The sequence below is a fragment of the Flectobacillus rivi genome, assembly GCF_030056655.1.
GTDB classification, from domain to species: Bacteria; Bacteroidota; Bacteroidia; order Cytophagales; family Spirosomataceae; genus Flectobacillus; species Flectobacillus rivi.
On the sequence record NZ_JASHIE010000013.1, the window covers coordinates 1 to 57,671 of the forward strand.

Below are 57,671 nucleotides of genomic sequence, written 5' to 3' on the forward strand. Positions count from 1 at the left end.
TATCCAGATGTTTGAACACAATAAATTGATGCCAGAAATCGAAAAGCGTATGTTTTTTGAACATATCATTACTTCTGCACATGAGCTTGATGAATTAATCATGGAAATAAGTCAGAAGGCTTATTTAGCCAAAACAAAGTTTGAAGTGGAGTAGAGTTCGTATAAAAGACTAGGAAAACATGAGTCATTTCTAATTTAGTGATTTGAGACTGAGTGAGTGATTATTTTTAATATGAATTTCACTTGTAGAGACGCAAAGCATTGCGTCTTAAGTTGAGTCAACCATAGCATAGTAGCATCAAAAAAGCGGTCGAAAAACAATTTTCGACCGCTTTTTTGATAAATAATTTGACCATAAGTCTAATTCCAACATTCGGTAAGACGTATGTTTTATGAAATTTATTTCATAAAACCTTAAAAATAAGACAACTTTGTAGTGTTATTATCCAAATTACTATTATATAAACTGTATGAACATTAAGAGTAAACTTTCGCAAGGGTGTACTATGCCCTTACTATTTCTTCTGTTGCCCCACTTTTCATTTTCTCAAGTACAAGATAGCACACAGGTGAAACCTCAAAGTTTCTTTTCGGGCAATATCGTCGTTACTAACAATGGTATGTCATTGATTCCATCGTTTACTTTGGGCAAACCAGCATTGTTATTTGAATTATCGATTGGGAAAAATAAATTAAGTTTTGACCCTCTCATTCGATTTGCTTTGGATGGAAAACCTTGGAGTTTTGTGTTTTGGTGGAGATACAAAGTTCTGACAGAAGGTAAATTTAGGCTTCATATTGGAGCACACCCCGCTATCAACTTTCGGACAATTCCTGTGAGTATTAACAATGAAATAAGGGACATTCAGCAAGTTCGAAGATATTTAGCAACTGAAGTGGCGCCCTCTATTATGATTAATAAAAACTTTTCACTGGGCATGTATTATTTGTATTCTAGAGGACTAGAGGAAGATGCCACCAAAACCACCCATTTTGTCACAGTAAATGGCAGTATTTCTCAAATTAAAATCACGAAAGATGTCTTCCTAAAAGTAGCTCCACAGTTATTTTATTTAATGCTCGATAATGAAGACGGTTTTTTCTCCAACGCGACCCTTACTGTGACCAAATCAAATTGTCCATTTTCACTTTCGTCGGTTCTGAATAAAAGTATCACCTCCAATATTTCAAGCAGTAAAAGCTTTGTCTGGAATATTTCCTTATTGTATTCCTTTAATCAGAAGTATTTGAGAAGGGGGTAGAATATTAAATCATAACTCTGTTGTACTGGACATTTATGAACCCTTCTGATTAATGCTTTTGGAACAAAATTTTGTATATTTATTTTCAAATTTATAAAACGCACTTATCAGCTTGTTACCAATCTACGAAGCCATATCTTATGATAATCGAATCACAAAAGGGGGAAGAACACGCCCAATTATTGTGACAATTAAGAACGAAGAAGGAAAATTAAAGCAATTCGTTGTGAAGCTTTATAATAAAAGAGAAGTTCGTGAGAATCTAACGGTTGCTCGTGATGTCCTTACCGTTGCATTGGCTGATGAGTTTGATTTATTATCGCCATTTCCTGCTTATATTAGTTTTACAAATGCCTTTTTACAAACACTACCGAGTGAACTACAAGCCGAGATAAAAGAAAAAGAAGCTTATTTAAACTTTGGTTGTGAGTATATAGAAGGAGTAATAAATTTTGGAAAAAATATCGCTAAAAGCACCTTAGAGGGACTGACAGGTGTAGATACAGTATTTGCTTTTGATAATTTGGTCAGAAATTTTGATAGAAGATATAATGAAAAAACCAACTTGCTATTAGATAATCATGATATTTATTTGATTGACCACGAGTTTTGTTTAGAGATTGATTTAAACCATATTGAAGATGTAGAAACAATGAATTGGAACTACTATTACCAAAATCATGTGTTTTATCCCTTTTTATCAAGCCATAGTAAACAAACTATAGCAAACTATTTTTATGACTTCGAGGAATTATTGAAACGCTTGAACGTTAATAAGTTAAATTCGTATGTCAATCAATTAGAAGACCTTGATTTCCCTGTTCCTGATGTTGAAATATTAAAACGCTATTTAGAATATACAAAGAAAAATAGTTATAAATTTGTGACCCTTTTAAAAGGAATACTCCAATGAACAACAATATCTTCACATATAGCCTCTTACGATACGTGCATTCAGCTTCGTCAGGAGAAGCCTTGAATGTGGGTATTTTGTTCATTTTTCCAGAACAAAAGAAAGTCGTTTTTCATGCTCCTACTAAACTTTCAAGGCTATCGCATGCCTATCAAAACTTTTCAGAATGGCTTGTAAAAGCCCACTTAAAAGGCATTAAGCAAAAAGCCCAAGAGGTGAGTAAAGATTGGGTTTTATTTGCAGACGACTTATTAAGTGACCAACGAGCTTTTATTGCTCGTGAGTTTTTGTTGGAAGATGCCACTGCTTTACAGTTTAGCGAAATACGAGTAGGAGTATGCTATACAGAAAACATAGGAGAGTTAGCGCAATCCTACTATGATTTGTATTTTGGTGATTATGAAGAAATGATACCCAAAGAAAATCAACGTAATGAAAAGTATATTAGCCAAAAACTCTATAAAAGTATCATTGCTAAAAGTAAAGACGTTGAGCAATATTTGAAAAAAGATGTTGTAATTGAGTCGCCTGATTTGACACTCAAATTTGAATATGCTTGGCAAAACCACCAGCAACACTTAGTAAAACCTTTGTCTTTAGACTTAGCGACAGAAGAGGGTATTCAAGAAAAGGCTGCTCGTAATTATGGGTATTTGGCTCTAATGAATCAAACGGCTCAAGAACATAATTATACTTTTGACATTTTGATAAGTCGCCCGTCTGCAAAAAGCCTCTATCCTTCTTATGAGAAGGCATTACGAGTCTTAGAGTCTGTACCGACTTCAAAGAAAATTATCGAGGAAACCCAGATTGAACAATATTCTGATGAAATTGTTCAGCAGATTGTTCTGGTTAAATAGCAAAATAGCCCCAAGTATTGTCTCATACTTGGGGCTTACTTTACGCACTCAAACGATATAACCTTTGTAGGTTTTGAATCATGAGAACTTGTTTTTCATGGTGTGTTTGACCTGTGATATTTTCGAATAATTTTTCTGCAATCATCTCAATGATTCTGGTTGAGATGGCTTCTAGTTTTTGGAGTTCATCAAGACTGCATTCTTTCCCATGACGATTTATTTCTTGACGTTTTACCAAGTTTAAATAGTTTTCAAAAGCCCGAATGATAAGCTTTTCATTACTTTCAAGTGGTTGCATCTTATAGAGTGGTTAGGTATCGTATCTGTCAGTACAACATGATTATGGCTAATTAACTATAAGATGAAACTTGAAATGCAATGGTTGGGTAAAATTTGAAAAAATTACAAACTTCCGTTTTCTAAAATTATATCGTATTTATAACCTGCGCCAAAATCTTTATTCAATACCACTTTTCCTTTCATGGCAATAGTCGCCCCCATCGGAATATTTTCGGTCGTAGTAATGGTAATATCACATTTTTGTCCTTTGATACTTGTTCCATCTTGGATATGTACCCAATTGAGATTCATGATTCCATAATTTACCTTTACAACTTTACCTTGTACCAAAACCGTTTTACCGTTGTATTTTTGACTATTTGCCAATAAATCCTGCAAACGAATGGCATCTTTTACTGGAGCAACCTTTGTATTTGCCTCTGTTTCAATTGGCGGATGATTATGTGGCATTTCGCTGCCCATTGCACCACCTGGGTGTGAGGATGCGTCGATAATGTTGGAAACCAGCACAATTTTGTCGAAAGTTCTATGATGCTCTTGGCTTTCAAAATCGGTTTTGAGTAGACCTCCTTGGTACAGATAGGTATTGCCAACTTTAGGTTCAAATTTGACGGTAGCTATCCAAAACTCATTATTTTTTTCCTTTACCTTCATATAGGTATAGCGCTGAGCTTGAAGTATTTCGATAGCCACCACTTCGTGCATTTGATTATCGGTAGCGCTATTATTGCCAGAAGTTGGAGCTAAGGCGCTCGAACTATCAATGGCCTGTGCGGGAACGGGTTTGGTGGTATCTTCCTCAACTACTTTGGGCTTTGATTTACAGGCTACTGTAAGTGCAAGTACACAAATGATAAGGGTAGTGTTAGCGTATTTCATATTTATTCGTTTATTTCTTATTTCTAAATCTTTGTGAAAAGGTAACAAAATAGCGATGATACTTTTTATCTGGTTCAAAAGTACCCTCGTATGATAACATAATAGAGGTGCGCTTTTGAGTATAATAGCTAGTTGAAATGCCGAAGATATTTTGTTTGAGACTTGGTTGAAAATCACTAAAGAAAGTATAATCCACCTTTCTATATTCAAATTCAAGTGACACTTTGCTTTTGAGAATATCTTGGTTCAATCTAGCTGTTAAAATATTACCATCAAAATAATAGGTATTCATCATGTTATAATTAAAATTCAGGTTGGAGCCATTGCCAAGCAATTGCGCCATATTGAGCCCAATCACATAGTTTTTAGTCGGCTCAGGTCTGCTGGATTCAAAGCGATAAAATCCTGAAAAATTCCAACTCAGGTAATTCGACATATTATGATTGAGCTGCAATCGGTATCCTTGTCGAGTTTCTTGATTGATGAGTTGGTCAATAAACGTTCGATAGGTTTCATAATAAATCACATTTCTACGATTGTCGTAAGATGCTGTAATATTAAAACGCTTGAAAGGTCGGTATCTCAACGAAACGTATGTACTGGTCAGTTGTATATTATTGGTTTGTACATTATTGATGTTTTGATATAAATCTAGTTCTAAGGAATAAAACAGACTCATATTCTTAACAATCGTATTATTGTGTTGTAAGTACAAAAAGCGTCTATCTACCTTGGAGGCATTGCGTTGTTCGGCTATGGCAAAACTCGTTTGTACTTGTCCGTTATCACCCTGAAAATCATGAGCTACAAAAGCGCCATATTGCAATAAGGAAGGGTTAAAGCTATAATCAAAAAAATCAGGAGCAAAACCACCAAAGCCGCCGAATACCATTTTTTTGTATTTATGCTCTATTTGTAAACCATCAACTGCGCCCATATTAGAAATATAATTACTGATTTTTCGTCCGAGTGTCAGGTTGGTTTTGGCATTTAATTCATAATTCAACGAAAGTGCATAGACCTTAAAATCATCGGCGAAAGTCCCTGTATTAGCACTTGGTCCAAATCTTGGTCGATAGGTAATATAATTTTGAAAAGATACCTTACCTCCTTCGATATTGTTGATGTCGAAACTTAAGGTAGTTCTTATTTGGTTAAAATTATTTTCTCCTGACCCAATATTTCCATAGGATGAAACATAAAAACGTCCATCGAAAGTTTGCTTCCTAACTGCAACAGCGGGCACAGATTTGTTAGCTGATGTGTCTATCTGAACTGATATTTGGCTTTTTTCTAGCTTTGTATCAGTAGGCTTGGCACTCACTTTTAGAACATATCTTACGGGGGTATTCAATGCGATGGTACTTCCAAGGATACTTTGAGTGACGCATGATTTCGAGGAAATTGCTTTTACGAGTAACCCCTTTACCCATTGATTTTGAGTAAAAATTTCGAGCGTATCATTTACCCGCAATGATTGTGCATGATCAAAGCGTACGTAAATATTTTCAGAGTTGAAATACGTCACAACTCCCTCATTGTATGTGGTTTGTGCTTTTGATTCTAATACTGACAAAATCACAAAAAAGAGATAACATAAAAGCTTAAACACTTTCCTAACTACTACCTCTCGGATGGCATGCGTAACATGAGTTGTTATCATAGCTATAGCCTCTAACTTGTCGGTGGTCTTTGTCTGCATCTGTCTTTTTATGACAGTTCAAACAGTTGAAAATACTATAATTAGTAGGAGAGGTATGACAGTCGGTACAGGTATTCCATTTGCCTTTGTGCTTGCCACTATAAATCGGGAAATAAGACGCATCATGGTTCCAATTGGCTGGTTTCCAAGCATTCTGACCATGACAATCAGTGCAAGTTGTTGGAAATTGTGAGGCCGTATGACTTGGTGTTGCTCGGTTATAAGCGGAAGCATGGCAACTATAACAGCCATTATGGCTGTAATTTCCTCCAGCATGGCAAGCAGTACAGTTAGACGCCAAGGCGGCATGAGCCCCCACTAATGGATATTTTGAATTATGGTTAAAAGTACTTGGTCGCCAACTAGGATTGGTACTATGACATGATGCACAATCTCTAGAAAGGTTGATAGCTGAGTGATTAGGGCTAGCCGATGAGTTATAAGCACCGCTATGACATGAGTTACAGTCTGTAGGGGTATTTTTGAATCGACCATTCGGATGACAAGAGGCACAATTGGAAGCAATATTGGCATGCGCTCCCGTCAGCGGATAATAAACATTATGATTGAAAGTACTTGGTCGCCATCCTGGGTTCGTGCTATGACAACTTGCACAGTCCGTAGATATACCAGCCGCTTTGTGGTTGGGGTTTGTAGCGTTATTATAAGCAGTATTATGACAACCATTACAATCTTTTGGTGTATTTTTTACATCACTTTTATGACAAGCCGTACAATTATTGGCAACGCTAGCATGGGCTCCTGTCAACGGATAATATACTGCATGGTTAAAACTGGTCGGTCTCCAACCAGCATTAGTGGTATGACATGATGCACAATCTCTTGACAGATTGAGTGTTGTATGATTAGGGTTTGCTGAAGTTTGGTAATTAGCACTATGACAGCCGTTACAATCTTTTGGCGTATTTTTTACATCACCTTTATGACAAGCTGTACAATTATTGGCAACGCCAGCATGTGCTCCTGTTAATGGATAATATACTGCATGGTTGAAACTGGTCGGTCTCCAACCAGCATTAGTGGTATGACAACTTGCACAATCTCGTGATAGATTGAGAATTATATGATTCGGATTCGATGAGGTTTGGTAATTGGCGCTATGACAACCATTACAATCTTTAGGTGTGTTTTTTAGATCACCTTTATGACAAGCCGTACAATTATTGGCAATGGTTGAGTGCGCTCCTGTTAATGGATAATACACCGCATGGTTAAAACTGGTTGGTCTCCAACCAGCATTAGTGGTATGACATGATGCACAATCTCTTGATAGATTAAGGGTTGTATGATTCGGATTCGCTGAGGTTTGGTAATTAGCGCTATGACAACCATTACAGTCTTTCGGTGTGTTTTTCACATCACCTTTATGACAAGCTGTACAATTATTGGCAACGCTAGCATGCGCTCCCGTTAATGGATAATATACCGCATGGTTGAAACTGGTCGGTCTCCAACCAGCATTAGTGGTATGACAACTTGCACAATCTCTTGATAGATTGAGAGTTGTATGATTCGGATTCGCTGAGGTTTGGTAATTGGCGCTATGACAACCATTACAATCTTTAGGTGTGTTTTTTACATCGCTTTTATGACAAGCTGTACAGTTATTGGCAATAGTTGAGTGCGCTCCTGTTAATGGATAAACCGTATTATGGTTGAACGAACTTGGTCTCCAGCCTAGTTTGGTCGTATGACAAGAAGCACAGTCTTTCGACAAGTTCATACTCACATGATTAGGGTTGACAGCCGCTATATACTTAGCATTATGACAACTATTGCAATCTTTTGGGGTATTGGTGTAATTCCCGTTTTTATGACAATCCTTACAACTAATAGTAGCGTGAGCACCCGTAAGCGGATAAAAGGCATCATGTGCTTTAAAACTGGCAGGAGTCCAACCTGCATTGGTGGTATGACAGCTTGCACAATCGGTACTAAAACCAGCAGTTTTGTGATTAGGGCTTGTGGTTGTATTATAATTGGCATTATGACAACCATTACAATCTTTCGGGGTATTTTTTACGTCTCCCTTATGGCAAGAGGCACAATTGTTGGCAATAGCAGCGTGTGCACCTGTCAATGGATAAAAAGTACTATGATTGAAACTCGTTGGTTTCCAGCCACTTTTTGTCGTATGACAGGATGCACAATCTGTGGATAAATTAAGGGTATTATGGTTCGGGTTACTGGTTGATTTATAATTAGTATTATGGCATCCATTACAATCTTTTGGCGTATTTTTTACATCACCTTTATGACATGCTACGCAGTTGGTTTGGATACTGGCATGTGCACCCGTTAATGGATAATAAGTGCTATGATTAAAATTGGTTGGTCGCCAACCTACCGCAGTGGTATGACATGAAGCACAGTCAGTAGACAGGTTCATGGTTTTATGACTTGGGTTGACAGACGAATTGTAGTTGGTATTATGACAGCTATTGCAATCTTTTGGGGTGTTAGTATAAACGGCATTTTTATGACACTCGTTACAGCGTATATTTTTATGCCCACCCGTCAACGGATAAAAATTATCATGCTGAACAAATCGAGCTGGCAACCAACTAGGGTTAGTGGTATGACAACTTGCACAATCTGTAGAGAAACCTAAAGTTTGATGGTTGGGATTACTCGTTTTCTTGAAATCTGCTGAGTGGCAGCCATTACAATCATTAGGAGTATTGTTAAAATTCCCCCCTTTATGACAATCATAGCAATTATTGGCAATGCTAGCATGTGCGCCAGTTAGTGCAAAAATGCTATTATGTGTTACAAAACTAGCTGGTTTCCAAGTGGGTTTGGTCGTATGGCAAGACGCACAATCGTTTGAAAAATTAAGTTTGGTATGATTAGGATTACTCGTTTTAGAAAAATCAGCCTTGTGACATCCCGCACAGTCTTTGGGCGTATTATTAAAATTCCCACCAATATGACATTTTTGACAATCTTTGGCAATAGCAGCATGTGCGCCAGTCAAAGGATAAATACTGTTATGATCTGGGAAAAGGGCATTTTTCCAACTTGTCATGGTATTATGACACATATTACACTCAGTGGATAAATTGAGCTTGGTATGATTGGGGTTGGTAGTTTGTCTAAAATCTTTTCGGTGGCAATCAACACAAGCTAAACCTGTTGGTTTGAACTGAAGACTGGTTTCGGAAGTATGACATTTTTTACAATCAATCGTAGCATGTACTCCTGTGAGAGGAAAAGACGTTTGTTCGTGCAATTTAGTAATGTTGCCCACTAGCCAAGATTGAGTACTGTGACAACGGGCACAGTTGTTACCCACCGTTTGATTGTGGCGGTCGGTGTGACAAGAAGCACAATTTGAAGAGGCTTTTTTGAAAGTCAACGTTGTATGGCACGCCTTACAATTAATAGCCTGATGCTGGCCCGACAACGCAAAGCCTGTGGTGCTATGGTTGAATTTGCTTTTTTTAGCATCAAATTTCCATCCGCCTGAATTATGACATTTGGCACAATCCATCGTAAAGTTCTTTCCATGAGGCGATTGCGCAAGTACCGCAAGCCTTCCGAACATCAATAACAGAATTATAAATGACAATCTACGCATTGGTACTTTTGTATCTTAAAGAATTTAACTGAACGATTATTTACCGTAATGGTTTGTTCGTGGCATTTGTCACAGGAGACTCCCTGATGTTTACCATCTAGTTTGAAAGCAGTTCTATCATGGTTAAATAGTTTGCCGTCCCAAGTACTTGCACTGTGGCACCGTGCACAATCGGTAATGCTTTTTTGCTCAAACTGATTTCCATGAATATTGGCATGACAGCTAGCACATTGTTTGCTAAGTCCTTTGAATTTTTGTGCGGCAGGGTTCACACTTTTATCAAAATGACAGGAAGCACACTGAGCAGTGCTATGTCCTCCTTTGAGTTCGTAACCTGTAGTTTTATGGTCAAATTTTATTTTTTGCCAACTCTCTACTTGGTGACAAGCCTCACAGGATCTTTCACCGTAATATTTTTTATCTAAAAATCCTTGATGAATATCTTGATGACAGCTGCTACACTGGGTATTTATTTTGGCAAAAATCCATTTATTGTTTTGCAAATGACAAGCAAAGCAAGGTTGTGCCAAATGCGCTCCTTCGAGCTTGAAGGCGCCTTTATTGTGCATCTCAATATTGAATTTGGATGGACTAAAACCTTTTTCACTATGGCAGGTGGCACAATCTGGGTACTTTTCTTTCTTGTTGGCAAAATCTCCATTATGCTTGTCGATATGACAACTCATACAGGTATTGTGCTGAACGGGGTCGGTCAAGTCTGATTTATGGCATGATTTACAATCTATTGCTTGATGCTTTCCAACTAATGGATAGTTGGTTTTGTCGTGGTCAAATTTGCCTACGAAAGTTTTGTTTTTGAGTAAAAAAGAGTTCTGATTATGGCAAGATTTACAGTCATTTCCCAATTTCCCTTCATGAACATCTTTATGACAACTCACACAAGTAATGTTTTCTTTTTTAGAGAATTCTTGAAAATTACCCGATGCACTGTTCGAATTATCATGACATTTTTTACAAGAAATTTCATGATGTTTTCCCTCCAAAGCATATCCTGTTACGCTATGGTTGAATGCTCTTGTAGGAACAATTTTGTTAAATGAATCTTCGGTGTCGGTATGACAAGCTTCACAATTATTACCAAATCTGCCTTTGTGGGCATCTTTATGACAACTATTACAATTGTTAAAACTTAAACCCGAGTAGCGAACAAACTTCTGACTATTGCGAACTTCTGATTTATGACAAGATGCGCAATCCACTGATTTATGAGCACCCTTTAGCGCAAAATCAGCGGTATTGTGATTAAAAGCTGGCGCTTTTTTGAAACTATTAACATCATGGCAGGAAGTACACTCGGAGGATAGTGTTTTCTGGTGATAATCATCATGACAGCTCAAACATTTGGTGTCTAGTCCTAAAAAAGTTTCACGACGATTTTTGACCGAGGCATCCGTAATATTATCAGCTTTATGACATTCTTTGCAGTTAACAACTTTGGTTTTGTGTGCACCTTTCAACTCAAATCCTGTGAGATTATGATTGAAAGTTTTTTGGTCAAAACGCACCATATCAAAATTGGTCCCGTGGTGTTCACTGTGACAAACAATACATTCCTTGCCACGTACCGAAGCGCTTACATGGAAGCCCTTATTTTTTGTAATTCTGCTATTAATTTCCTTGTGGCAAGCCAGACATTTTTGATTGGCAACTTTATCTCCAATAGTATGACATTGCGTACAATTGGACATTCCTTCCAATTTAGCGTGCGCACTCGTCAATTTTCCTGGAGATAGTTGCCCGATGGATAGATAATGAAATAAAAACAAGAAACAACATAGTATTAGCCCAACAAAATGCCTTCCGTGAAAAGCTAATTTGTTGATTAACAATTGATAAAGGATTTCTTTGGAAAGAGAAAACCTTGAAGGTAATATGTTAAAATAAGGTATAATAGTGGTAAAAGTTTGTTTTGTTATGTATGCGATTTCATGACATGACCGAACCGCTTGGTTATTTCGATTCCTGTATTTTTCAGAAATTGCGTAGGCAATTCTCCCCCCGCAAAAATGAAAACTTGGTCATTAGCAATGCTTTCTTCAACTCCGTTTTTATCTAAAATAACTTCCTGATTTTGAATAGATTTTACTACCGATTCAAACTCTACCCGAAGGATTTTTCTTTCTATTGCCCTTTGAATATTGCTGAGATTTTTGGGTTTGAGTCTGTTAAAACTGGCGCTACGATACGACAGAATAACTCTATTTTGTTCTGCCAAAAGCAATGCGCTTTCAATAGCCGAATCCCCACCACCAACTACCAGAATATCTTTCTGCTGGATTAATTCGGGTTCGAGTAAACGATATGCTACTTTTTCTAATCCTTCACCTTCCACTTGTAACTTTCTTGGACTACCTCTTCGACCTATGGCTAACAAAACTCTGTGCGTTGAATAGCTTTCGCCATTGTTCGTAACAACTCGAAAATTATGTCCGTCCTTTTGAATCGCTTCTACTTTGGTATTCTCGATGATTGACACTTGATTTTTCTCTAACACCGTATGCCAAAGTGTAAGCAATTCACTTTTGCTAGTTTCTGACAATTTGACTTTACCATGCCCAGGCAAATCCATAGCCGAAGTCATCACCACTTTTGCTCTAGGAAAGTTGAATACCGTACCTCCAAGCGAATCTTGCTCAAGCGTCAATGCTTTGAGATTCATTTGCTTGGCCTGCAAACTTGCCGATATTCCCGCTGGACCAGCGCCAATAATGACCAAATCATATTCGGCACCATGATTAGCTTGAATACCTTTGGCCATAAACTCTGTGGCTTGTTTGCCTTGTTCAACGCTATTTTTGATAAGCCCCATGCCACCTAGCTCTCCTGCAATAAAGATTCCTTTGACATTGGTTTCAAAACTTTGAGAAACATGTGGTAACTCTACACCACGTTTTTCAGTACCAATTTTTAAAGAAATCGCCTCAACTGGGCAAGCATGAAAGCAAGCACCATGACCAATACAGCTCGAAGCGTTGACCAATTGAGCACGTCCATTGACAATACCCAAAATATCTTTTTCGGGACAAGCCGTTACGCAAGCACCGCTTCCAATACAGGCGTTCGGGTCGATAAACGGATAAAGCGATACAGGCTCATGCACACCATCGATTTTGGCTTGCTGAATTTTGGCTTGTACCTTTTTTCCTTTTCTAGATTGTACCCATAAATAGCCCCCAAAAATGAGTGCACAGAAGGCAAACACGCCTCCATACACGATAACTTCCTCCATATTCATAGCCTAAAAAATCCATTTATAGCCAAACATAATCGTTACTCCAACGTGTATCACCATGATTACAAGCATGATAATCGCAAAAGGCAAGTGTATGATATGCCAGTAATGAAAGAGTTTTTGCATGAGTGCTAATCTCTCAATTTTGCGGCTCATCCCTAATTCAAACTGGACTAATTGAGCTATTTTCGTAATCTGATTTTTGTTTAAACCATTGACTTTTAGCTGATTTTTTAATTGGCTTAGATAGATTAAATCGGTAAAATATTGAAGAAATAAATTGGATTTTCGCTCAGAAGATACTCCCAAAATTTCATTCAAATCAACTCCTTTTACTCCTTCTTTTAATTGTTCAATGGTTTCGTTTTGTAAAGCTTTGATTTCGTGAAGAGACAGTTCTCGTCCTTGAATAGTGCGGGGTATTTGCAGGTAAATGAATCGTCCTGCTACACCACTAGCCACCACTGCTACCATACTCCAAAAACTAACAGACACAATGCCGCCAAATTTGAATGAAGTATGAAACAAAATCATAACAGGCCCGAGGGTACATAAGAAGATATGAAATTCTAGCCAATGTTTGAGCACCCAAACCTTGGAAAGTACTTTCATGTATTTGCGTGCTTGGTAGCCAAAAACACCTATTAAAATCAGAAGCGTTCCTACAATTCCGAGTGTATGTCCCATGATGCCACTGGGCTTAAATGCCTTGTGATCAGGGTGATAAAATCGTTCTTCTAAGGAAGTTTGATAATAGGATTTTCCTACCAAACTCAAATAAATAGTTGTTAGGAGGACAATGAAAACCATTGTCCCAATATAAATTCTGTGTGCTGTTCTAGACATTTTCTAATTTAGTTAGGTACGAAAAGTCTATTAAGTACAATGACTCAAGGGTTTTATGTATAAATTTTTAAACGGACTACACTGCTTGAAATCAGGTACTTAAATAATGGCATTGAGCTTTTGGCTATAGGCATTAGGCTAATAGTCAAAAGTATTGTTCATGAAATAATATAAGCTTTTGCCTAAAGCGAATGAATGCAATTTTATTTTGCCATTCATTCTTAAGTAATGTATTCTTATTTGTTCAATCACATCATGGCGAGATATGATTTTAACATTTATTTACTAAATAATTTTTTGTACTTGATAAATGAAAATATGCTTAAAAGGGTCAGTACTATCACTGTGTAATAGACTGAAGGAGGGATAGGGACAGGGTCACCTGCCGCATAGGAATGAAGGCCAGACAAATAGTAGTTAACACCCAAATACGTCATAATTACCGTGCCAAAACCAAACAAAGCCGCAAAATTAAAGGCATATAAACTCTGTAATTTTGGAATAAAGCGCATGTGCAAGATGAATGAGTACACCAAAATGGTAACGAGTGCCCAAGTTTCTTTAGCATCCCAGCCCCAATAGCGTCCCCACGATTCGTTGGCCCATACACCTCCCAAATAAGTTCCTATGCTAATCATGGCTAATCCACTCAGCAAAATAATTTCGCTGATAACGGTTAATTCTTTGATGGTTTTGAGGATATTTTCTTTATTATTTGAGTTGGCAAAAATCATTAATAACAAATTGAGCATTCCTACTACAGCACCCAATAACAAGAATCCATAGCTTCCTGCTTCGAGTGATACGTGGATGGTCAACCAATAGGATTTAAGAACAGGTACCAATGGTGTAATTTCAGGGTCGAGCCAGCTCATGCTTGCTACCAACAAGATAGTTGCAGCCAAAGTGGTTGTGGCGGCCAATCCTCCCAATGATTTTCTGGAAAATAAAATACCTGCCAAAGTCGTAGTCCAACCAATATAAATCATAGATTCGTACCCATTACTCCAAGGCGCTCGTCCAGAGATATACCAGCGTAAACCAAGTCCTAAAGTATGAAAAAATAACCCAACAAATACAATCCAAAAAGAAACAGAAGTGATTTTGGCTTGAATTTTAACTTTTTTTACGGTTACAAATAAAAAGGTAAAGGTTAGAACCAAACTTAGAATTCCGTAGAAATTTCGAAGTCGGTTAAAAACATCTAGTTTATTCAGAAATAATTCGGATTCGAGCTTGGTTTCAGAAGGAACCAAGTCGCCACCATTGATGGTTTGGTATGCTCTTATTTTTGCTAGAACTCCCGTTGCTTGACTAAAATCTTGGTGATTTACGCCTTCATTTAATGCTTGAAAATACGCTGTCAACAACTGCTGAGCATCCGAATTGCTAGTATTGGCTACTTGGTGATTGTGCATAACATCGGGCAGCGATAACCAAGTATTGGTGCTATCTTGTTTTTGAGGAAAAATACGAATCAATGTGCCAGAAAAAATCATATTCATGATATTCACTCGCTCATCAAGTTTGATGATTCCTTTTTCAAAAGTACCTTGATCTTTTGGCATCATCGCTTGTGCGCTACGCACGGCATCTTCCAAAAGGTATTTTCCATCACTCGAAAAGCATGATACATAACTTATGGTGCTAGCGTCTGTTTTCAAAATTTTCTTGATTTCTGGATGGTCTGGTACTTGAATGAGTGCTTCTTTTTCCCATTGTGCAGGGAAAAGAAGCATCGACAAAAGTACTTGGTCAGAACTCAAATCGCCAATCGTGGATTTTTTAGCAACTTTTCTTAAAATCTCTCCACTGTGCGTATTCATCGGTTTGATACGACCATTGAAATCTTGGACAAATAATTTTCCAAATTCTGCGGCATGATCGGCGGGAATTGGCGAAGTAGCATCGGCATAAACTGCTCCAATTGAACTCAGCGAAAGCAAGCAGAATATGATGATAGATTTTTGGTATTCTTGAAGCTTTTTAATCAATTGCGTAAAACGGCTATTCTTCACAAAGAAGGTCATCACCATTCCAATTGTTAGCAAGAAATAACCCAAGTAAGAGAATAGCGTGCCCCAATAATCGTGGTTTACGCTTAGATAAGTTCCTAACTCGTCATTATCATACGAAGATTGGAAAAAACGATAGCCGTCATAATCCAAAATATGATTCATGTAAATTCTGGTGTCTTGATTCACATTGTTAGCTTGGTCGATAAGCTTTACTTCACTAGCATACGAAGAAGGGTTTTCGGTGCCTGGGTATTTTTCTAGCTCAAAATCTTTACACAATAACGAAAAGGGAAGTACTTCCTGTTTTGAGCCGTAACTAATTGATACATTGGTGTTTCCAAATGTCAAAACCTGTGGTTCACCGTTTTCACCCTTACGACCAGTTACCATTACTCTTTGAGCTTGTCCGTTGACTTTGACGGTCATATTTAGCCCAACCATGCTTTCGTTTTTGATTTTTTTCGAAGAAGATTCAATAGAAACGATACCTTTTGAGACAAAATCTCCAATCACAAAATTGCTTCGGCCCACACTATACAAGGAGCGCAAACGTAAAGGATATTTCCCGCCAGCTTGTAGGGTATCTTGCTTTTGGGTTGCCATAACAGTTTGACTTACTGTTTGATTAACAGAAAAAGATAATGTATCTGCTTCTAAGAAAACATTAAAGGCATTTGGTAAAACCTGATTGGTGAAATTGAAATCAACGCCATTGATTTGCATTTGCTCACCTTGTTTTACAAAATATTCCTCACGACCGCCTGCACCAGCTACCACTACTTTTATCATGGCTTTACCGTTGGGACTATCTATAGCTTTTTGAACAGGATTTGGAATAAATTTATCAAGATTAACTTCTACCAAATTACTTCCAATTTGATAAGAACTACTAAAAGAATTATTTCCTAAAGAAGAGAAAAAGACAGGCTCGTCAAAAGAATATGGTTTGTCATTTTGTTGAACTTTAAAAATCAAGAACGTTTCGGCAGACAAATAGGTATTCGAAGTTTGTCCTTCACGAATATGCATCATGCCCTCCGTACCAAAATAACGAGTAATACCAGCCCCAATCAAAATCACAATAATGGCCAAGTGAAAAGTAAGCGAGCCCCATTTTTTGAGCTGTATCAGCCTGTAGCGCTGAATGTTGGCAAGAATAGAAGCACTGAACAAGAATAACAAAATTTCAAACCAAAGACTTCTGTAAATAAGTGCTTGAGCAGAACTTGTTCCAAAATCATTTTCTATAAAAGTACCCACACCAATGGCAATCGCAAAAAGTAATAGATATGCACCAGCAGCTCTAGTAGAAGTAAGTGTGTTAAAAATATTTCTAATAATGTTCATTGTAGTTAGGATGTGCTAAAATCTTGACAGCTTTTTTATCATAATTATTTTGTAAATGTACTTAGCGTCTTTGATTTTATCTACAAATTCTGATGAATTCTAATTTCTTTCTATACAACCAATTTGCGAATGAGCCATCGTTATCACAAGTCACAAACCAATACTTTATACCTAGATGGAATAGCGAATAAAATGGTTGGGTGATAGTGTAAGTTTTTTTGAAAAAATTATTGGTTCAAGACTTAGTTCCAGATCTAGCTGTTTAAAACAGCTGATAAACTGATGATGTAGCGCATCTCCAGCAAGCATAATTGAAGACTATTTGCTTTGCGTTTGCATAAACTTATCTTTGTGCTTTGGTATATTTAGGGTTTTAGCTAGAAAAACGGAGAACTAATAGCTACGAACATTTAGTGCCAAACACCACATACAAAAACAAAAATTATGAAACGTATTTTGCTGATTGAAGACGAAATCAGCGTTGTTACATTTATTAAAAAAGGGCTTACAGAAGAAGGATATGAAGTTTCGGTTTCGCTCACTGGCGAAGTAGGATTTCAGATGGCATCATCGTTTCAGTACGATTTGATTATTCTTGACATTATGTTGCCTGACAAAAATGGCTTGGAAGTATGTAAATCCATTCGTCAAAATAATGTAAAAACGCCTATACTTTTTCTGACTGCGCTAGGAACAACCGAGAATGTTGTTATTGGGCTCAATGCAGGAGCAGATGATTATTTGGTAAAACCTTTTAAGTTTATAGAACTTCACGCGCGTATCAATGCCCTGATTCGTCGCAACGAACAAAGTGGCTCTGATGATTCGCAAGCGCCTCAACATATCTATCAAATCGACGATTTGGTAATTAATGATGACTCGAAAGTGGTGACTCGAAATAACGAAAATATTACGCTCACCGCTACTGAGTATCGATTGTTATTGGCGCTAATACGTAACCGAGGAAAAGTGCTATCTCGCTTAGATTTATTGGAAAGTGCATGGGACATAAACTTCGATTTGGGGACAAATCTGGTGGATGTCTATATCAATTATTTAAGGAAAAAGATTGATGCTCAGTCACCAAATAAGCTTATTCATACTGTTGTAGGAATGGGATATGTTCTAAAAATCAAGTCATGAAAACACGTACCAAAATGGCGAGCATCTTCTTTACAAGTTGCTTGCTTATCATCTTATTGTTGGGGACTGCGGTGTACTATTCTTTTGACAAATATTCCCATGTTGATTTTGATAAACGTGTACAAACCCGTGCGATTATTGCCAGTAAATATTATTTAGAAAAGGATACCAACAAGTCGGAGGCTTATAAAATGATTCGAGAGCAGTTTTTTGAAAAACTGCACAAAGAAAAGGAAATGGTAATGCAGCTAGAGTCCAATAAAAGTTTTGACTTTTATGCTTCAAAATACCATTTGCCTGAAGAGCTATTAATTCAGATAAATGTAAAAGGAAAAGCTACGTTAAGGGACGGCGATGTGGTGTACTCTGGTCTAAAATATAGCCAAGGTGATAAAACTTCTATCGTTGTAGTTTCTGCCGAAAATTATTTTACTGCACACCATTTGGCATATTTACGAAATGTATTGTTGATAGCCATCGGATTAGGTACGTTGCTGACACTCTATGTGTCCATTTATTTTTCAACACACATTTTTGACCCAGTAAAAAAAATCACTGACAAAGTTCGCCAAATAAGTACCGATAATATTCATTTGCGACTCGAAGAACCTACCAATAACCATGAAATTGGGGAGTTGGCTAGTACTTTTAACCAGTTACTCGATAGATTGGAAACAGCTTTTGAAATCCAAAAAAACTTTATCAGTAATGCTTCACATGAGTTAGGAACGCCCCTAACAGTTATTATTGGCGAGGCTGATTTAGCTTTAAGAAAGGAGCGTTCATCTGAAGTTTATCAAGAAGCAATACAAAATATTTTAGCGCAAGCCGAGCGTTTAGACCATATCACCAAATCGTTATTGTTTTTGGCACAAAGCGGTTATCAGGGCGATAAACCAACTCGTGAAATCGTTCGTACCGATCAATTGTTGTGGGATGTCAAAGAAACATTTGATAAACTTTCGCCCAAAAATCATATTATCGTTGACCTAAACGAAGTCCCTGAAGACCCTAAAAGGCTGAAAATCATGGGTAATAGGCAATTATTATTGGTGGCATTTTCCAACATTATTGGAAACGCCTGCAAATATTCCCATTACAAGCCCGTAACGATTTCTATCAAAGCCACTGATTCGGAGGTGATTATGGTGATAAAAGACCAAGGCATAGGTATTCCTGAAGAAGAAATTTCTCAGATTTTTAACCCTTTCTTCCGAGCTTCAAATACCCAACTTTTTGAAGGATATGGCATTGGTTTACCACTCTCCAAAAACGTTATCAAAATGCATAATGGACAAATAAAGGTCGATTCTCAGGTGGGTGTTGGGACTACGTTTACGATTCGTTTTCCCCATATTTTAGCTAAAAAGACGATAAGTGTTTGATTATGTAAGCATTCAGCTCTGGGCATTCAGCGGTCAGCAAAAAAATGTGTCTTTTGCCGAACGCCCAAAGCTGACCGCTGAATGCCTACTAATCAAACATCCGAAATCCACAATCATCCACGTTTCTTTAATCCCTTTCTAATACGACTCTTAACTAGCACTAATACCTTTTGAGGAAGTTTGCATAAACAATCTTGAAGTTTATGCAAAAACATATCAGACTCCTTATTCCTGTAGATTTTACCAATGCTACTCTTCAGACCATTGAGTGGGCGCTATCGGTTTTTGATGAAAATCCTGTAGAAATAGTCTTATTATTGGCTCGTGAAATGGAATATTCGATAACGGAAATGATTTTGTATAGACCCAAGCCCTTCCTTGACGAAGTATTTACGACCGATTTCAAAGCTTCTATTTCTGAGCTTCGTCAAACTTACACGAAGACCTTGGCTAAAATTCATGTAGAAGTATTTCACGGAAACACCGTGCAAGCCATGAAGAATTTTCTGGAAATATATACGATTAATTGTATTTGTTTACCACCTACAGGCTTGTATAAACCCGTAAAAGATAGTTTTGACCCTAGAAAATTGCTGCAGAAGTCGAATATATCGGTTATCGAAATGCCATTATATGCATCTGTAGCGGTCTGAAATATGAGTATTGCAGACTTTGTTGGAGTTGTCTCCAACAACTGTGCGCCAGCCACAAACTAACTAATTTATGCCCTCATTACTTGGCTTGTTGCTAATACGAGACTTGTTGGAAAAACTCCAACGAGTACGGCATAATTATTGACAGAAATTCGAAGGTTCACCTGTTAAATCATAACCAAACATAGCTATGAAAATTAGAAGATTATTAGTGTTCACTCTATTAATATTGATATCATTTGCTTGTTCAAAGCAAGATATTGTCAACGATACTGTGTGCGGGGTTATAAACCCTGTAACAAACCTTCCTTGGTTAAAGGAGTTTACTGTGAAAATGCAAAAAGGTGATTATGGAGATTGTAGTAGGTGTGTGATGTATTTGGAAAAATATAAATCACGAGATATTCTCGTTGTAGAGAATTTTCCTGACAATTGTGTTTTGTGTGAAGTTAGGGAATGTGATGGCACTTATGTGAAATTTAAGGACTTTGAGGAAAATCAAAGTTTTATGAATAGTTTAAGAAAAGATATAATTATTTGGAAATATAAGATATAAAAAGATTTTTCAGCCTTTGGTGGAGTTATCTCCACCAAACTGACGACAGCCACAAACCTGCTAACTTATGCTCTCAATACTTGGCTAATTACTCACGCCAGACTCGTTGGAGAAAACTCTGGTGATATCAGAATTCACAAGAAACTCACATTCACAATTCTCCACTCACAATACTTCATTAATATGCCAGTTGTAATATTTGAATTTATTTTTGAATAATACCTTCAATTTGTAGATATTCTTAAATTTTTTTAAGAAAAGATTTGGGTGTAAATAATTCATACAACATATTTGCATATAAAATCTATAGTTTTTATAGATTAATTGATTTCTCCAAAGAACAAAACCATCAATTATATAAAACAAATAGGTTTACAGGCTGTTGCGCAAAGTCTGTAAACAGGATAACTATGCTCTAATTTTTTGAATTACATTGTTTACAAATCAACAAAAGACCATTATGCGAAATAAATTTTTACTATTACTACTCTTTTTTAGTATCACTTGGCAGGTATGGGCACAAACTGAGCCCATCACAGGTGTTGTTAAAGAGCGCTCTACTGGACAGGCTTTGCCAGGTGTTTCGGTAAGTATCAAAGGCACTACCATAGGTGCTGTAACAGATGCTAATGGGCGTTTTAAAATTAATGCCAAAAAAGACCAGACTTTGGTTTTCTCATTTATTGGATTTGGGGTTATTGAAAAAAAATTAACCAATAACTCTATATTGTCTGTAGAATTAATAGAAGAAAACAAAGAACTTACCGAAGTACGAGTAATTGGTTATGGTACACAAACCAAAGCGGAGTTTACGGGTTCTGCTGTACGTGTCGGTGGCGAAGTCATTAAAGAACAACCCGTTCAAAGCTTTGATCAGGCCTTGCAAGGTCGTGCTGCTGGGGTAAATATTGCTCAACCCAATGGCGTTTTGAATAACCCTCCAGTTATTCGTATCCGTGGAGTAAACTCTATTTCTTTGAGTTCGTATCCCTTGGTAGTGGTCGATGGAATACCGATTAATACGGGTAATGTCTCTACTTCAACAGCTGTGCCAAACAACCCACTTGGCGACATTAACCCTGCTGATATTGAGTCGATTGACGTGTTGAAAGATGCAGCATCTACCTCTATTTATGGCTCTAGAGCTGCCGCAGGGGTATTGTTGATTACTACCAAAAGAGGAAAATCTGGCAAAGCCAAAATCAATTATGAAGTATGGACAGGCTTCTCTGACGTAGTTCGTTTACCCGAAGTATTGAATGCTGAACAATATATCGCTATTAAAAATGAAGCAGTATTAAATGCAAAAATACTGGGAGGAAATCAGAATAATAGTTCTGTAGCATCGGCTTTATTCTTTCCAAATTATGATGCCAACAATCGTGCGATTGATACACGTTGGTATGACTATATCTATCAAAGAGGTACTTCTCAAAGCCATAACTTAAGTGTGTCGGGTGGAAATAATGGTACTACTTACTATTTCTCTGCCAATTTTACAGACCAAAAAGGCTTTTTGGTAACCAACGAATTTAAGCGTAAGGCGCTTCGTTTTAACATTGATCAAGAGGTAAATTCTTGGTTAAAGCTCAAGGGTGGTATTTCTTATAATACAAGTTTCAACCAATCGCCCTATGCTGGATCGTTGGCAAACTCTAGTTTCTTTTTGGTAGGAGCTGCTCGTTTGGCTGTTGCTTTACCTCCAAACGTTCCAGCGTTTAATGCGGATGGCTCATACAATATCAATCCTTCGAGTCCAAATACCATTGGAATGGGCAACAACCAAGTGGTAAGTAACTGGGGAAATCCAGTGGCTTTGCTCAATGAGAATAATTATACATCTACCAATGACCGTGTGATTGCTAATATTTCGGCAGTGGCGAAGTTGTATAAGAACTTAGATTTCACAACAACGTATGCAGTAGACCGTTTACGTACAGATACTTATAGCTATGATAGCCCAATCCAAGGAAATGGTTATTCGAGCAAAGGAAATGCTGCCAATGTTACGGCTGTTCGAGATAACTGGAACTGGACAAATACCCTTAATTATTCAACGACTTTGTTTGATAAACATAGCTTGTCGGCTTTGGCGGGTTACGATATTCAAAAACTGACCTATAATTCTTGGGGAGCTTCACGTACGCAAAGTGCAGATCCTTATTTTGAAAATTACCAAGGAAACTGGGGTGCTATTTCGGCTACAGGAAATGATATTAGTGAAAAAACATTCTTGTCATTCTTCTCTCGTTTGAGTTATGATTATAACAAAAAGTATTTCCTAACTTTCAATTTCCGTCGTGATGGTAACTCTGCCTTGGGTGCAGGTAAAAAATATGGAAACTTTGGAGGTGTATCTGGTGGTTGGGCTTTATCTGAAGAAGATTTCTACAAAAATACAAGTCTTGCTTCTGTATTGTCAAATATCAAAATTCGTGCAAGCTGGGGACGCGTGGGTAATGGTAACTTGAGTGATGCTTTTAGTTCACTAGAATTATACAGTGGATCATTGTATGGAAGTGTGCCAACTTGGTCACTTTCGCAAGCAGGTAACCCGAATTTAGGTTGGGAAACCAGTAACCAAACCAATATTGGTGCAGACTTCGGTTTGTGGAATAACCGTGTTCAGGTAGAGCTAACGTATTTCAATAATGACGTTAATGGTTTGATTTTGAGTGCTCCACAAGCAGTTTCAAAAGGTATCCCGGGTAATGCTATTTTAGGAAACGTTGGTTCGATGTATAACCGTGGTGTGGAATTGGGTATCAATGCGACCGTTTTGCAAAAAGGTAATTTCTCATGGAATACTTCTTTAAACTTGACGACTATCCAAAACAAAGTAACGGCTTTGGCAGAAGGTAATACCGATATTGTTGGAACAACTCACGTATCTTACGAAACTACCAACGTAACTAGAGTTGGCTATTCGGTAGGTAGTTTATATGGTGCAAAAACTGCAGGAGTAAATCCAGCCAATGGTCGAAGAATATTTATTAATGCTAAAGGAGAACAAGTTCAGTACAGTCAGGTCGTTGCTTCAGGTGAAAGTCAATGGACGTACTTGAATGGTGAAAAAGCGCCAGCTATTACAGGTGCTGACTATTATTTACTAGGAAATACATTGCCGACATGGTATGGTGGCTGGTCTAATAATTTCAAATATGGAAACTTTGACCTAGGCTTCAACCTTTCGTTTTCGGGAGGTAACTATATTCAAAATGGTACACGTGCCACTTTGCTAGATCAACGTGCTTACAACAACTCTACAGAAATCTTGACTCGCTGGCAAAAACCTGGGGATATTACCGATGTACCACGATTGGTGTACAATGACCAAACGTCTAGCGGTTCTTCTTTCCCAATTTCTGGAAATGTTCAAAAAGCAGATTTTTTACGTCTACAAAACCTCTCATTGGGTTATCGTGTACCAAGTGCTTGGTTGGGTAAAACAGGTATCGCTTCGGTGCGACTATTTGCACAAGGCTCAAACCTTTTCCTGATCACAGGCTATAAAGGAACAGACCCAGAATCATCGGTAAATGGTAATTCAAATACGACGCCAGGCGTAGAGAAAAACTCTGTAGGTCAGGCACGTACATTTACATTCGGTATCAATGTTGGATTTTAAGAAATAGAGAAAAGATGAAAATTTTGAAAAATAATCATATATCAAAATGGGGACTTGCCCTTGGTTTAGGAACCCTATTAGTAAGCACGAGCGCCTGTGACGACCAAAAATATTTGAACCCAACGCCTGCAACAGCTATCAGTGGAGCAAATGCTTTTGATACACCCGATAGAGTACTAGGACTTGTAAATGGTATTTATAAAGCGATTAAGAGTGTCAACTTTTATGGTGGAAACTACTATATCTATACCGAAGCTCGTGGCGAGGAATTTATCAATCGTACGAGTAATACCTTTACCGCTTATGAAGCTTGGAATCAGACACTTAATGCAGGGTCAAACTTTGTAGCGGGTTTTTGGGCGGCAGGTTATACGGCTATCAATAATGCCAATATTGTCATTCAAGGTTTAGCAGATCACCCAAACGTAGTAAATTCTACCTTAACTAAACAATATATTGCCGAGGCGAAGTTCTTGAGAGCTTTGAGTTATTATTCATTGGTTACTTTGTATGCTCGCCCATACAACGAAAATCAAGGTGCTTCGCCTGGTTTGCCCTTGCGTTTGAAGGCTGAAACTAATACGGCTAATAATGACCTCAAACGTAGCTCTGTAGCAGAAGTCTATGCTCAGATTATCAAGGATTTAGATGAAGCTGAGGCAGATTTACCTCTAAACTATTCTACTAGCTTGTTGAATACAACACGTGCACATCGCAACACAGCGATTGCGCTCAAAACTCGTGTGTATCTCAACGCTGGCAACTACGCGAAGGTGATTGAGGAAGCCAAGAAAATTGTCTCTACTTCAACTCCTTTTGCAGCGACTACAGGTGTGGCGCACAAATTGCAAAACATTGTCGAAATCTTCACAACGAATTACACTTCAACTGAATCTATACTGTCGGTACCAATGACAGATTTGGACAACGTGACTGGTCAATCATCGTTTCCTTATGTGTTTAATGCCAACGCTGAGTACAACTTAAATCCCAACGGCATTTGGGGAAATACCGACTGGCGCTCAAGCGATTTGCGTAGAACATTTGCCCGTACTTCTTCTGGTTTATCTTTTATTACCAAGTACAGCAAACCTTCTCCATTTCTGGACTACTTACCTATTATTCGTTATGCCGAAGTCTTGTTAAACTACGCCGAAGCTGAGGCTCGTGTAGGAGACATTACTAAAGCTACCGAATTGTTGAAAGCAGTACGCAATCGCTCAGACGCTACTTATGCTTTTGCCGAAAGTGCCGTATCAAGTCGCACGGCTTTGCTAAGTACAATTTTGAAAGAACGTCGTATTGAGCTTATTGGAGAAGGATTCCGTTCAAATGATATACTTCGTAATTTGCTACCATTGCCAGCCAAAGCTAGTAGTGTATTGACGGCGCCTGAGGTGCTACCTTCTCAGAGTAATTATATTTTTCCATTACCAAACGTAGAAATTATCACAAATAAATTATTACTTCAATAAATTTATAGTGAGATATAGTGGGCTGTGAATGAATGATTTATGGCTATTGCAGATTTGGGATTTCTGATTTCAGAAATAAAGTATAAATCAGGAATCCTCAATAGCCAGAAAATATTTGTAAAGGACTAACTTGATAGGCAAGAATCACAGCCCACTTTATCTCCATTAAAAAATCCATTTATGAAAAAAATACTTTTAGCCGCAAGTACCCTATTGAGCTTAGGGTTTTTTAGTTCGTTTGTTGAAACAAATGACAATAATTATGAAGCCGAGGTAAAACAATGGCAACAAAAGCGTATTGAAGGTCTGAAAAGAGAAGATGGCTGGCTAAATTTAGCTGGTCTTTTTTGGTTGAAAGAAGGGGAGAATACCATCGGAGGAAGTGATAAAAATGCTATTAACTTCCCCAAAGAACATAGTGCAGATTTTGTAGGAAAAGTAATCTTGAAAGAAGGAAAAATTTCTTTTGTGGCTGCCAAAGGAGCAAAGGTTACCCTTGATAATCAGGAGGTAAACAATGCAGAGGTATTTCCCTATCAAGGTAAACCCATTGTGTTGGCGCATCAGTCACTTCGTTGGTTTATTATACAAAGAGGAGATAAATATGCTATTCGCTTAAGAGATTTGGAAAGTCCTTTTCTGAAAAGCTTTGCAGGTATTCCCACATTTCCTATTGATCCTGCATGGCGTGTAAAGGCCAAATTTGTTCCTACAGAAGGACGTAAACTTAAAATTATTGATATTACAGGACGAACCTACGAACAGGATTCGCCAGGGAAATTAATCTTTTCCGTAAACAACAAAGAATATACGCTTGAGCCAACGGGAACACTCAAACACCTAAGTTTGGTATTTGGAGATTTGAGTAATAAGCATGAAACGTATGGTGCAGGAAGATTTTTGGAAGTAGATGGACCCGATGCTGAGGGATATACCTACATCGATTTTAATAAATCTTATAACCCTCCATGTGCCTTTACGCCATTTGCCACTTGCCCGTTACCTACCAAAGAAAATAAATTAGAAGTAGCTATTTTAGCTGGTGAAAAGAGAGTAGGGGAGCATTGATTTTTGGGGAGGCACAAAGGAGTCGGGCACAAAGGCACAAAGTGATTTTTGAGCGAAATGTACGGGCTACTTTGTGATGTAAACGTGAGTCTTCCCGAATTGAGTGAATGGTGATTGAATGAATTATTTTTAGTATGAGTTTTACTTGTAGAGACGCAATGCTTGCGTCTAAAGGGTGTCATTCTAAAATAGACGATTAAAAAGGCATTCGAAAAACTAAATTCGAATGCCTTTTTTGATAAAATCCTGTTGTCAAATCTCTAGACGCAAGCATTGCGTCTCTACAGGTGAAATGTCGATGAATTATCATCTCTCATTCAAATTATACCACTTTGTGCCTCTGTCCCATTTCCTCTTTGTGCCTTTTACGCTACCTCCAACAATTTAGATTTTGCGATCCCTTCATCTTCTTGGTAAATCTGGTTGAGAACTTTTACTACATGTCTGATATCTTGTGGCGTATTGTGTTTACTAAATGAAAATCTTACATTATCTCGATCCAGATGGACTTTCAAATTTTTCAATACGTGCGAACCCGATTGGGTAAGATTTGAGCAAGCGCTTCCACCAGAGACATATATTTCGAGTTGAGCTAGTTTATCTAATAGCGACCCACCATGTTTGAGATGCGGAAATGCCACATTTACAATCGAATAGCTACTTTTGTCCTCAGCGAAACTTTCGCCATTAAAACGAATATTTTTGATAGGACCATTTGTAAGTAGTTCAATGAAAAAAGATTTTAGATAGGAGATATGATTGTGATTTTTCTCTAAATCACGATACGAAATTTCGAGTGCCTTTGCCAAACCTACAATCCCAGCGACATTTTCAGTACCCCCACGAGTACCACGTTCTTGTGCGCCACCATAAATCAAGGGGCGTACCTTTTTATATTTGTTGATATAAATAAAACCTACGCCTTTAGGACCATGAAATTTGTGTGATGAACCTACCAAATAATCTATGTCAAATTCTTGTAAATCAATGCGATACTTTCCGATACTTTGTGTGGTATCACTATGGAAAATACCGTCATAATATTTTACTAATGCACTGAGTGCTTTTAAGTCTGTCAAATTTCCAATCTCATTATTGACATGCATCAAACTGACAATCGACTGTGCATTAAACTTGAGTAAGTTTTCTAGGTATTCAAAATCAATGTTGCCTTTGCTATCGATTTTAACAAAACTTACATCCAATTCACCCTCTTGGCTATATTGTCCAAGTGTTTGCAAAACCGCCTTATGTTCGAGCCGAGAGGTAATAGCATGCGATATATCATAGGTACGAATTGCGCCTGAAAGGGCAATATTATTGGCTTCGGTAGCTCCAGAAGTAAAGAAAATATCACTTGGCGAAGCATTTAGTAAGCTCGCCACTGTATGACGAGATTCCTCAACAGCCTCCCTTGCTTTTTGCCCTAAAGCATGGCTGGAAGAAGGATTACCATACTGATTGGTAAGATAGGGAATCATAGCGTTTAGAACTTCAGGGTCTAGAGCAGTAGTGGCGGCGTTATCAAAATAAATTTCCATGTTGTGTATCTATTTTAAGGTTTTAAGTATTGTTGATTTATGTTTCTTCTAATTGTTTATGTCAGTAATTGCGGCTTGAGCCTTATTGTCCACAGAGTTTTTGTATTCATGTTTTTTATAAGAAAGTGCTTTTTCGAACCATGAGAGGGCTTTTTTAGTATCCTTTTTCTTTTGATATATATATCCCAATTGCAAAGAAGAGCTTGCGCCAAAGTGCGTATCTAGGTTTTGGGCAAGGGTAATGCTTTTTTCAAATACTTGAATAGCCAAGTCAGTATCACCCAAATTTTGGTAAATTCTCCCTTTTCGAAAGTTGAACTCAGCTTTGTCTAAACTGCTATTAAGGGTATTTTCATTGATATCTTTGATATTTTCCAGTGCTTCTTTATAGTATCCTCCATCAATTGCCAAACGAGCTTGAAGTAGGTCTTTATTCGGTAATTGCTTGGTTTTGTTGTAATTATCATAAAACTTTTGAGCAGCTTTGTCAGACTCCGACAGCCTTTTACCGTATTGATTGATGTTTTGAAGAAACGCCATGGCTTGTTGATTTTCGCCATTTAAAAAATTGGTAATGAATAACTTATAAAAACTATCTTTGATAAAACTGTGCCCTTTGAATTTCTTTAAATAGGCTTGATAATAGCTTTCAGCTTTGGCATAATTTCCTTTTTGTAGATAAATATCGGCAGTATAAAAATCGAAAATTGGTAAAGGCAAATACCCCGAACCATTGGGTACTTTTTGTAATATCTTCCAAGCTTGATCGCTTTTGTTATCCTTTTCAGAAATAGCAATACCAAGGAATAGTGCTAGTTCGCTATCCGTGTTTTTTTGCACAAAATCATTGACTTCTGTGCGTACTCTATCGTTGATGGGAAGAATATAGCTTTGGATAAATAGTTTAAAAAATTTTGCCTCAAAACCTGTTAGTTTATCATTTGAAGCTACTTCTAACTCACGAATCCCCTGATCGATATTACCTTTCAAGCCCAACATTTTGGTAATCCAGCGATAATTTTCTGGCACCGAGCCAATGAGCACATGAATGACCCCAAGTATCTTATTATTGGCGCTATAGTTTGGGAAAAGCTTTTTATTTTCCTCCAACAATTTATAAGCACTCATGACGGTCATACCCGCCTTGGTCTCGTGTCCGAGTTTCATTTGAACCAAAGCCAAGTAAAATTTGATTTCGGCTCGTAGTTGACGTTGTTGAGGAGCCTTGGTATCGAGGTCTTCAATCACATCGAGTGCATCGTCCACTTTGTCGACCAACTTTTCATACTCAGCCTCATTCTCGCTAGCATATACATTAACGGCATCAGCCAGACAGTCAACCCAAACTTTGTATGCATTATTTGGCGACTCTTTGCTAGTCAATTGCTTGGCATGAGTCAATCGCAATTTGGTAACCTCGTTATAGGCATTTTGAAGATTAGCATTAAAATCAAAATCTTGTGCCAAAATGTGCATCGACTGCAAAACACTAAAAAGTACTGTTAGGAGCAAACCCTGATATAAATTGTTTTTAGACATAATCTATAAATTCGTAGCGAACGGCTACTCTATTTAATTTTTGAGAAATATGCTTTATGACTACGTGCGATACTCTGCTGTTTTTTCTTGTGAAGATTAGGGTTACTAACCAAAGTCACTAAAGCAATAACCAATGGGGGGAGTAAACCAATAAACCTAGGAGCCAATGAAAAAATGAGTGCTTTCATAGTATTTTAAATTATTTTTTACAAATATATATATAATCCATAGATATTATAGATTAATGTGTGAGCTTTTTTCTGAAGTATTTTAACCAAAAAAAATTATATGCTATAGATTAAGTCAATTTTGTACCTAAAACAAATCAAATTTTAATAAAAGGTATATTGAAAAAGATATAATAAACTGGTACAAGAAAATTCTTTTGAATGCTCACAAAATCTTTATGAAAATGCTGTACCCGAAAACGGACGATTTGATGATTGTCTATTTCTAAAAATATTTTTTCAAAAAAACAGACTTGTCTGTATGTTTTCTCAAAATTAATGTTACCTTTGTTCTGTAGGTAAAAGGAGATGTGCAAAATCTCTTTTATTATAATTTATTAAAAACAGACTTGTCTGTACATAAATATAACTTTAACAGAAAATACAACCATGGAAACGAAGAAAGCAGTACCCGCAAAATTGGATTTGGCAACCTTATTGGCAACACAACCCAAACCAGTGCAACTCAATGATGAGCAAGAAGTGGTCATACCTGACGAATGTGGAGACACACAATGGGATAAGGTTTTGGCGCAGTACGAAACAGAAGACACTGAGAAAAAATAAAGTAAGAAAATCATCTTTGGAATGAAGTGATAACCTCATTGAAATCATGGCGAAAAATTTTGCAGAAATAGGATTTAGCTCAGCGGCTAAAAAACTACAGGAGAAGCATGGTAGTCGAGCAACATACTCCAGAATGGAAAAGCAGACTACTTACACAGGCTTGGGTAAATATGAGCAAAGTTTTATTGCTCAAAGAGATAGTTTCTATATGGCGACCACTGGAGAAAATGGATTTCCATATATTCAGCATCGTGGTGGACCTAAGGGGTTTTTGAAGGTGCTCGATGAAAATCGACTAGGATTTATAGATTTCAAAGGTAACATGCAATATATTTCTGTCGGCAATCTGATGACAAACAACAAGGTGTCGTTATTTATGGTTGACTATCCCAATAAAAGACGCTTGAAATTATATGCCAAAGCTGAAATTGTTGAGCTCAATGATAACCCGGAACTATTACAAAAGCTTGATTTGGAGGAATATAAATTCAAACCAGAACGAATGATGGTGTTTAACATAGAGGCTTTTGATTGGAATTGTCCACAACATATTACCCCACGATTTACGGTTGAAGAAATAGAGGAAGTTTTGAAACCACAATATGAACATATCAAAAACTTAGAAGCCGAAATTGCTGAATTGAAGGCGAAATTGGGGTTGTAATTCATAAGGAAACTGTTTAAGTTTATTTTCACTACGGACAAATTTATTTACCCGTAGCGAAAAAGTTTAAACAGCTTAAATATGAGTATTTGTAAGATCAGGGATAAAGCCACGATGATATATTTCTTATTTCACGATTAAGCTTGCTACAGGTGTTAAACCATTTTGAGCTAAACGTCGATTTTGTGGAGAGTTTTTTAAAATATGATTTCCATTTGATTGTACCCAAACAAATACTTGTTCCTTTGCTTTCAGTTTATTCAATTCAGGAGCTTTATGAATAAGCCAATCTTTTAACCATTCTAATTTTTTCAATACTACACTTACCTCTCCGGTATAAGCACCGTGTACCTCTACAAAATACGCTTTATCATTGTAACCAAAAACATAGTCCCAACGATTATCTTGTGGATAGATAGCTTGCGTGCAAGCATCTATATCCACGCTTCCATTACATTTACTTGTATCACCTAATTGAACTTTATTGCTATAATTGCCAAGCGCTTTTAGTCCAACTTGATATCCTTTGTTGATTTCAGGAGTACTTTCAACAGCATTTTTAAATGGGTTAGATGTTGCTGAATGAGTTTTAGATTTAGAATGTTTCATTTGCTACAGATTTAGAAACTATATTAGAAGCTTTTGATGCAAAAGAGGATAGCCCACCCCATTCCGAAATAGCAATGTCTTCTGCCCCAGCATCTAAAGATGAAATATCTTTTACGGATGTTTTATTTCCTACTCTATCAAAATAATAAGTTTTTAACTGCTTATTTTTCAATAAACCTTTGAATAAACGACTGAATGCTGGTGTTTTCTTTACCTTAAATAATTCAAAGAAAACTTCATCCCTTGCTTTAGTTTCTTTTAGTAAATTAAATGCCCAAGTAAATTCTAATAGTACAGGAGAATGTGTAGAAATAATCACCTTGTAATCACGAGCAAGTAAATCTAGTACCTGCAAGATTACAGATTCTATTGCTTGAGGATGTAAACCCATCTCTGGTTCTTCTATAATTACACACTTAATAGCATCTTTACGAGTGACTTTTGAAGGAGGGCATAACCAATAAAAACTTAGCAAAAGGGGCATAAATTCCTTTTGCCCTGCACTCCACGCCATGAATGGAATACTTGAGGGCGGGAGTCCGTCATGATTGTCAATACTAAGTTTTAATCTCTTCTTGACAGATTTATCAAGTACAATTTTACTATCGTGAAAAATACTTTCGTTAAAAGAATCTCGCAGTGATTCCTTTAGTCGCTGTGTTTGTGGGAAGATTATATCATTTTTAGTGTTAGTAGAAAGTATTCCGTTTTCTAAAAGTTGACGTAATGTTTCACTAAAATATCTTAAAACATAAGGAACAGAATCTTCATAATCAGTAAAAAAACGAGGCCATCCATTATTGAGACAAATGACTCTTTGCGCTGGAATATAAAAAATTAGTTCTTCTTTGTTTTCATTTTTTTCTTTTCTTCCTCTTTGCGGAATCAGACTTTCTTTTGTAAATGGTTTTCCTTCAAAAATAATGTCTGTTTGTTTATTCCAAATAGATGACATTCCTTCTCCTAGAAACCTATCTAAAATTAAATCTGCTTCATTCCCCCAAATATAACCATACTGTTCGAGTGTTTTTTTAATATGGTTTTTATCTACAACAAGTTTAATTAGTTGGAGTAAAATACTTTTACCACTTGCCTGCGAGCCAACAAGTATAGTTAAATCTCCAAAATTAATATTTGCTTCTTGAATTGGTCCTAATGAACTTATCTTAATATTATTCATAATTAATGTTTTGTAAAATTAAAGTAAAAATTATATTAACGATTTGATTGTAATAATATAATCTTTAGTTATGAATTTATCCTAAATTTTTGAGAGACAGTTATCTAAATTCATTTTAATCTGTAGTTTCATAATTGAATTGTGTAAGATTTACATAAATATTAAGGTGTTTGAAAAAACTATAATAAAAAGAATCCTGTAAAAATAGCCCATAAACATATTCAATATGATAGTTAATTGCTTAAATTTCTACATTTTTTGATTAACCGTATGGTAGATGAATTATCTAATTTTAAGTCTTTTGCAACACGATTGTTATATCCGTTAGGTTCGCACGTTCAATAGTAAGTTGTTTTGACCAACCCCAAAAAGTAGAATGTAGAACTTTATTGACTCGATATAGGTCTGATATATGCTTCTTAACCTCTCAAATTACCATTTTAGAGTAATGAGTTTTTACAAATTATTTACCGTATACAAGGGCATATTAGTCATCCAGTCTTGTACTCGATGATTGTTCATTGAAAACCGAAGGTTTTGTTGTGTTTGGAATTTGTCGACGAACACCTTCAGACTTTTTGATTTGAGGTTTTCTTCAGCTTTTACTTCTATTGGAATAATTGTTTGTTCTTTTTGAATCATAAAATCTATTTCAGCTGTAGCATTTGGCGCAGACCAGTAATAAATTTCATGTTTGATTTTCAATTGCTGGGCTACAAACTGCTCAGTTAGAGCACCTTTAAATTCTGTCAGAATACTGTTTTTCTCTAACAATATTTTGGGAGAAATGCCCGCCATGGCATTGAGCAAACCCACATCTAGACAAAATAACTTGAAAATATCAATGTCTGAATAAGCGCTGAGTGGGATATTGGGCTTTTCAACAATGTTTACTTTCAACACTAAACCTGCATCCGTGAGCCATCTGATAGCCGTTTCAAAGTCTTTTGCCCTTGAGCCTTTCTTGATTTGTCCGTAAATAAATTTCCGATTTTCTTTGGCTAATTGACTAATTAAGTGACTCCAAACCAATCGGATTCTTGGGACAGTTTCGATAGGAGCGTATTTAGCAAAGTCGTTTTCATATCCTAGTAGAATTTTGTTTTGAATCTCTCGGACTTGATATAAATCTTGAAATTGGATATAGTTGGCAATCGCTTCGGGCATGCCACCTATGAAATAATAGCGTCGCAGTAAATCGACTAGTTTATCGTGAAAAGTATCTATGATAGCCCAATTTTCGGCTTCAAGTTGTGCTAAGAGTAGTTGTTGCCCCGTATTTTCTAGAAACTCGGCAAAGCTCATGGGATACATTTGTAAGAAATCTACCTTCCCAACAGGAAAAGAAGTACTTTTTTGTAAGGAAACACCCAAAAGTGACCCTGCTGCGATGATAAAATATTTTGGAGCTTGTTCATAGAAGTACTTCAATGCCGTAAGACCTTTTTCTGCCTCTTGAATTTCATCAAAAATGAGTAAACATTTGTCTGCCTGAATTTTGTAGCCTACTTCAATTTCAATTGTGGTAATAATGCGCTGTATATCAAAATCGACTGAGAATAGGCTTTTTAGTCTTTCGCTACTCTCAAAGTTTAGATAAACCGTATGTTCAAACTCCTGTTTTCCAAAGTCTTTCATCAACCAAGTTTTACCTACTTGTCTTGCTCCTTGCAAAATAAGAGGTTTACGATTGGATGAATTTTTCCAATGAACTAGATCTTTATAAAGGCTTCTTAGCATTTTTTCAATTGATTTTTTGTGTAAAAATACATTTTTTCAAATGAATAAATGAATATTAATACATTTTTGTAAATGAAAAAATATTTAGAATAGATTAAAACTGTTTTCTATTAATTAGATAAGCAAGTAATAGGATAATCTAAAATAATAACATTGTATTAGCCGCATTAGTGTAGTGATACTTTATATTTGCAAAGGAGAACCTACAAGTCATGGAAAAACTACGAACACATATTCGACATATTTCTCCCATCAATGATGAGGAGTTTGAAGAAATCAAAACGCATTTTACGGTCAAAAAAGTTAGAAAAGGCCAATATCTTCTCAGCGAAGGCGACGAGGTAAAACACGAGTACTTTGTGCTATCGGGGATTTATAAAGTCTTTTATATTGACGGACAAGAGAAAGAGTATATTTTACAATTTGCACAAGAAAATTGGTGGATGTCTGATTATCCATCTTTCTTCAAACAGAAAGATGCAACTATGTACATAGAATGTTTAGTAGAAGGAGAAGTGTTGTGCCTAACCTTGCAAAATAGAGAAAAGCTCTCAACCACTTTTCATAAAATGGAGCATTTTTTCAGGGTTAAACTAACCAATGGCTATGTGGCACTACAATTAAGAATCAAGCTTTTATTGTCGGGAACGCCTCAACAGCGTTATGAAGAATTTGCAAGACTATACCCCAACCTCATGCAACAAATACCTAAAAAATTAATCGCAGAGTTTTTGGGCGTAAGCCGAGAAACTCTCAGTCGTTTGTATCAATAATGAGCGGCTACTTCCAGTTTAACTGTAATACTTACAGTCAATATTTTCCAAGTTAGCAATTTTATTCGTCACAAAATGCCCTGCGTACTGTCACTAAAACGACTGTCCACAGGGCATTTTGTGTGATTTGAATCACACCAACAAAGTGATTTACTTCCTTCTATTTGGGGGCATCTACCTAGTAATTTTACATCAGAAATCAGAACAAAATCAATACAGAGCGCTCAAGATGATGTTCTTTTTAAAAAACAAGATGTAACAATTAAACTATTTAAAGTCATGGAAACTAAAGTATTAATCATCGCTTCAAATGCCAATGCCATTGGCCCTAACAATAGAAGGACAGGTACATTTTTACCTGAAATAGCTCACCCTTATGCCGAATTTAAAAGAGCTGGCTACCAGATTGATTTTGCCACATTAACAGGCGACACTCCATACTTGGATGCTTTATTTTTAGCCGACGACCCTGATAATTTGGCTTTCTTAGTAGGTGATGGTTGGGCTAAAATGCAAAAAGCCACAAAATTATCAGACGTTGATGTAAGCCAATATGCTGCAATTTTCGTTCCTGGAGGTTTAGCACCAATGGTAGATATGGTTGAAGAACCTTTATTGAAAAAAGTAATTGCCGAAACTTATGAACGTGGTGCAGTCGTAGGTGCTGTGTGTCATGGACCAGTTTCGTTATTGAATGTAAAATTAAGCGATGGAAGCTACTTGGTAAACGGTAAAAATATTGCTTCGTTTACCACAGCAGAAGAAGATAATTATGCTCGCCCAGATGTGTCTTTCGACCTTCAAACAGCACTAACTGAACAAGGAGCTATCTTCCATGCTGCCGAACCTTGGTCAGCCAATAGTATCGCCGACGGTCAAATTGTAACTGGTCAAAATCCAGCTTCCGCCAAAGGTGTTGCCGAAAAAATGATTGCTATTTTGGCTGCCTAATTTTTTTCCTTTCTCTAATGATTTAAACGAGAACAAGGACTATTCTCCACATCTTATTTTCAAACAAATAACATTGTACAGACATGAACTCAAATGTGATTTTTGTATTCGCTAAATGGCAGGTTTCAGAAAACCAATTGCCAAATGTATTAGAACTTTTAAATGAAGTTGCCATAAAAAGTAGAGCCGAGCAAGGGAATGTGTTTTACAATATTCATCAAAGTCAAACAGAGCCAAATACCCTGATATTAGCAGAAGCGTATAATGATGAGAGTGCATTAAATGAACATAGAAATTCAGCGCATTTTCAAAGCATAGTTGTCAACAAAATTGTACCTATTTTGGCAAATAGAGAGGTTTACTTAACCAACCAAATCTTGTAAAAAGGTATATTATCATAGTAAGAAAGGTATTCGAACAATGAAAACACTACACAATATATCTAGCCAAGTAAAAATTCTTGTGTTGATGACTTGTACTTTTTTGACTTTTAATCACATTATTTTGGGGCAAAAACTAAATCAAAAAAGTGGAGAAATAGCTAAAATAACTCGATTTCAAGTTAAGCAAGAATACGTTGAGCAGTTCAAAAACCAGATAAATGATTATGTCAAACTATCACTTTCAAAGGATGCTAACATCATGGCAGAAGGATATTTTGAAGAAACAGCTCCAAACACGTTGTGGTTATTTGAAAGATGGAAATCAAGGGAGGCTTTTGAGAAAGCTAGTAACAGTAAGGAAGGTATCTCTGAATTATCAAAAAAGGCTTTAATTGAATCAATAAGAGAGATTTTTGTAAAAGACCTTGAGCCGATTTCAAAAAATCAGTGGCGAAAGACTAGTAGTTTAAGTGACAAACAATTGACTATTATACTTTTTGTTGATGCAAAAATAGGTTCAGCGTCCAAGTTTAAGAAGGTTTATCATCAGGCAATGCCAAAGTTTCGGAGCGAAGCTGGCGTAGTAAACTATCAATTATCGCAACTGGAGAGCGACAAATCTCAATTTGTAACTTTTGAAAAATTTAGAAGTAAAGAGGCATTTCAATATCATCTAAATTTTCCGCCCATTCAACCTGTAATAGATTTCTTAAATACTAGTATTAAAAAACAACCATTTCAAGACGGACTTCATACTCTTATTGAATTTACTCCATTAACTCGTCAATAATTCAAGGTTATATCCGAATAAAATTTATTCACAAAAATATTTTAACAACAATGAAAACTACGTATCAACTCCTCGTTGCAAGTCTGTTTACGCTACTTGCAGTATCAAATACTATTGCTCAAACCAAACAAAATACTAAAACAATGAACACAAATCAATCAAATGAGTTAGCGATAATCAATAAATTATCCACTCAATCTGCTGTTGTAAATATGCCAGTTAGTCAATTATTGAATGCACCAGGAAATGAAGATTTAAGAGACTTCTTCTTCACACCTGTCAAAAATAAAATGGCTTTGAGAGGGAAAAAAATTGCCGTACTCGTAGCCGACGGATTTGAAGAAATAGAGTTAACTGGTCCAGTTTGGTACTTTAAAGAACTCGGTGCAGAGGTAGAAATTGTTGCTCCAAAATATAATCCAGCTCCAGAAAGATTCGGCCTTTCTTATCCTGAAATGTCAAAAACGCATGTCATGGCCATTCAATATATTCAACCCGTAGGCTGGATAAAATTTGACAAAACAGCAGACCAGATAAAAGTATCTGATTATGATACCGTATTCATTCCGGGAGGCGCATGGAATCCAGATAATTTACGCAATGACAAAGACGTGATTAAGTTTATTCAGGATTTCAATAAATCAGGAAAACTCATCGCCGCTATCTGTCATGCGCCTGTTGTATTGGCTTCAGCAGATATTTTAAAAGGAAGAAAACTAACAGGTTACTGGAATATTCAAATTGATTTAAAGAACGCTGGCGGAAATGTAATCGAAGCTCCTGTCGTAACAGATGGAAATCTAATTACCAGCAGACATCCTATCGATGTAGCTGATTTTTCAAGAGCTGTTGAAAGTTGGTTGATTAATAAGTAAGGTGGATTGAAAATTCTAATTGAAGGCATGAAGAAAATCTTGAGAGTTGAGATTTTTCAGAATATCAGCTCCCAGGATACAAACTCACAGAAATTCATGTTACATTCACATTGGAAGCCAAAATCTAGTTTGAATGATAGATTTTTGAGACTCAAACTTAAAAATCAACACCATGTCTACAAAATGTTTATTTCTATTCGTCCTATTGTCGTTACCTATTTTTGTCAAAGCTCAAATCAATTGGGGAGATTATTCTCAAAGTTTTCCAAGTGAAGTACAACATAAAAAGGATGCTTTGGGTATTATTTTGGCTATTCGGAAGGAGAATAATTCTTATTGGAGTGTTCGTGAAAAAAGCGACTATTATTTTAAGCTACTAGCAGATTCGTCCTTTATAAAGGTACGCCCCAAAGAATTAATTGCTCGTACTATTTTTGATACTTCGAGTGCACACTTTTTTCTACATGCGGTCAATAAACTCAATGCTCACTTATATGAATTTAGAATTCTGGAATATCCAAGCAATAGGATTGTTGAGCCTTGGCAAAGTATTACCAAGTTTACAGATTCGACTTTGATAAAACAATCAGGGTTTCCTGAGATGGCTTATTTGGGTGGGTATAAAGCGGGATTTGGCAAGATGTTGATCGCTGATGTGAGAAAAAAGAATCAGGCTACTATATTGGCTACCAGTATGATTTCATGGGAATCTATTTATCCTACTGTTTCTAGTGTTCACACTTCAAAAGACTTGGAAGTTTTTTTACAAAAACTGCAATTCCCATGGGCTAATACAGCAGAAGGGCAGACGATGTCCCAACCAATAAATAGCCTTAAATTGTCACCTGATAATAATAATCTGGTGTTCGTTTTGAATGCGGAAATAACCTCAAAATATCAGATTCAATATCAGTTACTACTTGATAATCAAATTGTTAGTGATTGGCATGAAAATGAGTATAACAATAGTTTTATTTGGTTAAAAGATTTTTCGCCAGGATTGTACCGTATCAAAATGAGATATGCCATACAACCTTCAAATATTTCAGAGTACACATTTGAGGTAGAACCTGCTTGGTATCAGACTGTTTGGTTTAAGCTTGCTACAATGATAGCCAGTTTGGGATTATTAGGATTCTGCATTTTTGCCTATTTACTTTTCCAACAAAAGCAGAAAACTACGAATGAGATTGCCAAGAAGCAGAAGTTACAACTAGAATTAAAAGCATTGTACGCACAACTTAATCCACATTTTCTCTTTAACTGTTTGAGTTCTATACAAGGGCTTATTAATCAGCAAGATTTTAGGGGGGCTAATGAATACCTGACGGATTTTGCTCAATTGATTCGAGGTGTGCTTACCAATAATGCTAAGGAGGAAACACCACTTCAACAGGAAATACAAACCTTGGAGACCTATCTAAAATTAGAGAAGCTGCGATTTGGTTTTTCTTACAGTATCGAAATTGACGAGAATATTGACCTTTCAGCTATTAGTATTCCATCCTTACTATGGCAACCATTAGTAGAAAATGCTGTTAAGCATGGAGTAGCAACATTGGAAGCATCGGGGCGTATCAAGATATGTTTCAATAAATTTGATGATTCTTTAATAGTCGTTATCATTGATAATGGAAAAGGATTTAATGCCTTAAAATTGCAATCTGGACTAGGTTTAAGACTGACTCAGGAACGTATAGAGAGGTTAAATGAATTACAAAATGGGCAACCGATAGAACTTACTTTTAATTCCAACTTTGAGCATGGTACAGAAATAATCTTAACATTTACTCACTGGTTTTTATGAAAGCGATATTAATAGATGACGAGTCTCATAACCTTACTAATTTACAAGTTTTGCTAAATACCTATTGTCCTCAGGTAGAAGTATGTGCGCTAGCTCATAGTGCAGAACAAGGAAAAATTGCCGTAAATACCTATTCGCCAGATTTGATATTCTTAGATATTCAAATGCCAGAAAAGGATGGTTTTGATTTTCTACGTAGCTTAAATTTCTATGATTTTGAGGTGATTTTTGTAACAGCCTTTGATTACTATGCCATACAAGCTATGCGCTTTGCAGCAGTAGATTATCTATTAAAGCCCATCAATATCAAAGAGTTAGTAGAAGCGGTGAATCGTGGGTTCAAGCAACATCAATTAAAAAGTCAAAGTAAACAAGTTGAATATTTGATGGATTGGTTTAAGGTTCAGTCACAAAAAGAAGAACAGCGAATAGCCCTTTCGACAGTCGAAGAAACGAGGTTTGCAAAGGTGAGTGAAATTATCCGCTGTGAATCTTCAAATAATTACACAACTTTCTTTTTGACGGATTCTTCTAAGCTATTAGTTAGCAAACCAATTTATGAATACGATGAACTTTTGTGTGGTTACGGCTTTATCCGATGCCATCAATCTCATCTAATCAATAAGTCATTCATCAAAAGTTGGCTTAAAGAATGGGGAGATTTTTTATTGTTGACCAATGGAACTCAAATTCCTATTTCTCGCGGTAAGAAACAGTTAGTGAAAGAGGCATTGAAGATGTAACAAACTTGTAAAACATACGCCTGTTTATCAAGAAAATCAATCTTAATAAACAGGCTTTTGGGTTATTTTACCCTTTTAAAGTACATTTTGCCTTCAACAGCTGTAAACATACTTTGACTCAATTTAAGTGCGTAACTATCATCAGGATTTTTACTGTTCTTATACCATTTGATTAGTTTAACTTTATCGAAAGATAAAATTAGGGCATATTTATCAAGTACATAATCAAAGTAAAAGTTTGAATTAAATTTGTCTTCTTCTCCCAAATAAATAAGCTTAAGTTCATTGTTCTGAATAAGGTATGTTCCTTTTATTTTATTATGATTGAGACTACCACGGAATGGGTTTATCCAACCATCAGCAGTGAAGGTTTTATCTTCTTTAAACTCATAAAAAAATTCTTCTTTGGAAAGAGTGTCTATCTTCTCACTTTTTCCAGAAAATGTAGCTCCTATGATATATCTTGATATTTGCCACTTTCCATGAATACTTGTCTGAGCTTTTAGATTGATAGTAATAGATAACAATAGGAGTAATAGGGTAAAGACTCTTTTACTTGTTTGGGTCGTTTGTTCTACAGAAAACATTGTTCGGGGTTTTGTTTAAAATACTTTTAGAGCTGTAAATATATTACATTGTTATAAAATAAAAGCAAAATTAAAATAGATTACATTTTCGTAAAATACCAAGCATTGTCAAATATTTTAAAGTTAGATAATTACTATATATTTCCATTACCCCACAGACACCCACACAACTATTTTTGATAGAGATACCCAAATAGTATTTGTACTTTAGCGTTGTAAAAAACAACTTATCCCAAAAGGACTATAAAAACTATACACATGAAAAAACTATCATTCATTATTTGTTTGTTGATGTCGGTACAAATTGCTTTTTCTCAGAAGAAAGAAAAAGGCTGGGTATCACTTTTTGACGGAAAATCTTTTACTGGCTGGCGTGTCAATGAGGAGAATCCCAAGACTTTCTCTATCGAAGATGGTACTATAAAAGTGGCTGGCGAACGTACTCACTTGTTTTACGAAGGACCTGTTGGTAATCATGATTTCAAGAACTTTGAACTAAAAATCAAGGCAAAAACATTGCCTGGCTCTAATTCAGGGATTTTTATCCATACTGGTTATCAGGCTTCTGGATGGCCTGAAAAAGGTTATGAAGTACAGGTAAATCAAACTCATACTGACTGGCGCAAAACGGGTAGCTTGTATGGCGTAAATGATGTAAAGGAAAACTTAGCGAAGGACGACGAGTGGTATGAGTACCACATTATTGTGAAAGATAAGAGAGTCATTATCAAGATCAACGACAAACTGGCGGTGGATTATACAGAACCTGAAACACTTCCAGAAGATCGTGGTAAGAAAAGACTTAGCTCTGGTACTATTGCTTTACAAGGTCATGATCCTAAAAGTGTAGCTTATTTTAAAGATATTAGAATTAAGCTTTTAAAGTAATTAATGATTTACACAGGTAATTTTATCATTCCAAGCTGGCGAACTGATTCGCCAGCTTGGAATGATATTTATTGCATCACTAAAGTATTGGGTTGAAAAGTTTTCCAAGAATGCCAAAACTCTTGATAGGCTTCAATTTTAGGTAATGATGAACCTTCATATTTGCCAGCAATACATTTTCCATCCATATTCCACACTGCATCAGATTGACTGTCAATCAATTGATTATTCTTCAATACTAATTTTAATGGACCAAACGGACTTTCACTTTTGAATGCATGAAAGCTTTTTTTATCATTTTCTAATACCACTACTATATTTGATTTCTCTAACGTATCATAAATTATTTGGTCTTTTACTAATTGATTCCAATCATAAGCTTTAGCTGTTTTTCCCATAAGAATGCCAATCACCCAAGATTTTGGCTTCCAAGAAAGAGAGTCACGAGTGGTTAGATTACTTTTACCCTTACCAGAATCATAATTTTTCAAACCTGCATATTGTTCCTTAAATTCTGGGTCAGGTTGCATCACTAGGGAATTTGGATGTATCTGTAACCAAGCTGAAAGACTCATTTGCTCGGAGGATACACTTGGTAAATTAAGTCCTTTGAGTTTTCCCGTAATTGCTTCTCCTGTAGCTTGTTGCCACCACGAACCCGTTGTTTGGTCTTCGAACATAGCATTGAAATGATCCATTCCCACTAATCTAAACTGTTCGAATTTTCCATTGACAAATGGCAGATACACTCTACCTGTGCGACATACTGTACAATAAGTAATCATCATAGGAGTACCTCCAACTGTATCAATAACTTGGTGATGATAACCAATGAGTTGGATAGGATAGGCCTTTGCTTGTCCATTATGCACAACCCCTATCACCAATTTATCTTTAGCAATTTTACTATCTTTTCCATTAGTAAAAGTCTTATTTTTAGGTTGATAAAACATGTGGTCAGCAGTGAGCTGAAAATTAAACATATATATTACCCCTAGCCAAAGTAAGGTAAAGCCTCCCAAAACGAACTTTGTTAGTTTTGAACCATTGCTAAAGCTTTTCCATAAAGGATAAATCAAAATGAGTAATCCAATGGCACGAAAATATCCTATGTATTGATGAATAAAATAGGCAAGGTCAATCGTATCAGCCTGTTGACTCCCAGGGAATGGCATAATAAAGTAAACCTTTAGTATTTCGCTGAGAAATAAAATGAGGAATCCAATGATAAGTGATAATCTCATAATGGTCTGGAATATAGATGGTTAATATACTGTAATGTAGGGTTTTTCTGTAAAATAATAATGTACTCAGTGTTTAAAATTTACTAACTATCCATCTCAATAGATAAAGTGCCTAGGAGTTATCACTTAACTTTTTTGAATATAGGACATAGGATTAAAGTTGGCGTATCCTTCATCTCGAATTCTTGGTCCTCTGTCGAGATAGGCACTTGCTTCTTGTGGAGCCCATGTTCCTAAACCGTCCACATATCGATTAAATAAGCAAAAGGCTGCTGCAATGAGTACGGTATCATGAATTTCTTTATCAGTTGCCCCTAATGCTTTGGCTGAATCAATGTGTTCTTTCGTTACATTTTTTCCACCTTTTTGAACGGCTCCTGCAATCGTCAAAAGAGATTTCATTTTATCCGAAATAGGAGCATTAAGCATATCTTTTTTTACCTGATTAATCAAACTGCCATCGTCTTCAAGGTAGCATTGTGCCGCTGAGCCATGTACCATTTGACAAAATGTACAATTATTTAGAGAGGAAACGTAAGTTGCAATTAGCTCTCGCTCTCCTTGAGAAAGCGTATTATTGGGACTTCTGAGTAAAATTTCTGCTAGCGCATTGAGGGGCTTTGCCGTTTCAGGACTAAATGCCATGAGACCTCTTATGCCCGGTAATTGTTCTTCAGAAGGTATGTTGATATATGCCATTTTTCTTTGAGTTAAATGATTTTGAAAAGAAGCGAGTCTATAACGCATGATAGACTCGCTCTAGGTTCACATCCAGTCCATTATTACAATATTTTCGAATCACTCACCAAGCTTTTGGTTCTTAAAAGCATGATAAATGCTAATACAAACGCAAGGGAAAATGTCATAAGAGATTGCCCTAGGCCTCCTAAAACTGACACCAAACTTCCTACAAAAAATACGGCTGTAGCGGTAAAAAATCTTCCGATATTAAAGCATAGCCCCGTTGCGAACCCTCTGACTTGCGCAGGGAAAAGCGCAGGGATAAAGCTCGAAAGCGCTCCTTGGCTAATACCAAAAAAGAGAGATAATAGCGCCGTTTCGACATAAACCAATCCACTGAAGGTATGATTCGTCAAAAACAATAGCATACACACACTGCTACATCCCAAGAAAGTTGCTAGTAGCGTTTTCTTGAATCCAAATGACTTTATCAGAAAACCAGAAAGTGTACCACCGATAATTCCGCCAACACCCAAAAGCATCATGACAATACCTCTTTCTTGTTGACCTTTTTGACCATTGCTCAATAAACCTTGTACCCATGTAGGCAACCAAGAGAAAATTCCCCAAAGTCCAATAAGTACCGCACCGAAAATAAGAATTCCAGTCCAGAGGTTTTTATGGTAATCGATGGATTCTATTGGAGTAGCACTCTTGGCTTTTCCTTGCGACTTTTGCCATTCTGGTGATTCTGGTAAAAAAACAAACATCAAAATAGCGATACCAATTGGGATAAGACCAATCCAAAAAGCTTGATGCCAATAAGGAAATAAAATGGTGATTCCGCCTGAGAGTACGATTCCCAAAGGAAACGAAACCGCCAAAATGCCCAAAATGACAGGTCGATTTTTTTCTGGCCAAATTTCAGAGATATAGACAGTAGTCAATAATAAAATACCTCCAACACCAACACCTGAGATAAAGCGTAAGGCAAGAAGAACGTACCAGTCTTTAACAAAAACAATAAATACGGTTCCCAAACCACAAAGTGCTGTTACGATACTCAAGCTAGGAATTCGACCAATTTTATCGCTGGCAAAACCCATGCTTAAGCCACCGCACATCCAACCGTATAGAAATATTGCATTGATATAAGCGCCATATTCTGAGAGCTTTTGCTCGTTGAGTAATCTATTAAGTAAATCTGGCAACGCAACAGGCAAATAGGATGACATCATGGTAGAAATACAGCCCCCTAATAAATAACTCAGCATACAAAGTGTAAATGCCAACTTAACCTTGGTTGTGTGAACAGTTGATTGCATAAAATTATAAGGTTGTTTTAGCACTTATTATCTTAAAAATTCATCAAAATTGAGGCTGATATAATACATTCCTCCAACGGCTGGTGAGCCGTAAGCTTGCACTACATATTGATTGGTCAAGTTGGCAGCACCCAGTTTGATTTTTGTTTTAAGTGAAGGAACGGTATAGCTTACCTGCGCATCTAATAAATTGTAAGCTCCTATTCTTCCAGGTCTCAACTCTGTAAATGTTCCGTACCAATCGAATGCAGTTTGCCAGTGCCATGCCACGCTAAAACCTAATTTGTCAGTAAGTTTTGGATTAGAAAACGTTACATTGCTCTTCCAAGTTGGCGTATTGAAAGCAGGAATATTGTTTGGATTAGCATCCATTATATTAAAATCTATCCAAGTTGCATTGCCATGTAATTGGTAGTTTTTAGGTAAAGCCCAAGTCAAGCCAGCTGTAACTCCTTGAATAGACACTTTATCTGCGGCGTTAGTATACAATTGAAACGCTTTGATATTTCCATTCAAAATATCTGCTGCAGCTGCTGGGTTTACACTTCCGTCTGGTAATGTTACTGGGCTATTTGGTCTAATTACTACAGAGTTGATGATGAAATCTTTGTATTGACTGTAATAGTAGTTAATGTCAAAAAGTAATTTTGAAGTCAATAATCCTTTATAGCCTACTTCAATACTTTGAACACGTTCTGGTTTGATATATGGCACATTTGATTTTACCAGTTTGTCCTTATTGTTGGCTAAAGCAGTAGGGAAAGGAACGCCTTTTTGCATATCAGCACCAAAGCCACTACCAAATGCTCCTACAGAAGCAGCTGTGTAAGAATTTTCGTAAACATTCATTCCTTGCGAGTTGATAGGAGCACCTCCCAAAATCAAAATTGGACCTACGTCAAGCTTAATATATTGGTCGCTAATAGTAGGGTTTCTGAAACCAGTTTGATACGAAGCTCTAAAATTATGTCTTTCAGTTGGGGAAAATACCGCTGATGCTCTTGGCGTAAATTGACCATCAAAGTTTTGGTTTTTGTCATATCTTCCTGATAATGTTACTTTTAACTTATCTTGGAAAAGACTTTTTGAAGCTTGAGTAAATAAACCAAATTCATCATTTGTAAGGTTTTTGCCTTTGTCGTCAAATAAAGTACCTTCTGTATCGAGATAGTATTTTCTGTAGTTTCCTCCAACTTGCAAATTGAAAACTTTTACCATTGAACTAAAATCATAAAGCCCTTCTATGTGTTTTAAGCTACAATTACTTTTGATTCCAGCCCCTGAAAGCCCTGTCGTTTGAATCAAACGGCTTCGTGCTTCGTCAAAAGCCGTTGTGCCTGGGAGTAGTCTACCTTGGTCGGCAAAAGCTCTCGCCTGTGTTTGGTTTTGCGCTGTCACTCCGCTAATGGTACCGTTGAAAGCCGCTGCATAACGCTGAAACCAAGTGGCATCTGCTTTGTCGGGCGTCACAATATTTCCACTCAAATCGCGGACCCAAGTACGGTTGATTTGTTGACCAAGCGAACGTGTATTGTAGGAATTATTCGAAATTTCTTGGTTGGAATACGCTCTTATGTAAAACTGACTTCCTTTTAGTTCGATACGATGCTGGATGAACTGGAAATCATTGATAACGAATCTGTTACTTCCTGTGTACTGAGCTGTTCCTTGATTAAAATTCATTTGGTAAATGGCCTCAAGGTTATCATTAATGCGATAATGCAAAGCACCATTCAGTTTAAGGCTATACACACCATAAGTAGCCAAATCTTTTTCTTCATAACCTGTTCTTGAAACTCTACCAATATTAGGTAAGGTTTGAGCCACTTCATCACCATAAATATTCAAGGCATTACGACCTGGGTTGTTTGCTCCACGACTCGCTGCTGGCGTATTGGGGTCTATATCTGTATAATCATTGGCATACCAATCGGTACCTCTGAGATAAGAAGCATTGATTTTGAAGGCAAATTTGTTATTAAAAACCTTTGCATATCTCAAAGCCAAGTCGCTCATGGGTTTTGCGCCTAATCCTGTTCCGTCACCCACGTGATTGAGACCAAATTTCGTCTGAATGCTAAGCCCTTGAAAATCAAAAGGGTTTTTGGTGCGTGTATTCAACAAGCCATTAAAAGCAATTGGACCATAAAGAGCAGATGCCGCACCAGCAATTAATTCAGCGCTTTCTACGTCCAAATCATGTGGACCAAATAGATTTCCCATCGCAAAACCTAACCCTGCTGGTTGGTTGTCGATACCGTCGACTAATTGCAAAAATCTTCCATTTCCTGTACTATTAAATCCTCTGGTATTGATTTGTTTGTAAGTAAGACTACTCGTAACCATATCCAAGGATTTGATATTTTGTAGACCATCGTAGTAATTGGCTGATGGTGTTTGCTGAACTTGTCGAATATCCATTTTTTCGATACTGACAGGCGAACGCAAAATGCGTTCTTCAACACGTGAAGCTGTTACTACAACGGGATCTAACTCTGAATTAGCTGAAGAAAGTGAAATATCAATAGCCTGATTATTAGTAACATCAACAGTTTTGGCTTCGTAACCAATCATTGTAACCACAATAGAGGCAGGAGTTTTTAGCGATATACTAAAGCTACCATTAGTGTTGGTTTGCGTACCTGCAAGTTTTCCTTTAACTCTGATAGAAACTCCTTGAATAGGTTTTTGCGTTTGGGCATCTGTGATTTTTCCCGTTACTGTAGCTACTTGTGCTATTGTTTGAGTAATAATGCTGATAAAAATGAATATAGATAATATATGTTTTTTCATGTCGATTCAATTTAAGATTTTTTTAAATGGTCATAACCTTGAGGTAAACGTTGGTAGCCATGATTGACAATTCGTTCGCCTAATTGCTGATAAAAACCACTTTGTGGGTCGGGAGTAAAAGTTGCCATACCGTCTACATATCGATTGTAGAGACAGAATAATGCTGCAATCAATACGGTATCATGAATTTCTGCATCAGTAGCACCGAAAGACTTTGCTAGTTCAACTGACTCTGGGGTAACAGCTTTTCCATTGATTTGTACAAGAGAGGCTATTTTTAATAAAGCCTTCATTTTATCACTAACAGCCATCTGATCGATGTCTTGTTTCATGATTTCACAGGTTTCTGTTTCGCCAAGTAGTAAATCTGTAGCAGCAGTATGTGCATTGGTACAAAATATACATCCGTTGCGATAAGACACAATGGTAGTAATAAGCTCTCTTTCGCCTTGCGATAAAGTATTGTCGCCTCGAAGTAACAGTTGCGTTAAATCACGAATGGGTTGAGCCGTTTCTTGGCTATATTCTAATAAGCCAGTAATGCCTGGCAAATGTTCTGGTAAAGATATATGGGGCATAATCGTAATTTCTGTTGGGGATAGACAAAAAAATAACTCGTTGATAAATAGATATTTAATCAACAAATCTTAAGTTGAGACAATGCGTTTCTATTCACAGGGTTTTATGCTGTAAGTAGAAAATGAATGAGATCATAGGACTGTGGTCCACTAATCAACTATCTATTTTGATGAATGATTTATACTCTCAAATAGATCTTTACAGCAGATTATCGTGGTCGGTTATATCCTAAGAATGCCATTTTTTGACCCATTTCCAAATAATCCTCATTAGCTTGTGGAGCCCAGGTTCCTAACCCATCTACATAACGGTTGAACATACAAAAAGCCGCCGCAATTAAGACTGTATCGTGCAGTTCACTGTCGCTTGCACCTGCTTCACGAGCTATGGCGATATCCTCTGGTAAAACGTGCTTACCACCTTTTTGCACTTTTCCTGCAATGTCTAATAATGCTCTTAATTTTGGAGAAATGGGCGTTTCAACGAAGTTTTTCTTGATGTCGTCCATGACACTAATGTCACAACCTAAGTGAGCAACTGCCGCTGCTGCGTGTGAAGTATGACAAAAATGACAGTTGTTGAGATAAGATACATGTGCCGCAATAAGCTCCCTTTCGCCACTTGTAAGAGTCGACTCACTTCTTAGTAAGACCTCTGCAAGATTGAGTAAAGGCTGTGCGGTTGTTTTGTTATAATCCAAAAGACCTGAAATTCCTGGGAGATTTGGATTTGGTAAAGTAATATGTGACATAACTTTGCTTCAGTTAATAAATAATTGGACAATACAATATCAGCCTAACGTAAATAACAATACGTAAGGAAGATCATTACATTAAACTGAAGCTAACTCGGGAGGCATAAAAACCCCTGAAGAATATAGATGAGCGTATAGATAAGAGTAGTAGAACAGACTTGGCTTTTTGCTTTCGATGAAATGAAGATATTTGTTTTCCAGACTTACTTGTTGAGGTAAGTAGTTAGATGATAAATGTTTACATAAGTCTAAAGCCTTTTTCAAAGGCGAACTTTTCTCTGAGTGATTATCAGAAAATTGTTGGCTAAGCTCTTCAGATATAGATTGATATTTTTGTTTGGCTTTATGGTTGGTCTTAATTTTGGTATAAAGCGTATCGTTTGAATAGTGTTGTTCAATAATATTGTAAAACTCACCCTGATATTCAATTAAACCCTCATGAGAAGTAATATTGGAAAAATCGCTACTGTAGGGCAGAGCAATAGGCATTTTGATTTCTAGCCATTCATCATTTTGAGTAATTGGAGTAGCTTTTTGAATCGACTTGTCAAAACATAGCAAAACAATGCCAGTGCTAAACATATTGTATAGCAACAAACAGAGAAATGAAATGCTGACGATTTTTTTCAAAGGATATAGTTGAGGTTTTTTCTTCTTAAAACAAAAATAAATATTTATTTCATACAATATACTAATAAACAAGCGAAACTTTCATGATTTTCCATCAACAGACCAATTAATTCGCCCACTGATGGAAAAGTGCTAGTCAAAGAAGCTATTTTGACCAGATATTATATGTTGTTTATAAATATAGATTTCAAAAATCAACTATTTCGGATTGCGGATATGGGATTAGTAGTGTACGAAAGTTTGGCTTTTTCATTAAAATATAATTGGTGTAGCTGCAACCCTTGCGGTTGCCACATTCAACATGACAACCGCAAGGGTTGTAGCTACATTAAAAATTCTAATGATAATAAAGCTTCTCAACAAAATAGAATCCTTCTTACAGCCTTAATACGGGATTGGTGATTTAGGATATATAGTAAATGAATGTATTTTTCAATATGTCCCAAATCAGCAATCCCATATCCCCCATAGTTTCCTAAAGACTCATTTTGGTATTACAAATAGGAATCTCTGTAGACTGGCTTGGGAATAGAGTCGTTTTGAGATATACTTTGGTAATGGTATTGTCTCCTTCTTTGATTTTGATAAACTGATTAGGCTTTAGGTTTTTGAAAACTTGCTTTTTGCCTGTTTGAGCCCATGTAATTTCAAGCTCATCAATTGAATCACTTTGTCCAATACCTATTTCTCTTCTCAAAGCAGATGCACCAAAACTTCCTCCTGAATTTACATCACGATAAACAACCCTTTTTACTCCTTTTTCTCTGAAGGTAACTTTTACATGCGAACCAATAGCCGAACGATTGGTTGTGGTACCTTCTAATTGAATATTAATCCATCGGTTATTATTCTGCCCAGGATTCAAATACAGCGAATTGTTGTAAGAATCACCAACATAGGCGCCACCCACTTCAATGAAAATATCACTATCTCCATCGTTATCAAGGTCATTGATTGCTACACCATGTCCTTTTTGCAAATTACCTACTCTGCCCGAAACGGTAACATCGGCAAATTTTCCATTACCCATATTTCTGAAAAGTCGGTTGGGCACCAGAGATTTATAATCAGGATTGCCTGTACCTAAGTACATATCCAAATAACCGTCGTTGTCAATATCTCCAAAATTGGAACCCATCGTAAAGACAGATTTATTGAGATTAGCTTCTTTGGTTACATTTTTGAACGTTCCATCATGATTATTGTGATACAAATTCATCGTACTAGCTTGATTAGGAATCCCTAAAGCTTCAGTTGCTGCAGTGTATGGAATCGAGGTATCGAACTGATAACCACATACAAAAATATCTTGCCAGCCATCGTTGTCATAATCCCAGAACCAAATCGGAAAGGTATTAATCTGAATATCATTTAATCCTGACTTTTCAGTAACATCCTCAAACTGTGGAATATTATTTTTGGTGCCTGTATTTTTGAGTAAAGTTCTTCGTCCTCCAATGCCCGAAATAACAATATCCTGAAGCCCGTCATGGTCGTAATCTGCAGCACTAACCCCTTTGACAAAGTCGATAATTTGACATTTGGCAATAGCAGCCACTTCGGTAAAAGTACCGTTTTTGTTACTGATGAATAGCTCACAAGGGTTATACTCATTCATTCCCCCTGTTTCGTTACCGATAAACAAATCTAACCAACCGTCATTATTAAAATCACGCCAAACTCCAGCCTGAGTAGGATGTTCAGAGAAAAGTCCGCTTTCTACGGTTACGTCTGTAAAGGTATTGTCACCGTTATTTCTGAGTAAAGAATTGGCTTGTCGACCATAATTACCCATCCATGCGCCTCTGAGTACGAAAATATCCAAGAATCCATCGTTATTATAATCAGCCTGAATCATGTTTAGACCACCTTTAAAACGTCCCAAATCAGATATGACCGAACAGTCCATAAAACCGCCTTTGGTATCATTACGAAAATAATGCATAGCGCCATTTAGTCCCCAATCAGAAGTAACAATATCCAGATAACCATCATTATTAAAATCATCAATGAGGGTTCCACCAGCCATATTTCTTTTATTGAGTCCCAAATTTGGAGCAATATCAGTGAATGGTTTTACAGAATAGCCTGAATTATCCTTATCTAAATTAGGTATCAACCATTGTTGAGGCACTTTTGCAGGATATTCACCAAGTGTCATATAGGCAATGTTTAACAACCACATAGATTCATAATCCTTTGGATTTTGCTGAAGAAGCTTTTGATAAACCTCAATGGCTTTTTGTGAACCTGTTTTGTTTTGATGAACTCCCGCGTTTTTAATAGGTAAAATACATGATTCTGCCGAGTGATTACTGATACAATTTTGACGTTCTCCCATGCGTAAATACGCGACTGCATAGCTTTTCAATATCTCAGAATAATGTCGATGGTCTTCAGTTACAGCATATAAGATTTTCTCTAGCGCATTTACTGCTTCTTTTTCTTGACCCATTTTTAGAAAACCATTTGCTTTAAAAAAACTCGCTTGTAGCCTCATTCCTGGATCAGGATGCTTGGTAGACAAAGAATCAAAAAAGACAAACTCTGCCTCAGGGCAAAAAGAATTTTCTTTGACAAAATTTCTATCATAAGTGTCTGATAAATACTGCACCATTTGGTCATTTGAACTTGACACCAAGTAGCATGATTCACTAATAAAAATAGTAAAGCATAGATATAGGTAAAATTTGAATTTCATGTTGATAGGGATTTGAAAGAGTACCTTCAACCCACTTGTATCAAGGGAAATAGCTGTTTTGTTTCATAAAAGACAATACCTTTTTCATCGACTGTCGGTCAACGACACTCAAGGCTGGAATTGTTTTTATATGACTTGACAAAAACTACTTTTTATTCAGTGAACTACAAGTTTTATCGTTGAAAGTTTGAATAGATAAAATAAAATTCCCCAAAATCATTGTACGCTATACCTTTCAAAAAGTATAGACACAATAATTTAAGCCTAATGTAAAATCATACATCAGAAGAATAATTACCTTAAACAGAAGCCATTTCGGGAGGATTGAAAATACTTGAAGTATAGTTGTTTTTATAGATGTAGCAACCGTAAAATTGATGTTTAATTTTCAGGTGTAGGCCATCAGAGATGGTTGTAAACGTAGGTGTAATGCTTTGTAAATAGCTTGAAGATAGAGACTTACATAATTCTAAAGCCTTTTTGAGTGGCGTACTTTTGCTAGAATGATTATCTGAAAACTGTAAACTGAAGTCGTCGGAGAGAGACTGATACTTTTGTTTGGCCTTATTGTTGGTCTTGATTTTGGTATAAAGCGTATCGTTTGAATAGTGTTGTTCAATGATGTTATAAAACTCGCCTTGATACTCGATTAAGCCTTCATGTTTCGTCAAGTTGGCAAAATCTCCACTGTAGGGGAGTGCAATGGGCATCTTTATTTCAATCCACCCGTCATTTTTGGATATAGGACTTGCCTGTTGAATATTCTTTTTGAAAAAAAGCAACACCAAGCTAGTGCTAAACATATTGTATAGCAACAAACACAAGAATGTTATGCTGATGGCTCTTTTCAATAAACAAGTATTAGAGGGATTCTTTCTATAACAAAAGTAAATATTTATTTCTTACAATTTTGAGATGATTACAATTAAATTAAGCCATTGAGTAGAGATTTACGGTTTTCAAAAGGGCATTTCCTTAAAATTGAATTTATTTTATATTTTCTCCATATAATAATATTCATAATTTCTTAATCTAAACTTGTTTTTCACTTGACAGACTTGGACTGAACCTGCTATTACTTTTGCCCTCGAATTACACTTGATGCCTTTGAGCAAAGAGGTTATCCGTTTTCTATAAATGCTACCGACAATTTGAGGTGTTCGGTTCAAAATCATGAAAAAAACTATATTAACAATCCTTTGTATGTGTGGATTGCTTTCAGCAACTTTTGCACAACAAACGATAACTCCTGTAAGTAGCCAAACGAAAGAAACCAATTGGGTTCAGCGCAAAAACTACTTATTCTTGACTTTGTTGGAGGAATCCAAATCGCTACGTTTACAGTTGGAAGCAGATGAAGTCCTGCAAAAACTGGCTACTCAAAAAAACTCACAACTTTCAGAAGCACTCAAAAATTGCGCTTCTAAGCCCGCTTGTTTAGTCGAATCGCTTCGATTTTCAGAAGAAGAAATCAAAACTGTATCGCTTCGCTTGTCGCAATTATGTATCAAAGGTAGTTTGTTAGAAAATTTGGTAAAACAATCTTTAGCACCATCATTAGCTTATGGGAAGATTGAAAATCAAGATGTTAATGCTTTATTGCAAAAAGCTTGGACGCAAGATGCTCGTGGTGTAAACTGGACAATCGGGGTATATTTGGGTGGTCAAAAACCGAATTATCCGTTGATAGATTCTATTGCTTTTGATATTACCAAAAAAGGTTATTATCAATTGGTGGGCGACTTAATCCGCGCGATTCAGGCAACGGTGAGTGGCTCAAAACTATTCTTTTTACCGTCACTTTCTTCAGCTTTGTTTGCCCTAGAGATCAACGAAAGAGAGCAAATTGCAGACTACGAACCTATGGCGAGTGGTGTCAACAAACCCGTTGTTGACCGACTAAAAACGATTGCTTGGAACAAATATCCTTATTCACTGATTTTGGTGCCTGGCGCTGGTCCTGACGTAAAAGATATGCCCATGAGTGCCGAAGGAATGATGCGTTGTCGTGTGGCGGCTGTTAGATATTTCGAAGGAAAAGCTCCTCTAATTGTTGTTTCAGGTGGCAAAGTTCATCCTTACAAAACGCCTTATAATGAGGCTATTGAGATGAAAAAGTATATGGTCGAAAAGCTTCATGTACCTGCCAATGCCATTTTGGTAGAACCACATGCGCGCCATACCACAACCAATATGCGTAATACCTCTCGATTGATTTTTCAATACGGAATACCTGCTGATAAACCTTGTATTACTTCAACCTCGGTTTCTCAAAGTCAATATATCCATGAGTTGAATTTGGATAAACGTTGTGAAAAAGAATTGGGATATGTGCCGTATCGTAAAGGAAAGCGTATTTCTGAAACCGAAACTGAGTTTTATCCATTAATTGAATCCATGATGTTGAATTCATTGGAGCCAATGGATCCGTAATAGGTCGTAACACTTCATTCATCTCTATTTTATGCAAGTTTCTTTATTAATCAAATACCCATTGATGATGGGATTGTTGGCTATGTCTTTTTTGTGGGGAGCAAGTCAATTACCTGAGATTAATCTTCAGGCAGAAAAAACATTTAACCTTGATTCTTTGGGCGCTGGACAAGGAATCAGCCGTATTGGAAATCAGTATTTTGCTTATGGTGACCGTGAAATTGGGGTAATTCGTGAGTATAAGCGTGTTGGCGATTCGTTGGCGTATCAGCACAATGAAATAGCCTTGAGTATTGATGGGAAAGATGTAATTGGACATCCGACAGGAATAGCCTATCATAAAGGATTACCAACTTTTATTGGCAATAGCGTGCGCATGAATCCTGAAGGAACACAATGGAAAGCTGTTATTTACCAAGTTGATTGGAAAGGTTTACAGACTACTAGAAAGCTTGATAATAATCTTATCTCGACTATCGAAGACGATGCTTGTATCCAAGGTACTCGCCCCGAATATGTACAATACAAAAAGCAGTGGTATGTAGCTACCGCTGATTATGGTAATCGTAAAAACGAAGTACGTTTATATAATCCGTTAGCTTTGGCGAAAGCGCAAAAGACCTCCGAAAAAGGAGTTTTATACAAAAGGTTTTCGTGTGGAGCTTTTGTACAAAATCTTTTATGGATACCCGAAAAGAAAATACTGGTTTTGATTCAAAATCAAATTGAAGGACGACGCTGGCGCTTTAGTTTTTTGGATTTTGAAAAGTCTATCGAAACAGGCGAACAAGTCGTGCTCAAAACAATAGATATTGACAAAGCCGATGAATTAGAAGGTTTTACCCTTTCAGATAACCCTCTTGAAGGCTTTGCAGTGACCTCTTCACGCCGTATGAATACTACATTTATCCGCTTACAATGGTAATGTATCACAACAAAATTTAATCTCATTTTTATGCAAAACATTTTACAAAAACAGCTTGTCCTGAAGGCATTATTATGTTTGTGCCTTTCGGGTTCAATGGCTGTTATGCCAACCCAAACTGTGATGTCGGCATCGTTGGGCAAAATGGCAAATCCTGTTACAGGAACCGTGACTACGTCCAAAGGTGAGCCTTTGGCTGGCGTAAACGTGTACGACAAAATCTCAAAAAAAGGAACTGTTACCGATGCCAAAGGTAAATTTACTATTCAAACTACAGAAGGCTCAGTATTAGTTTTTTCTTTTGTAGGATTTGATAGTCAGTTAGTTACTGTCGGAAAGGCATCTAACTTGGCGATTCAGTTAGTAGAAAACTCACAAGAGTTACAAGAAGTAGTTGCGATTGGTTACTCGACTGTTCGCAAGAGTGATGTAACGGGTGCTATTTCGAGTGTGAAAGCCAAAGAATTAAATCTTACTACACCCACAGTTGGTCAGGCTTTGGTAGGTAAAGTAGCTGGTGTGCAAATTTCACAAGTGAGTGGTGCACCTTACGTAAGTACAAAAATTCGTGTGCGTGGTGTAGGTTCTATCAATGCTAGCTCAGACCCATTGTATGTGGTAGATGGTTATCCAGTAGGAAATGACCTTTTTATTAATCCAAATGATATCGAAAGTATTGATATTTTGAAGGATGCGGCTTCGGCAGCCATTTATGGTTCAAGAGCTGCTGGCGGGGTAGTATTGATTACAACTAAGCGTGGAAAAGAGGGTAAAGGGCAATTTCAATATGATGTGCAATATGGGCTTAATCAATTAAGCAATAAAGTAAAGTTGCTCAATGCCGAGCAGTTTA

Annotated in this window: 47 protein-coding genes (1 of these 47 running past the window's edge); 23 read left to right on the forward strand and 24 right to left on the reverse strand. The window is 36.7% G+C overall.

Annotated elements, in window-relative coordinates:
- The first annotated feature begins 470 nt into the window (after positions 1-470).
- From QM481_RS17850 to QM481_RS17860, 3 genes are all read left to right on the forward strand, one after another.
- Positions 471-1,262, forward strand: coding sequence for a hypothetical protein (locus tag QM481_RS17850; RefSeq protein WP_283382720.1), 792 nt, complete (start codon positions 471-473; stop codon positions 1,260-1,262).
- Positions 1,263-1,374: 112 nt separating this feature from the next.
- Positions 1,375-2,175 (forward strand): HipA family kinase, encoded by an 801-nt coding sequence (locus QM481_RS17855; protein ID WP_283382721.1) that lies wholly within the window; start codon positions 1,375-1,377, stop codon positions 2,173-2,175.
- A complete protein-coding gene (locus QM481_RS17860; RefSeq protein ID WP_283382722.1) occupies positions 2,172-3,035 on the forward strand; it encodes a DUF3037 domain-containing protein in 864 nt (287 codons plus the stop codon). Before QM481_RS17855 ends, QM481_RS17860 begins: the two co-directional genes overlap by 4 nt.
- Positions 3,036-3,075: 40 nt before the next feature.
- On the opposite strand, the gene QM481_RS17865 is transcribed toward QM481_RS17860, so the two are convergent.
- The 8 genes from QM481_RS17865 to QM481_RS17900 all read right to left on the reverse strand — a co-directional run bounded on the left by QM481_RS17865 (position 3,076) and on the right by QM481_RS17900 (position 16,981).
- Positions 3,076-3,333, reverse strand: coding sequence for a hypothetical protein (locus QM481_RS17865; protein ID WP_283382723.1), 258 nt, complete (start codon positions 3,331-3,333; stop codon positions 3,076-3,078).
- 104 nt (positions 3,334-3,437) lie between these two features.
- Positions 3,438-4,214: a GW dipeptide domain-containing protein gene (locus QM481_RS17870; protein ID WP_283382724.1), complete on the reverse strand. Its 777-nt coding sequence runs from the start codon at positions 4,212-4,214 to the stop codon at positions 3,438-3,440.
- A gap of 10 nt (positions 4,215-4,224) precedes the next feature.
- Positions 4,225-5,877 (reverse strand): hypothetical protein, encoded by a 1,653-nt coding sequence (locus tag QM481_RS17875; protein ID WP_283382725.1) that lies wholly within the window; start codon positions 5,875-5,877, stop codon positions 4,225-4,227.
- A complete protein-coding gene (locus QM481_RS17880) occupies positions 5,831-9,484 on the reverse strand; it encodes a hypothetical protein (protein ID WP_283382726.1) in 3,654 nt (1,217 codons plus the stop codon). Before QM481_RS17880 ends, QM481_RS17875 begins: the two co-directional genes overlap by 47 nt.
- A gap of 11 nt (positions 9,485-9,495) precedes the next feature.
- Positions 9,496-11,226 carry a cytochrome c family protein gene (locus tag QM481_RS17885; protein WP_283382727.1) on the reverse strand — a complete coding sequence of 577 codons (1,731 nt, stop codon included), beginning with the start codon at positions 11,224-11,226 and terminating at the stop codon, positions 9,496-9,498.
- Positions 11,227-11,450: 224 nt separating this feature from the next.
- A complete protein-coding gene (locus tag QM481_RS17890) occupies positions 11,451-12,767 on the reverse strand; it encodes an NAD(P)-binding domain-containing protein (RefSeq protein ID WP_283382728.1) in 1,317 nt (438 codons plus the stop codon).
- Between the two features lie 9 nt (positions 12,768-12,776).
- A complete protein-coding gene (locus QM481_RS17895) occupies positions 12,777-13,616 on the reverse strand; it encodes a hypothetical protein (protein ID WP_283382729.1) in 840 nt (279 codons plus the stop codon).
- A gap of 278 nt (positions 13,617-13,894) precedes the next feature.
- On the reverse strand, positions 13,895-16,981 hold the full coding sequence (locus tag QM481_RS17900; protein ID WP_283382730.1) for a cytochrome c biogenesis protein CcsA: 3,087 nt from the start codon (positions 16,979-16,981) through the stop codon (positions 13,895-13,897).
- Positions 16,982-17,425: 444 nt separating this feature from the next.
- Between QM481_RS17900 and QM481_RS17905 the strand changes: the two genes are divergently transcribed.
- From QM481_RS17905 to QM481_RS17935, 7 genes are all read left to right on the forward strand, one after another.
- Positions 17,426-18,124, forward strand: coding sequence for a response regulator transcription factor (locus QM481_RS17905; RefSeq protein WP_283382731.1), 699 nt, complete (start codon positions 17,426-17,428; stop codon positions 18,122-18,124).
- Positions 18,121-19,509: a HAMP domain-containing sensor histidine kinase gene (locus QM481_RS17910; protein WP_283382732.1), complete on the forward strand. Its 1,389-nt coding sequence runs from the start codon at positions 18,121-18,123 to the stop codon at positions 19,507-19,509. Before QM481_RS17905 ends, QM481_RS17910 begins: the two co-directional genes overlap by 4 nt.
- 203 nt (positions 19,510-19,712) lie before the next feature.
- Positions 19,713-20,162, forward strand: a complete 450-nt coding sequence (locus QM481_RS17915; protein WP_283382733.1) for a putative universal stress family protein — start codon at positions 19,713-19,715, stop codon at positions 20,160-20,162.
- A gap of 190 nt (positions 20,163-20,352) precedes the next feature.
- Complete coding sequence (locus tag QM481_RS17920) at positions 20,353-20,718, forward strand: hypothetical protein (RefSeq protein ID WP_283382734.1); 366 nt, start codon at positions 20,353-20,355, stop codon at positions 20,716-20,718.
- Positions 20,719-21,178: 460 nt separating this feature from the next.
- Positions 21,179-24,346, forward strand: coding sequence for a SusC/RagA family TonB-linked outer membrane protein (locus tag QM481_RS17925; protein WP_283382735.1), 3,168 nt, complete (start codon positions 21,179-21,181; stop codon positions 24,344-24,346).
- Between the two features lie 14 nt (positions 24,347-24,360).
- A complete protein-coding gene (locus QM481_RS17930) occupies positions 24,361-25,821 on the forward strand; it encodes a RagB/SusD family nutrient uptake outer membrane protein (RefSeq protein WP_283382736.1) in 1,461 nt (486 codons plus the stop codon).
- Between the two features lie 180 nt (positions 25,822-26,001).
- On the forward strand, positions 26,002-26,889 hold the full coding sequence (locus QM481_RS17935; protein ID WP_283382737.1) for a DUF1684 domain-containing protein: 888 nt from the start codon (positions 26,002-26,004) through the stop codon (positions 26,887-26,889).
- A gap of 365 nt (positions 26,890-27,254) precedes the next feature.
- On the opposite strand, the gene QM481_RS17940 is transcribed toward QM481_RS17935, so the two are convergent.
- The 3 genes from QM481_RS17940 to QM481_RS17950 are packed head-to-tail and all read right to left on the reverse strand — an operon-like array spanning position 27,255 to position 30,157.
- Entirely contained in the window at positions 27,255-28,430 is a 1,176-nt protein-coding gene (locus QM481_RS17940; protein WP_166550841.1) for a cysteine desulfurase family protein, read from the reverse strand.
- A gap of 48 nt (positions 28,431-28,478) precedes the next feature.
- Positions 28,479-29,969 (reverse strand): tetratricopeptide repeat protein, encoded by a 1,491-nt coding sequence (locus QM481_RS17945; RefSeq protein ID WP_283382738.1) that lies wholly within the window; start codon positions 29,967-29,969, stop codon positions 28,479-28,481.
- A gap of 29 nt (positions 29,970-29,998) precedes the next feature.
- Entirely contained in the window at positions 29,999-30,157 is a 159-nt protein-coding gene (locus QM481_RS17950; RefSeq protein WP_166550839.1) for a hypothetical protein, read from the reverse strand.
- Positions 30,158-30,586: 429 nt separating this feature from the next.
- Here QM481_RS17950 and QM481_RS17955 point away from each other — a divergent pair, with 429 nt between their 5' ends.
- Both QM481_RS17955 and QM481_RS17960 read left to right on the forward strand, forming a co-directional pair.
- Complete coding sequence (locus QM481_RS17955; protein ID WP_283382739.1) at positions 30,587-30,763, forward strand: hypothetical protein; 177 nt, start codon at positions 30,587-30,589, stop codon at positions 30,761-30,763.
- Positions 30,764-30,809: 46 nt separating this feature from the next.
- Complete coding sequence (locus QM481_RS17960; RefSeq protein ID WP_283382740.1) at positions 30,810-31,427, forward strand: pyridoxamine 5'-phosphate oxidase family protein; 618 nt, start codon at positions 30,810-30,812, stop codon at positions 31,425-31,427.
- A gap of 126 nt (positions 31,428-31,553) precedes the next feature.
- On the opposite strand, the gene QM481_RS17965 is transcribed toward QM481_RS17960, so the two are convergent.
- The 3 genes from QM481_RS17965 to QM481_RS17975 all read right to left on the reverse strand — a co-directional run bounded on the left by QM481_RS17965 (position 31,554) and on the right by QM481_RS17975 (position 34,956).
- Positions 31,554-32,036 (reverse strand): hypothetical protein, encoded by a 483-nt coding sequence (locus QM481_RS17965; RefSeq protein ID WP_283382741.1) that lies wholly within the window; start codon positions 32,034-32,036, stop codon positions 31,554-31,556.
- Positions 32,023-33,216, reverse strand: coding sequence for an AAA family ATPase (locus QM481_RS17970; RefSeq protein WP_283382742.1), 1,194 nt, complete (start codon positions 33,214-33,216; stop codon positions 32,023-32,025). Before QM481_RS17970 ends, QM481_RS17965 begins: the two co-directional genes overlap by 14 nt.
- A gap of 456 nt (positions 33,217-33,672) precedes the next feature.
- The gene (locus QM481_RS17975; RefSeq protein ID WP_283382743.1) at positions 33,673-34,956 is read right to left on the reverse strand and encodes an ATP-binding protein; all 1,284 of its coding nucleotides are present in this window, start codon (positions 34,954-34,956) and stop codon (positions 33,673-33,675) included.
- Positions 34,957-35,168: 212 nt separating this feature from the next.
- Here QM481_RS17975 and QM481_RS17980 point away from each other — a divergent pair, with 212 nt between their 5' ends.
- The 7 genes from QM481_RS17980 (at position 35,169) to QM481_RS18010 (ending at position 41,278) form a co-directional block, all read left to right on the forward strand.
- Positions 35,169-35,729: a Crp/Fnr family transcriptional regulator gene (locus QM481_RS17980; protein ID WP_283382744.1), complete on the forward strand. Its 561-nt coding sequence runs from the start codon at positions 35,169-35,171 to the stop codon at positions 35,727-35,729.
- A 279-nt stretch (positions 35,730-36,008) separates the two neighbouring features.
- Positions 36,009-36,680 (forward strand): type 1 glutamine amidotransferase domain-containing protein, encoded by a 672-nt coding sequence (locus QM481_RS17985; RefSeq protein ID WP_283382745.1) that lies wholly within the window; start codon positions 36,009-36,011, stop codon positions 36,678-36,680.
- Between the two features lie 83 nt (positions 36,681-36,763).
- The gene (locus tag QM481_RS17990) at positions 36,764-37,063 is read left to right on the forward strand and encodes a putative quinol monooxygenase (protein WP_283382746.1); all 300 of its coding nucleotides are present in this window, start codon (positions 36,764-36,766) and stop codon (positions 37,061-37,063) included.
- Positions 37,064-37,100: 37 nt separating this feature from the next.
- A complete protein-coding gene (locus tag QM481_RS17995) occupies positions 37,101-37,853 on the forward strand; it encodes a putative quinol monooxygenase (RefSeq protein ID WP_283382747.1) in 753 nt (250 codons plus the stop codon).
- A gap of 50 nt (positions 37,854-37,903) precedes the next feature.
- Positions 37,904-38,728, forward strand: coding sequence for a DJ-1/PfpI/YhbO family deglycase/protease (locus QM481_RS18000; RefSeq protein ID WP_283382748.1), 825 nt, complete (start codon positions 37,904-37,906; stop codon positions 38,726-38,728).
- 172 nt (positions 38,729-38,900) lie between these two features.
- Positions 38,901-40,535: a sensor histidine kinase gene (locus tag QM481_RS18005; protein ID WP_283382749.1), complete on the forward strand. Its 1,635-nt coding sequence runs from the start codon at positions 38,901-38,903 to the stop codon at positions 40,533-40,535.
- Positions 40,532-41,278 carry a LytR/AlgR family response regulator transcription factor gene (locus QM481_RS18010; protein ID WP_283382750.1) on the forward strand — a complete coding sequence of 249 codons (747 nt, stop codon included), beginning with the start codon at positions 40,532-40,534 and terminating at the stop codon, positions 41,276-41,278. The genes QM481_RS18005 and QM481_RS18010 overlap by 4 nt, the downstream gene beginning before the upstream one ends.
- Before the next feature lie 62 nt (positions 41,279-41,340).
- Here QM481_RS18010 and QM481_RS18015 read toward each other — a convergent pair whose 3' ends face one another.
- Entirely contained in the window at positions 41,341-41,865 is a 525-nt protein-coding gene (locus QM481_RS18015) for a hypothetical protein (RefSeq protein ID WP_283382751.1), read from the reverse strand.
- A gap of 258 nt (positions 41,866-42,123) precedes the next feature.
- Here QM481_RS18015 and QM481_RS18020 point away from each other — a divergent pair, with 258 nt between their 5' ends.
- On the forward strand, positions 42,124-42,753 hold the full coding sequence (locus QM481_RS18020; RefSeq protein WP_283382752.1) for a 3-keto-disaccharide hydrolase: 630 nt from the start codon (positions 42,124-42,126) through the stop codon (positions 42,751-42,753).
- 68 nt (positions 42,754-42,821) lie between these two features.
- Here QM481_RS18020 and QM481_RS18025 read toward each other — a convergent pair whose 3' ends face one another.
- From QM481_RS18025 to QM481_RS18065, 9 genes are all read right to left on the reverse strand, one after another.
- Entirely contained in the window at positions 42,822-43,997 is a 1,176-nt protein-coding gene (locus QM481_RS18025; RefSeq protein ID WP_283382753.1) for a DUF3179 domain-containing (seleno)protein, read from the reverse strand.
- Positions 43,998-44,123: 126 nt separating this feature from the next.
- On the reverse strand, positions 44,124-44,744 hold the full coding sequence (locus QM481_RS18030) for a carboxymuconolactone decarboxylase family protein (RefSeq protein WP_283382754.1): 621 nt from the start codon (positions 44,742-44,744) through the stop codon (positions 44,124-44,126).
- Between the two features lie 35 nt (positions 44,745-44,779).
- A complete protein-coding gene (locus QM481_RS18035) occupies positions 44,780-46,003 on the reverse strand; it encodes an MFS transporter (RefSeq protein WP_283382755.1) in 1,224 nt (407 codons plus the stop codon).
- 27 nt (positions 46,004-46,030) lie between these two features.
- Positions 46,031-48,796 carry a TonB-dependent receptor gene (locus QM481_RS18040; RefSeq protein ID WP_283382756.1) on the reverse strand — a complete coding sequence of 922 codons (2,766 nt, stop codon included), beginning with the start codon at positions 48,794-48,796 and terminating at the stop codon, positions 46,031-46,033.
- 11 nt (positions 48,797-48,807) lie between these two features.
- Positions 48,808-49,374, reverse strand: a complete 567-nt coding sequence (locus tag QM481_RS18045; RefSeq protein WP_283382757.1) for a carboxymuconolactone decarboxylase family protein — start codon at positions 49,372-49,374, stop codon at positions 48,808-48,810.
- 209 nt (positions 49,375-49,583) lie between these two features.
- Positions 49,584-50,126, reverse strand: a complete 543-nt coding sequence (locus QM481_RS18050) for a carboxymuconolactone decarboxylase family protein (protein ID WP_283382758.1) — start codon at positions 50,124-50,126, stop codon at positions 49,584-49,586.
- Positions 50,127-50,207: 81 nt separating this feature from the next.
- On the reverse strand, positions 50,208-50,759 hold the full coding sequence (locus QM481_RS18055) for a hypothetical protein (RefSeq protein WP_283370595.1): 552 nt from the start codon (positions 50,757-50,759) through the stop codon (positions 50,208-50,210).
- A gap of 475 nt (positions 50,760-51,234) precedes the next feature.
- Positions 51,235-53,460 carry an FG-GAP-like repeat-containing protein gene (locus tag QM481_RS18060; RefSeq protein ID WP_283382759.1) on the reverse strand — a complete coding sequence of 742 codons (2,226 nt, stop codon included), beginning with the start codon at positions 53,458-53,460 and terminating at the stop codon, positions 51,235-51,237.
- Between the two features lie 299 nt (positions 53,461-53,759).
- Positions 53,760-54,170, reverse strand: coding sequence for a hypothetical protein (locus QM481_RS18065; protein WP_283382760.1), 411 nt, complete (start codon positions 54,168-54,170; stop codon positions 53,760-53,762).
- 463 nt (positions 54,171-54,633) lie between these two features.
- Here QM481_RS18065 and QM481_RS18070 point away from each other — a divergent pair, with 463 nt between their 5' ends.
- The 3 genes in view from QM481_RS18070 to QM481_RS18080 are tightly spaced (at most 31 nt apart) and all read left to right on the forward strand, a layout consistent with a single transcriptional unit that may run on beyond the window.
- Positions 54,634-55,893, forward strand: a complete 1,260-nt coding sequence (locus QM481_RS18070) for a YdcF family protein (RefSeq protein WP_283382761.1) — start codon at positions 54,634-54,636, stop codon at positions 55,891-55,893.
- Positions 55,894-55,924: 31 nt separating this feature from the next.
- Positions 55,925-56,818, forward strand: a complete 894-nt coding sequence (locus QM481_RS18075) for a hypothetical protein (RefSeq protein WP_283382762.1) — start codon at positions 55,925-55,927, stop codon at positions 56,816-56,818.
- 30 nt (positions 56,819-56,848) lie between these two features.
- Positions 56,849-57,671, forward strand: partial view of a SusC/RagA family TonB-linked outer membrane protein gene (locus QM481_RS18080; RefSeq protein WP_283382763.1) — the start only. It continues 2,498 nt past the right edge of the window; only the first 823 of its 3,321 coding nucleotides appear in the window; the start codon lies at positions 56,849-56,851; the stop codon falls past the right edge of the window.

What these genes read in the sequence shown, in the direction of transcription:
- QM481_RS17875 (WP_283382725.1), bottom strand. Translation starts at nt 5,877, where the DNA reads ATGATAACAACTCATGTTACGCATGCCATCCGAGAGGTAGTAGTTAGG.
- QM481_RS18050 (WP_283382758.1), bottom strand. Translation starts at nt 50,126, where the DNA reads ATGTCACATATTACTTTACCAAATCCAAATCTCCCAGGAATTTCAGGT.
- QM481_RS17980 (WP_283382744.1), top strand. Translation starts at nt 35,169, where the DNA reads ATGGAAAAACTACGAACACATATTCGACATATTTCTCCCATCAATGAT.
- QM481_RS18035 (WP_283382755.1), bottom strand. Translation starts at nt 46,003, where the DNA reads ATGCAATCAACTGTTCACACAACCAAGGTTAAGTTGGCATTTACACTT.
- QM481_RS17930 (WP_283382736.1), top strand. Translation starts at nt 24,361, where the DNA reads ATGAAAATTTTGAAAAATAATCATATATCAAAATGGGGACTTGCCCTT.
- QM481_RS18030 (WP_283382754.1), bottom strand. Translation starts at nt 44,744, where the DNA reads ATGCGTTATAGACTCGCTTCTTTTCAAAATCATTTAACTCAAAGAAAA.
- QM481_RS17870 (WP_283382724.1), bottom strand. Translation starts at nt 4,214, where the DNA reads ATGAAATACGCTAACACTACCCTTATCATTTGTGTACTTGCACTTACA.
- QM481_RS17885 (WP_283382727.1), bottom strand. Translation starts at nt 11,226, where the DNA reads ATGTCCAATTGTACGCAATGTCATACTATTGGAGATAAAGTTGCCAAT.
- QM481_RS17925 (WP_283382735.1), top strand. Translation starts at nt 21,179, where the DNA reads ATGCGAAATAAATTTTTACTATTACTACTCTTTTTTAGTATCACTTGG.
- QM481_RS17945 (WP_283382738.1), bottom strand. Translation starts at nt 29,969, where the DNA reads ATGTCTAAAAACAATTTATATCAGGGTTTGCTCCTAACAGTACTTTTT.
- QM481_RS17895 (WP_283382729.1), bottom strand. Translation starts at nt 13,616, where the DNA reads ATGTCTAGAACAGCACACAGAATTTATATTGGGACAATGGTTTTCATT.
- QM481_RS17960 (WP_283382740.1), top strand. Translation starts at nt 30,810, where the DNA reads ATGGCGAAAAATTTTGCAGAAATAGGATTTAGCTCAGCGGCTAAAAAA.
- QM481_RS17920 (WP_283382734.1), top strand. Translation starts at nt 20,353, where the DNA reads ATGAAAATTAGAAGATTATTAGTGTTCACTCTATTAATATTGATATCA.
- QM481_RS17985 (WP_283382745.1), top strand. Translation starts at nt 36,009, where the DNA reads ATGGAAACTAAAGTATTAATCATCGCTTCAAATGCCAATGCCATTGGC.
- QM481_RS17850 (WP_283382720.1), top strand. Translation starts at nt 471, where the DNA reads ATGAACATTAAGAGTAAACTTTCGCAAGGGTGTACTATGCCCTTACTA.
- QM481_RS17975 (WP_283382743.1), bottom strand. Translation starts at nt 34,956, where the DNA reads ATGCTAAGAAGCCTTTATAAAGATCTAGTTCATTGGAAAAATTCATCC.
- QM481_RS18020 (WP_283382752.1), top strand. Translation starts at nt 42,124, where the DNA reads ATGAAAAAACTATCATTCATTATTTGTTTGTTGATGTCGGTACAAATT.
- QM481_RS17950 (WP_166550839.1), bottom strand. Translation starts at nt 30,157, where the DNA reads ATGAAAGCACTCATTTTTTCATTGGCTCCTAGGTTTATTGGTTTACTC.
- QM481_RS18065 (WP_283382760.1), bottom strand. Translation starts at nt 54,170, where the DNA reads ATGCCCATTGCACTCCCCTACAGTGGAGATTTTGCCAACTTGACGAAA.
- QM481_RS17905 (WP_283382731.1), top strand. Translation starts at nt 17,426, where the DNA reads ATGAAACGTATTTTGCTGATTGAAGACGAAATCAGCGTTGTTACATTT.
- QM481_RS17860 (WP_283382722.1), top strand. Translation starts at nt 2,172, where the DNA reads ATGAACAACAATATCTTCACATATAGCCTCTTACGATACGTGCATTCA.
- QM481_RS17900 (WP_283382730.1), bottom strand. Translation starts at nt 16,981, where the DNA reads ATGAACATTATTAGAAATATTTTTAACACACTTACTTCTACTAGAGCT.
- QM481_RS18040 (WP_283382756.1), bottom strand. Translation starts at nt 48,796, where the DNA reads ATGAAAAAACATATATTATCTATATTCATTTTTATCAGCATTATTACT.
- QM481_RS17990 (WP_283382746.1), top strand. Translation starts at nt 36,764, where the DNA reads ATGAACTCAAATGTGATTTTTGTATTCGCTAAATGGCAGGTTTCAGAA.
- QM481_RS18015 (WP_283382751.1), bottom strand. Translation starts at nt 41,865, where the DNA reads ATGTTTTCTGTAGAACAAACGACCCAAACAAGTAAAAGAGTCTTTACC.
- QM481_RS18060 (WP_283382759.1), bottom strand. Translation starts at nt 53,460, where the DNA reads ATGAAATTCAAATTTTACCTATATCTATGCTTTACTATTTTTATTAGT.
- QM481_RS17890 (WP_283382728.1), bottom strand. Translation starts at nt 12,767, where the DNA reads ATGGAGGAAGTTATCGTGTATGGAGGCGTGTTTGCCTTCTGTGCACTC.
- QM481_RS17910 (WP_283382732.1), top strand. Translation starts at nt 18,121, where the DNA reads ATGAAAACACGTACCAAAATGGCGAGCATCTTCTTTACAAGTTGCTTG.
- QM481_RS17995 (WP_283382747.1), top strand. Translation starts at nt 37,101, where the DNA reads ATGAAAACACTACACAATATATCTAGCCAAGTAAAAATTCTTGTGTTG.
- QM481_RS17880 (WP_283382726.1), bottom strand. Translation starts at nt 9,484, where the DNA reads ATGTTCGGAAGGCTTGCGGTACTTGCGCAATCGCCTCATGGAAAGAAC.
- QM481_RS17865 (WP_283382723.1), bottom strand. Translation starts at nt 3,333, where the DNA reads ATGCAACCACTTGAAAGTAATGAAAAGCTTATCATTCGGGCTTTTGAA.
- QM481_RS18070 (WP_283382761.1), top strand. Translation starts at nt 54,634, where the DNA reads ATGAAAAAAACTATATTAACAATCCTTTGTATGTGTGGATTGCTTTCA.
- QM481_RS17915 (WP_283382733.1), top strand. Translation starts at nt 19,713, where the DNA reads ATGCAAAAACATATCAGACTCCTTATTCCTGTAGATTTTACCAATGCT.
- QM481_RS18025 (WP_283382753.1), bottom strand. Translation starts at nt 43,997, where the DNA reads ATGAGATTATCACTTATCATTGGATTCCTCATTTTATTTCTCAGCGAA.
- QM481_RS18000 (WP_283382748.1), top strand. Translation starts at nt 37,904, where the DNA reads ATGAAAACTACGTATCAACTCCTCGTTGCAAGTCTGTTTACGCTACTT.
- QM481_RS18005 (WP_283382749.1), top strand. Translation starts at nt 38,901, where the DNA reads ATGTCTACAAAATGTTTATTTCTATTCGTCCTATTGTCGTTACCTATT.
- QM481_RS17970 (WP_283382742.1), bottom strand. Translation starts at nt 33,216, where the DNA reads ATGAATAATATTAAGATAAGTTCATTAGGACCAATTCAAGAAGCAAAT.
- QM481_RS17935 (WP_283382737.1), top strand. Translation starts at nt 26,002, where the DNA reads ATGAAAAAAATACTTTTAGCCGCAAGTACCCTATTGAGCTTAGGGTTT.
- QM481_RS17940 (WP_166550841.1), bottom strand. Translation starts at nt 28,430, where the DNA reads ATGGAAATTTATTTTGATAACGCCGCCACTACTGCTCTAGACCCTGAA.
- QM481_RS17955 (WP_283382739.1), top strand. Translation starts at nt 30,587, where the DNA reads ATGGAAACGAAGAAAGCAGTACCCGCAAAATTGGATTTGGCAACCTTA.
- QM481_RS17965 (WP_283382741.1), bottom strand. Translation starts at nt 32,036, where the DNA reads ATGAAACATTCTAAATCTAAAACTCATTCAGCAACATCTAACCCATTT.
- QM481_RS18045 (WP_283382757.1), bottom strand. Translation starts at nt 49,374, where the DNA reads ATGCCCCATATATCTTTACCAGAACATTTGCCAGGCATTACTGGCTTA.
- QM481_RS18010 (WP_283382750.1), top strand. Translation starts at nt 40,532, where the DNA reads ATGAAAGCGATATTAATAGATGACGAGTCTCATAACCTTACTAATTTA.
- QM481_RS18075 (WP_283382762.1), top strand. Translation starts at nt 55,925, where the DNA reads ATGCAAGTTTCTTTATTAATCAAATACCCATTGATGATGGGATTGTTG.